Origin of the sequence: Mesorhizobium sp. B2-4-3, assembly GCF_006442815.1 — a bacterium.
GTDB lineage: Bacteria > Pseudomonadota > Alphaproteobacteria > Rhizobiales > Rhizobiaceae > Mesorhizobium.
On record NZ_VFVL01000008.1, the window covers coordinates 167,017 to 208,932 of the forward strand.

Consider the following 41,916-nt stretch of genomic DNA (forward strand, 5'->3'; position numbering starts at 1 on the left):
CCTCCAGGCAACCGCAACAGCGTGCAGCCGGATATTCCGGGCGCGTCCAGCCGGCGCACCCAGGCCACCAATACAACCTTCCAGGCCAAGTACCGCAAGGTCTACGCGCTGCTGCAGAACGACGCCGACCTTCGTGCCAAGATCAGGAAGGCGGCAGCGGCCTACGGCATTGACCCCATGCATATCGTCGGCGCCATCGTCGGCGAGCATACCTATAATGTTGACGCCTATGACCGCCTGCAGACCTATTACGTCAAGGCGATCTCATACCTGTCGAGCAAGCTTTCCTTCGCCTATCACGGCGAGGACGTCTCGGATTTCATCCAGCGGCCCGAATTCAAGAAATGCGCCGGCGCAGACGACAGCTACGACCTTTGGGAATGCCGTGAGCAGGTGTGGAACCGCGCCTTCCGCGGCAAGACCGTCGGCGGCGAGGACTTCCCCAACGACCGCTTCGGCGCCACCTTCTTCCAGCCTTATTATGCCGGCCAGACCTTCGGGCTCGGCCAGTTGAACCCGCTGACGGCGCTGCAGATGAGCGACCTGGTGCACAAGGTCTCGGGCCTACCCAGGCTCGACGTCGGCGATCCCAACGCGGTCTACAAGACCATCATGGACCCGGACCTGACGCTGCCTTACGTTGCCGCGACCATCAAGAAGTCCATCGACGCCTACCGCGGCATCGCCGGCTTCGACATCTCGAAAAATCCGGGCCTGACCGCCACGCTCTACAATGTCGGCAACCCCGAAGAGCGCGCCTATGCGCTGAAGGCCGAGAACGACAAGCGCCGCGCCGCCGGCGAACCGGAGAAGCTGCCCGAGGAAAATTATTACGGCTGGTTGGTCAACGACAAGCTGGATGAGCTGAAGGCGCTTTTCTAGAAAACCTCACGCCGCCAGCAGCGACTTCAGCTTGACCGCTTGCGATCCCAGCGCTTCCGGCGCCGGCTTCGCTCGTCTGGCGATCAGCATCTCCGCCAGGCGGATGTCGCGCGCCACCGCATTGCCCGGGCCGATGCCGCTCGCCGCCACCAGCCTGCCGTCTTCGGCCAAATGGAACAGGATGAAGGCTCCGTCGTCGAGGTCGCGCCGCACGATCGAGCGGCCCTCGTCCGACAGCCCGGCGATCTGAAGCGTGAGGCCGTACTGATCCGACCAGAACCACGGCACGGCGGCATGCGCCTCATCGGCGCCCAGCATGTTCTTCGCAGCCAGTGCGCCCTGCTCCTGCGCGTTGCGCCAGGCTTCCAGCCGGACCCGCCGGCCGCCATAGACGGCAAGCGGGAACGAGCAGCAATCGCCGGCGGCGAAGATATCCGGGTCGGCGGTGCGCAAATGCTGGTCGACGGCGATGCCGTTGTCGATCGCAAGTCCCGCCTCGGCGGCAAGCGCCGTCACCGGCACGGCGCCGATGCCGATCACCACGAGATCGGCGATGACCTTCTGGCCGTGGGCCAGCGTGATGCCGACCTCCGCGCCGTCATCGTCAATCGCCGCGATCCCCTGGCCGGTGCGGATCGCAACGCCCTCCGCCTCATGCGCCTTGTGGATGATCTCGGCGATCTCGGCCGGCACGCCGCGCATCAGGATGCGCGGCTGCGCCTCGATGACGGTGACGGCGGCGCCGAGCTTGCGCGCCGCGGCGGCGAGCTCGAGGCCGATGAAGCCGCCGCCGATGATGGCGACGCGGTTGCCGGCGCTAAGATGAGCGCGGATGGCCAAAGCGTCGTTGAAGGTTCTGAGATAGACGCAACGCCCCCCGAGACCCGGCATCGGCAGCGGGCGCGGCACGGAGCCGGTGGCCAGCAGCAGCTTGTCATAGGAAAGGGAAGAGCCGTCCGACAACTGCACGGTATGGGCTGCACGATCGATCGCGACGGCCCGGACGGAATGGATGTGCCGGATAGAGCGCTCGGCGAAAAGCGCGTCGGTGGCGATCGCCTTGATCGCCGGGGCCTCTCCGGTCATCGCTTCCTTCGACAGCGGCGGCCGCTCATAAGGCAGGTGCGGCTCGTCGCCGACCAGCGTGACCGGCCCTTCATAGCCGAGATCGCGCAGGGCGAGTGCGGCGCGCCCGCCGCATTCGCCGGCTCCAATGATCACCATCCCCGCCGTCATCGTCGTCATCCGACCTGAACAAGAACTTTTCCGGCGTCGACCTTGACCGGATAGGTCTTCAGGTTGACGCAGACCGGCGCGCCTCTTGCATCGCCGGTCTTGTAGTTGAAGCGGCCGTTGTGCTTCGGGCATTCGATGATGTCGTCCATCACCAGCCCGTCGGCCAGATGCACCTTCTCATGCGTGCACAGGCCGTCGGTCGCGAAATATTCGTCGTCCGGACTGCGGTAGATGGCGAAGGTGCGGCCGGCATGGTCGAACCGCATCACGTCCTCTTCATCGATGTCTCCGGCCGCGCAGGCCTCGACCCAGTCGCTCATCTCGTCCTCCAGCGAATATCCCTCACTCCGCGGCGGCAGCCATCGGAATATCGTTATGCAGTTCCTCGCGATAGGGCTTCGCCGTCGGCGGCAGCGCGCGCTTGAGGAAATAATCCTCGTTGCGCAACTGGCGCAGGAAGGCCGGGACCATCTCGCGATAACCGGCCAGGATCGAAGGCGTCGGCGCCGGCAGGTCGTGCTTGATCATCTCATGCAGCTTCGGCAGCGCGTGATAGGGCACCATCGGGAACATGTGATGCTCCACATGGTAGTTCATGTTCCAGTAGATGAAGCGGCTGATCGGGTTCATCAGCACCGTGCGGCTGTTCAGGCGGTGGTCGACGACATTGTCGGCGAGGCCGCCATGCTGCAGCAGGCCGGTCATGACGTGGTGCCAGGCGCCATAGAGCCGGGGCAGGCCGATCAGCATCAGCGGCAGCCAGGAATGCAGGTAGAGGGCCAAGGCGATGGTCGCGACGTAGATGGCGAGCCATATGCGGGCCACCCGGATCGCCTTAGGCTGCTCCTGCTCTGGAATGAAGGTTTTTTCCGCGGCGCTGATGATTCCGGCGGCGTTGCGCACCATGTCGGTCACAGCGTGCCAGGCGTCGAGGATGCCGAAGAAGTTGAGCACCACGCGCGCAAGGTCCGGCGGCCGCATGACGGCGATTTCCGGATCACGGCCGACGATGATGGTGTCGGTATGGTGGCGCGTGTGGCTCCAGCGCCAGGTCACCGGGTTGCGCATGATCATGAAGCAGGCGAGCTGGTAGACGGCATCGTTCATCCATTGCGTGCGGAAGGCCGTGCCGTGCCCGCATTCGTGCCAGCGGGAATCGGTCGAGGAACCGTAGAGCGTGCCGTAGACGAACAGGAACGGCACGCACCACCAGCTGCCCCAGAACCAGATGCCGCCCGCGGCGCTGACGATGAAAGCGGCCAGCCATATGACGGTGTCGCGGATCGCCGGCTGGTCGGAGCGCTGCATCAGCTCCTTCATCTGCTTGCGCGGGATCTCGGTGTGGTACCATTCGGCCGCCGCCAGCCCGTTCTCGATGGCGCGTTTTGCATCGCGGCCGGTCAGGCTGTAGTCGCGTGGCGGCGCCGTCGAAGACGTCATGGCCGTCATTGAGGTTCCTCCAACAGCGCCCGGTGAACGGCTCCGGCAGGTCCGGGCTCGTCCATGGCCGGCTTCCACTTCAACATACCGCCAGCCTATGATAGGCTCAACATCAGAAAGATAGTTTCTATCATTTCCTATCAGGATGAGATATCCTCTGCCGGATAAGCGATGGAGCATTCATGGCAAAGCGGCCGACCATTACCGATCTCGCGCGCGTCTCGGGCGTCAGCGTCGCTACCGTCGACAGGGTGCTGAACAGCCGCCTGCCTGTGCGCGAGGAGACGGCGCGCCGGGTCTACGAGGCCGCCACCGAGATCGGCTATCACGCGGCGGGACTGATCAAGCAGCGCATGCGCCAGGAACTGCCGGAATACCGGCTCGGCTTCCTGCTGCTGAGGGGCAATGACGTTTTCTATGGTGATTTCGCCGGGGAGCTCGAGCTGGCGGTCGCGCAATCGCAACGCTTTCGCGGCGTTGCGACTGTCGATTTCGCCGCCTCGCTGGCGCCCGACGAGATTGCCGCCCAAATGCGTGGGCTGGCGGCGAAGTCGAGGGCCATCGCAGTCGTCGGCCCGGATCATCCGACGCTGACGGCGGTCGTGGAGGCGCTGAAGGCGAGGGGGCAGCCGGTCTTCTCGCTGCTGTCCGATTTTGCCGCCGGTATCCGCGAGGGCTATGTCGGTCTCGACAACCGCAAGGTCGGGCGCAGCGCCGCCTGGATGATCGCCAAGGCCGCCAGGAAGCCAGGCAAGGTCGCGCTCTTCGTCGGCAGCCATCGCTTCCACGGCCATGAGCTGCGCGAGATCGGCTTCCGCTCCTATTTCCGCGAGCACGCGCCGGACTTCACCGTGATGGAGACGCTGGTCAACCTCGAGGCCAATGACGTCACGCATGACGCCATGCTGGATCTTCTGGCGCGTCATCCCGATCTTGCCGGTTGCTACGTCGCCGGCGGCGGCATGGAGGGCGCGGTCTCGGCGCTGAGGGCGGCGCGCCCGGCCGAGATGCCGGTCGTCATCTGCAACGAGATCAACGCCGTCTCGCGCGCCGCGCTCGCCGACAACATCCTCACCATGGTCATCTCGACGCCGCTCGCGGCACTCTGCCGGGAGCTCGTCGGGCTGATGGCCCATGCCATCGAAAGCGGCGCCGCCAATGCGCCGGGACAGACCTTCCTGCCCTTCGACATCTACCTGCCGGAAAATATCTAGAGCTCAAAGCGACAGGGATTTTGATCGATCGGCTGCGTTGGCAGGCGGCATGCCTTGGAGATTGGCCGAAACGCGCAATCGCGATCGTCATTCCAGGGCGGAGCAGGAGCGAAGCTCCGTCGCGAAGACCCTGGAATCCATGCCGTTACCTTCGCCAAGGCGTGCAACGGAGCAGAATTCTGCACCGCGGCAACGCTCCCAAGTCACGGAATGGATTCTATGGTCTGCGCCGCGTCGCTTCGCTCCTTGCTCCGCCATAGAATGACGACATTGGGCCCTGTGTCGGGGAACTGGCCCCCGGAGCGACGGAATCGATGTGAAAGAATCCATCAGGCTGATGTATTCTTTCATCGCGGTTCATTCGGATTCGGGCGCGAGTTTCGACGGTTTTGGTCTTCGTCACGCCGATAGTGATCGAAAAACCGGCTGCCCCGGTCGGAATCACCCTTGACGTTTCCAAACGAAATGGAATAAATATTTCACTAGCTAGGCTTTTTGGTTCTTTCGTTCCGAAGCGTCTGTTCGAACGGAGGAGGCGTTCCACCGAAGGGCGTGGCCGCAGGGAGAGATTCCCCGGGCAAACCGGGGATTCCGGTTCAATGGGTGCAGCCGGACACCAAGTGGAGGAGAGATAAAATGAAGAAACTGCTTTTGGGCGTCGCGCTTTCGGCGCTGATGTGTTCATCCGCCTTCGCCGCCAAGATCGGCGTTTCGATGGCCAAATTCGACGACAACTTCCTGACCGTGCTGCGCAACGGCATGATCGCGCAGGCCAAGGGCATGAGCGGTGTCGAATTGCAGGTCGAAGACGCACAGAACGACGTCGCCAAGCAACTCGACCAGATCAAGAACTTCGCCGCCTCGGGCGTCGACGCCATCATCGTCAATCCGGTCGACACCTCTGCCACGCAGGCGATGTCGGACGCGGCCGCCGCGGCCAAGATCCCGCTGGTCTATGTCAACCGCCAGCCGGTCAATGTCGACTCGCTGCCGGACAACCAGGCTTTCGTCGCTTCGAACGAGGCCGAATCCGGCACGCTCGAGACCAAGGAAGCCTGCCGCCTGCTCAAGGAAGCCGGCAAAAAGGAAGCCAATGTCTATGTGATCATGGGCGAGCTCTCGAACCAGGCCGCGGTGCAGCGCACCAAGGACATCGAGGAAGTCATCGCCACGCCGGACTGCAGCTTCATCAAGATCATCGACAAGCAGACCTCGAACTGGGACCGCGACCAGGCGCAGAACCTGATGACCAACTGGCTGTCGTCCGGCAAGGCGTTCGACGGCGTCATCGCCAACAATGACGAAAGCGCCATCGGCGCCATCCAGGCGATGAAGGCGGCCAACATCGACATGAAGTCGGTGGTCGTCGGCGGCGTTGATGCCACCCAGGACGCGCTGGTTGCGATGCAGGCTGGCGATCTCGACGTCACGGTCTTCCAGGACGCTGCCGGCCAGGGCGCCGGCGCGCTCGACGCGGCGCTGAAGCTCGCCAAGGGCGAGAAGGTGGACCACAAGGTCTACATCCCGTTCCAGCTCGTGACGCCGGCGAACATCGACAAGTTCTTGAAGAAGAACTGAGGCGCCTCGATACGGGGCGGCGCATCCAATAGGAACAAACGCGCCGCTCCGCCCTTCCTCCCGTCGCGCGGGAGGCAGCACAAGTGCGCCCCGACGGAGGAAAAGACGTGTCACAGACATCGCATGGCATTGGCGGGCTGAGCTATGACGCCAAGAAACGCCCCTGGCCGGCCGAGTTCAACGTGTTCCTGGCGCTGGTCATCCTCGTCGTCGCCTTCGAGCTGATCGGCCGCGTCTTCCTCGGCGACAGCTTCCTGTTCAACACCCGCGAGAATGTTTCCGGGCTCTTCAACGAGCAGCGCCTGCAGATCATCATCCTGCAAGTGTCGATCGTCGGCATCATCGCCATCGGCGTCACCCAGGTCATCATCTGCGGCGGCATCGATCTGTCCTCAGGCTCGATCGTCGGCGCCACCGCGATGATCGCCATGAGCTTCGCCCAGGTGGCGACGGTCAACGGCAACCCCAACCCCAAGGCGATGTTCCTGGCGCAAGGCTGGACCGACCTGCCGGTCATCGTGCCGCTGCTGGTCGCGATCGGATGCGGCCTGCTTGCCGGCCTGATCAACGGGTTTCTGATCGCCTACACCCGCATTCCGCCATTCATCGCCACGCTCGGCATGATGGTCACCGCCCGCGGCATCGCCAAATGGTGGTCGAAGGGCCAGCCAATCTCGTTCCCGACCGAGAGCTTCGCGGCCATCGGCAAGGGCCTGATGCCTGTCGTCATCTTCATCTCGCTGGCGCTCCTGTTCCAGCTCATCCTGAGCTATACGAAATACGGCAAGCATTGCTACGCCATCGGCTCCAACGAGGATGCCGCGCGCATGTCGGGCATCAAGATCGCCAACCACAAGGTGCTGGTCTATGCCATCGCCGGCATCCTCGCTTCGCTTGCCGCCGTGGTGCTCTGCTCCAAGAACCTCACCGCCCAGGCCGGCATGGGCGTCATGTACGAGCTCGACGCCATCGCCATGGCGGTCATCGGCGGCGTTTCGCTGTCGGGAGGCCGCGGCTCCATCATCGGCACCGTGATCGGCTCGCTGATCTTCGGCGTCATCATTTCCGGCTTCACCTTCCTGCGTCTCGACGCCTACTATCAGGAGATGGTCAAGGGCGTGATCATCGTCGGTGCGGTCGTTCTCGATCAATGGCGCCAGCGCCGCCGCGCGATAGGAGCTTGACCATGTCCGACATCGTTCTGAAGACCGAAAACCTCACCAAGCATTATGGCGGCGTGCACGCCTTGCAGGAGGCGAATTTCGAGCTGCGCAAGGGCGAGCACGTCGCCATCATGGGCGACAACGGCGCCGGCAAGTCGACCTTCGTGCGCCAGATCACCGGCGTCGAGCAGCGCACCGACGGCAAGATCTGGTTCGACGGCAAGGAGGTGAATTTCGCCGGCCCGATCGAGGCGCGCGAGGCGGGCATCGAGACAGTGTTCCAGAACCTCGCTCTGGCCGACGACCTCGACGTGCCGTCGAACCTGTTCCTCGGCCGCGAGAAGGTGCTGTTCAATCTCGGGCCGTTCTCGATCCTCGACCGCAAGGCGATGCGCAAGGCGACGGAGGCAGCACTTGTCCGCACGGCGGTGAAGATCCCGAACCTCTCCAGCACCATCCGCCATATGTCCGGCGGCCAGCGCCAATGCGTGGCGATCGCGCGGACCGCGACCTTCGCCTCCAAGCTGATCATCATGGACGAGCCGACGGCGGCGCTCGGCGTGCAGGAGACGGCGCAGGTCGAAAACATCATCCGCACGCTGAAGGAAAACGGCGAGCCGCTGATCCTGGTCAGCCACAACATGCGCCAGGTGTTCGACCTGGTCGACCGCATCGTCGTCTTCCGCCGCGGCAAGATCGTCGCCAACCTGCGCAAGCAGGACACCGACGGCAACGACATCGTCGCCTACATCACCGGCGCCAAGACCGGACAGGCGGAACTGCAGGCCGCCTGACGGGCGCCACGACGGGATCAAACCAATCATCCGCGCCGGAAGGCGCGGATATGCCTACAAACCCACGCTCGAAGGACATTCCATGACACTCCGCTTCGCTCTCCTCGGCGCCGGCCGCATCGGCAAGGTGCATGCCCGCGCCGTCGCCTCCAACCCGCAGGCCAAGCTGGTCGCCGTGGCCGATGCCTTCGAGAAAGCGGCGACGGAGTTCGCGGCCGCCTATGGCGCGGAAGTGCGCAGCATCGACTCCATCGAGAAGTCCGGGGACATCGACGCCGTCATCATCTGCACGCCGACCGACACCCATGCCGATCTGATCGAGCGCTTCGCCAAGGCCGGCAAGGCGATCTTCTGCGAGAAGCCGATCGATCTCTCCGTCGAGCGCGTCGAAAAATGCCTGGCCGTTGTCGAGAAGACCAAGGCCACGCTGATGGTCGGCTTCAACCGCCGCTTCGATCCGCATTTCGCCGCCGTGCGCAAGGCGATCGACGACGGCGCCATCGGCACGGTCGAGATGGTCACCATCACCTCGCGCGATCCCGGCGCCCCGCCGCTCGATTACATCGCCCGCTCTGGCGGCATTTTTCGCGACATGACCATCCATGATTTCGACATGGCGCGCTTCCTGCTCGGCGAGGAGCCGGTCGCCGTCAGCGCCCACGCTTCGGTGCTGGTCGACAAGAAGATCGGCGAAGCCGGCGATTTCGATAGCGTCAGCGTGATCCTTGAAACCGCCTCCGGCAAGCAGGCCGTCATCTCCAACTCGCGCCGCGCCACCTATGGCTACGATCAGCGCATCGAGGTGCATGGTTCCAAGGGCATGGTAGCGGCCGAGAACCAGCGGCCGGTGTCGATCGAGCTCGCCAACGACAAGGGCTACACCCGCCCGCCGCTGCACGACTTCTTCATGACCCGCTACATCGACGCCTATGCCAACGAGATCGCCTCCTTCATCGCCGCGGCGACTGCCGGCAAGAAGGCGGCGCCGAGCGGCAAGGATGGGCTGATTGCGCTGAAGCTGGCGGATGCGGCCTTGCAGTCGGCCAAGACGGGCAAGACCATCCGCATCGATTGACTCGATGAGGCAGGTATCTCGATGGTGGTCGGATTGTCTGTCTCCAACGCTTGGCGATTGGCCGCAACGCTTATCACGTCGTCATCCACGGGCGGAGCAAGGAGCGAAGCGACGCGGCGCAGACCCGAGGATCCATTCCGTGACGTTGAGGCGGTGCTACGGTGCAGAATTCTGCGGCGCAGCCCTCTTCGCGCGACGTCACGGCATGGATTCCAGGGTCTTCGCGACGGAGCTTCGCTCCTGCTTCGCCCTGGAATGACGAATCTCGCGAGACCATTGAAATCTAACCAAGGAGCAGAGCGATGAACGGTTTGGCCGGTCGCAATTCAGAAACGCGCGCCATCGTCACCGGCGGCGCGCAGGGCATCGGCTTCGCAGTTGCGGAAGCCTTGGTCGACGAGGGCTGCCGCGCGCTGGCCCTGATCGGCCGCTCGCAGGAGAAGGGCGACAGGGCGGTCGCGGCGCTGAAGAAAAACGGCGTCGACGCCATCTTCATCAGCGCCGATGTCGCCAAGGTCGCCGACTGCAAGCGCGCCGTCGAGACCGCGATCAAGCACTTCGGAACGCTGAACGCGCTGGTCAACGCCGCCGCCACTTCCGCGCGCGGCTCGCTGGTCGAGACCTCGGAGGAGCTTTTCGACCAGATCTTCGACACCAATGTGCGCGGGCCGTTCTTCCTGATGCAGGGTCTCGTCGCGCATCTGCTCGAGCGCAAGGCGCCCGGCTCGATCGTCAACGTGCTGTCGATGTCGGCGCATGCCGGCCAATCCTTCCTCACGCCCTATTCGACCAGCAAGGGCGCGCTGATGACGCTGACCAAGAACGTCGCGAGCTCCTATCGGAAGAACCGCATCCGCTGCAATGCCGTGCTGCCGGGATGGATGGATACCGAAGGCGAGGCGATCGTGCAGAAGAAGTGGCACGACGCGCCCGATGACTGGCTGGACAAGGCCGAGGCCGCGCAGCCCATGGGCCAGCTGGTCAAGCCGGCCCAGCTTGCCCGGCTGGTCACCTATATGCTGAGCCCGCAGGCCGGCGTCATGACCGGCTCGCTTGTCGATTACGACCAGAACATCGCTGGTGTCATCGGCGAATAGTTGCAGGGGAACCTGGCGGCGACGCAAGTCACTTCGTCATCCACGGGCGGAGCAAGGAGCGAAGCGACGCGGCGCAGACCCGAGGATCCATGCCGCGTCTCCAGAGCGTTGCTGCGGTCCAGAATTATGCATCGCCGCGCTCTTCGGCCAATGTAACGGCATGGATTGCAGGGTCTTCGCGACGGAGCTTTGCTCCTGCTTCGCCCTGGAATGACGAAATCGCGAAGGTTCGGCCCCACCCGAAATTGCCAGCCTCAACAGGCACGTGACAAACGCCCCAGCATCGACTATATGAGCCGCATGATCCACCTGACCGCCTCGTTTTGGTACTTTTATTACAGCTCGCTGGCGGCGGGAGGATTGCGCTCGATCTGAAAACTCCAGATCAAAAAATCCGACAAGCCGCCAGACCTGGCGGCTTTTTTGTTACAAGCCGGCAGGTCTCCTAACCAGGAGCAGAAAGCCGTGTTGACCACAACAGACGACCTTCGGGTCAAGGAACTCAAGGTCCTGAGCACGCCGGACGAGGTGATGCGCGAGATACCGCGCTCACTTACGGCGACGCGCACCGTTGCCGCCTCGCGCAACGCCATCCATTCCATCCTCACGGGGGCCGACGATCGACTGGTCGTCATCGTCGGCCCTTGTTCCATCCACGATCCGGTCGCCGCCGTGGACTACGCCAGCCGTCTGGCGGCGCTGCGCGAGGCCTTGGCCGACCGGCTCGAGATCGTCATGCGCGTCTATTTTGAGAAGCCGCGCACCACGGTCGGCTGGAAGGGCCTCATCAACGATCCCGACCTCGACGGCAGCTTCAACATCGACAAGGGCTTGCGCATGGCGCGCAACGTGCTGTCGGCCGTCAACAATCTCGGCCTGCCGGCGGCGACCGAATTCCTCGACATGACGACGCCGCAATACATCGCCGACCTCGTCGCCTGGGGCGCCATCGGCGCGCGCACCACCGAGAGCCAGATCCATCGCGAGCTTGCGTCGGGCTTCTCCTGCCCGGTCGGCTTCAAGAACGGCACCGACGGCAATCTTCGGATCGCCGGTGAAGCGGTGAAGTCGGCCGCCCAGCCGCATCACTTCATGGCGGTGACCAAGGGCGGCCGTAGCGCCATTGCCACGACCACCGGCAATGAGGATTGCCACGTCATCCTGCGTGGTGGCATCACGCCGAACTACGATGCCGCAAGCGTCGACGCGGCCGCCGCCGAACTCGGCCGCATTGGCGTCGCGCCGCGGCTGATGATCGACGTCAGCCACGCCAACAGCGCCAAGAAGCCGGAGAACCAGCCGAAGGTCGCGCATGACGTGGCAGGGCAAGTTGCCGCGGGCGACGAGCGCATCATCGGCGTCATGATCGAGAGCAATCTCGTCGCCGGCCGGCAGGACGTCGTGCCCGGCAAGCCGCTTACCTACGGCCAGAGCATCACCGACGGCTGCATCGACTGGGCGACCACGGAGACGGTGCTGCACGGCCTTGCCGGCGCCGTCGAATGGCGCCGGTCGGTGAAGCGTGAGATGCTCGCCAGCCGGCAGGGTGCTGCCTGAGCGAAAAGGTGAGGGCGGCGATCACGCCGCCCTCAACCCTTCCCACGCCGTGAATATCGAAACGGCAAACAAAAGCAGTCCGGCGCCCCGTCCCGCCAGGATGGTCGCTTGCGGATTGTCGACCAGCAGCCCACGGCTTCGCCCCGCTGTAACGGCGAGCCCGCCATAGATCGCCGCCTGCGTGGCGACCGTCAGCAATCCCATGATTGTCGCCTGCATCCAGACCGGACCGTAAGCCGGCTTCAGGAATTGCGGATAGACGGCTAGGATGAAGAGATAGGCCTTTGGATTGATCAGGCAGGTGACCAGTCCCTGGCGAAACGCCTTCCACGCCGAGCGGCTCCCCGTAGGCCCGTCGTCGCCGACGGTGATCGAGCTGCGCATCAGCGAAATGCCGATATAGGCCATGTAGGCGGCGCCGGCGATCAGCAGCGGCGTGAACAGGATCGGCACGAAATGCATGAGCAGTCCGACGCCGACCGCGCCATTCAGCGTGTGCACCGCGCCGCCCAACATGATGCCGGCGGTGGCGGCGAGACCCCTGTTGCTGCCGCCGGTCAGCGCATTGGCCAGCACGAACAGCATGTCCATGCCCGGAACGGCGATGATGCCGAACAGAAGCACGAAGAACAGCCAGAGATTTTCGCCATAGCTCATGTCAGTTGCCTGTCGCATTATCCGCCTGCACGCAAAGGAATCTGTTGATTTTCAAGCGGGTAGGCGGCCCTATAGGCGATCCCAACTGACGGGGATGTGTCAGTTGCATTTCAGCCGGGTGAGAAAATGCGCAAGGCCTCGCGCCTGTTCGAGATCATCCAGATCCTGCGGCTGGCCAAGAAGCCGGTGACGGCGGCCACGATCGCCGAGCGGCTGGAAGTGACGGTACGCTCGGTCTATCGCGACATTTCGGCGCTTCAGGCCATGCGTGTTCCGATCGAGGGTGGGCGCGGCATCGGCTACATCCTGCGACCAGGCTTCGACCTGCCGCCGCTGATGTTTTCCATCGAGGAGATGGAGGCGATCGTGCTGTCGCTTGCGCTGCTCGAGCGCACCGGCGACGACGAGCTCAAGCAGGCTGCCAAACGCGTCGGCGCCAAGATCGCCGGCGCCGTGCCGCCGCCCTTGCGGCAGACGCTGGACGCCAACGCCCTCCATGCCTGGGGCTTTGCAGCACCTTCCGCTTCGGCCGTCGACCTCGCGCTGGTCCGCCGCGCCATCCGCGACGAGGAGAAGCTCAGCCTCTCCTATCGCGACGAGGCGGGACGGCCGACCGGCCGCATCATCCGTCCGGTCGCGCTGATCTACTATGCCGAGACCGCCAACATCGTCGCCTGGTGCGAGTTGCGCCAGGCCATCCGCAATTTTCGCAGCGACCGCATCGAGGACTGCCGGGCGGCGGGCCTGTGGTTCAAGGGCGAGGGCGACCGGCTGCGGCAGGTCTGGGTCGACGGCTGGGAGATCAATGCTTCGGTAGCCGCCGCCGGCAACTGACGCATTGCCGGCCCTGAGTCTCAGGGCACGATGCCGCGGCAGGCCAAGGCGACATTGGCGAAGGATCGCGGGCCGTCGGGCCGGCCTGCTTGATAGGCATCGCGGACGGCGGCCTCGACACGCTCCCGCTCGGCCGCAGCCAATGTGGTCAGGTATTTGCCGAGCGAGCCTTCGCCGGCGCCGATCGGCGCCCAGAAGTCGTCGAAATCCGCGTAGTCCATGCGGATCATCAATTCGGCTTCGCTGACATCGACGAGATCCTGCTCGACAAAGGTCCGCTTCATCTCGCCCGGCTGCATCATCGGCTGGAAGCAATAGCGGCTGCGCAGCTGGCGTCCGCTTTCGATGAGCGCCGCGACAGTGTCGATTACCATGCGCATGGCGGTCATGCCGCCGTAATGGTCCCAGACCACGGCCGCGACCACGCCGCCCGGCCGCACCACGCGGCGCATCTCGGCCACCGCCTTGCCGGCCTCCGGCACGAAGTGCAGCACCAGCAGCGCCAGCGCGCGGTCGAACGCGGCATCCGCGAATGGCAGCGCCGTGGCATCGCCCTGGCCGATGGTGACGCGAGGATCGGTGTTGCGCTGCCTGGCCGCGTCGACGAAGACCGGCGAAAAGTCGATGGCCTGGATCTCGGCAAGATCGGCCGATTTTGCCAATTCGAAGGTCAGGCTGCCGGTGCCGCAGCCGACATCGAGGATCTTTTCGCCGCCGGCCAGCCCGGCGAAATCGATGAACTTGGGCGCGAGCCTGCGGCTCCAGCGTCCCATCAGCTGCTCATAACCGGATGCGGCATGGACCGTGAAGGTGGATGTCATTGGTGCCTCCCCATATGAGCCCAAGCTAAACCTCGGCGGAATTGCTGCCAAGGCACAGAGCGATCGCAATCGGTGCAAGGATAGCGTGGCGCACACAGGCGTTTATGTGGGCGATCTCACAGCTGCGCGCACTTCAGTTTGATGCTGGATTTCTGCGAATGGGTAACGGAATCCGAGCGGCCCAACCAACCGATACTAGTCCACAGACACAGGGATTTTGAAAGGTTGCCGTTTGTCTTGGTGCAGGATTTTCCATTCATGTCCGTGAAATCAGCGCAAACGCCGGGGATTGGTTGAAGCCGCCCGATACATCGTCATTCTATGGCGGAGCAAGGAGCGAAGCGACGCGGCGCAGACCATAGAATCCATGCCGTGACTTCGAAGCGTTGCCGCGGTGCAGAATTCTGCTCCGTCGCACGCCTTGGCGAAGGTAACGGCATGGATTCTAGGGTCTTCGCGACGGAGCTTCGCTCCTGCTCCGCCCTAGAATGACGATCGCGATTGCGCGTTTCGGCCAATCTCCAACGCATGCCACCAACGCAAACAGAGCCGACCGGTCAAAATCCCTGTGCAATGCCACTAGCGCTCCCAGGCGGGTCTGTGGATCATGCGCCCGCGAAGCTCTTCAGACGGCATATCCGGAGCATCAAGCAGATCAAGAAATTTTTGATGTGTCTCGGCATCAAGAAGGAAGATACGCTGATCGAGAATGGTTTCCTCGGCCTGCCTGCGGGCGCTTTCCAACACAAACTTAGACAGCTTCTTCCCACGTAAATTTGCGGCACGGCTGAGCATAGCCTTCGTCCCAGCCGATACCCGAATCCAAATCACATCCTTTCGTGCTGCATCCTTGCGAAGTCTCACCGTACCGCTCCCTTCACGTCTGCCACGCTCTCCCGCTCCACCAGCGGGCATTCGAGCTTGGTGATGGGATAGCGGCCGCGGCCCGGCGTTGGCGGCGTTTCCAGTTGCTCGATCGCCCATTGGCCCATCGCCAGATGCGGCAGGATGGAGGTCGTCAGCGGCGGGAAGAGATGGCGGGCGATCTCCTCGTCGTCATAGCCGACCACGGAGATGTCCTGCGGGATATGCAGGCCTGCTTCCTTCAGCGCTTCGTAGCAGCCGATCGCGGTGCGGTCATTCTGGCAGAAGATGGCGGTCGGTCGCTCCTTGAGCCCGAGAAGCTTGACCGTCGCGGCATAGCCGGCGCTGGCCGACCAGTCGCCCTCGACCACCAGCTCGGGATCGAACGGGATGTCGGCGGTGGCTAAAGCGCGGCGATAACCTTTCAGTCGATCCTGCGCGGCTTGCATCCAAGGCTCGCCGGTGATGGTGGCGATTCGGCGATGGCCGTGGGCGATCAGGTGCCTTGTCGCGCTCTGGCCGCCGGCGATCTCGGAGGGAACCACGGCCGGGAAGGCATAGTCGGCGGTGTAGCAGTTGAGCAGGATCACCGGGATGTCGAGGCTGTAGAGGAAATCCGGCGCAGCGATCTCGCGGGTGAAGATGGTCATGTAGATCAGCGCCGAGATGCCGCGCCTCGTCAGTGCTGAAATCGCGCGCGGCTCCATCACCGCGTCGCCCATGGTCTGCGCCACCAGAAGCACATTGCCGGCGTTCCAGGAGGCTTGCCGGGCGCCCTCGATGGCGACCACCGCCTCGGGGCTGGTGGCGAGCTGGTCGACCGCGAAGCCAATGACGCCGTCGAGGCCTTCGAACGGTGTCACGGGCGGCCGCAGCGCCGAAAAGACCGGAGGCGAATAGCCCAGCGCTCGGGCTGCCTCGATCACCCGATCGCGTGTCTGCTGCGACAGCCTGATGCCCGGCGAATTGTTGAGCACGAACGACACCGTCGCCTGCGAGCAGCCGGCGGCGCGCGCGATGTCCGTCATGGTGACGCGTCCCTTGGGCTTGGCGGCCGGCTTGCGGCGCCTGGAAGCTCCAGGGGGATCGCTCAGTTCCGTCGGTTCGCTCATGGTCGTTTCCCAAACCCAGCCGGCTCTAAAGCAAAGGCCGACGGCAACGGCAAGATGGTCGGTGCGTTCATCGAGGCCGCGCTAGGCTAATATATATTAGCAACGCGATAGGCAAATCGCCGGTTGCGCTGCTTCGCGACGAAACCGCCAGACAAGGTCAGCAATGCTGACGATTCCCGTATTTCCGCGCGGCTTCAAGCGTTGCGGCGTTCGCTCTCCTCACTCCCGGCGTGCCCTTCGACCAGCGTCTCCTCCGCGTCGAAAGCACGCCTCGCGGCCTCATAACTAATACTCTTTACTAATAGCCGTTAGCGTTCTACTGTCAACTCGTCGTAACCGTCCGGGCTTCCGCTCTCGGTACCGGCAAAGTGCGAAGGACGCTTGTTCGGAATCCGGCGGCATCGCCGGTTCGGGGTTGCATCCATTCTCACGAAAATGTCAGACAAATCGGACTATTTACGAACGCCACATGAGTGTCTAGTGTCTCGATCGCGGCCGGATCGGCACCGTTCTTAAGTCGGCGGACCTTTGCGCCACACCCTTGAGGAGGAGGGTTATCCGCGCCGCAGCCGAGACATCAGCGAAGAGTTCTACAAGGCAAGTTCTACAAGGGAGGTTGAACTATGAAATCCATGATCCGTAACGCATCTGTCGCCGCGGCGGCCCTACTTGTCGGCCTGTCGGTAAGCGCCAGCGCGCGCGCCGACGACAAGCCGACGCTGGCCTTCGTCGTCAACGGTGCGTCAGACTTCTGGAAGGCGGCGGAAGCCGGCGTGAAGAAAGCGCAGGGCGAGCTGCCCGACTACAATCTCGAGCTCAAATATCCGGAACAGTCCTCGGTCGCCATCCAGCAGCGGCTGATGGACGACCTGGTGACGGCAGGCGTCAAGGGCATCATGGTCTCGGCCGTCGATCCCAAGACCTCGACCGACGGGCTGAACAAGATCGCGTCGGAAACGGCGCTGTTCACCACCGACTCGGACGCGCCGCAGACCAAGCGCGTCGCCTATATCGGCTCGTCCAATGTCGATGCCGGCAAGCAGGCGGCCGAGATCGCCAAGAAGGCGATGCCGGACGGCGGCAAGTGCCTCGGCTTCGTCGGCCTGCTCGGCGCCGACAACGCCAAGGAGCGCATCCAGGGCATGAAGGACGGGCTCGCCGGCAGCAAGATCGAGCTGGTCGACGTGCGCGGCGACGACATCGACCAGGCGCGCGCCAAGAAGAATGTCGAGGACGCGCTGGTCGCCAGCCCCGACATCACCTGCATGGTCGGCTTCTACTCCTACAACACGCCGCGCATCTACGAAGCGCTGCGCGATGCCGGCAAGCTCGGCCAGATCACCGTCGTCGGCTTCGACGACGATCCGATCACGCTGGGCGGCGTCAAGGAAGGCACGGTCGCCGCGACCGTGGTGCAGCAGCCGTTCGAATGGGCTTATCAGGGCATGAAGCTGATGGCCGCCTACCTCAAGGGCGACAAGTCGGGCATCCCGGACGGTAACCTGATCATCATCCCGACCAAGATCATCGGCAAGGATGACGTCGACGCCTACGCCGCCAACCTCAAGGCGATGGCGGGCAACTAGGTCCAAAACAGGTACGCCGGCTCAAGGGTCCGCCTTGAGCCGGCGTTCGTATTGACGGACCCGCCAAGGCCCGTCAGTCTGTGGGCCACCGGCTGTTGCCCCGTGCGGTAAACTATGGCGTGATGACCTCTACCGATTCCACACAACCGATCGCCGCTCCGTTCCTGAGCCTCGAGGCCGTGCGCAAGACCTATCCGGGTGTTGTGGCGCTGGACAGGTTTTCGATGGATGTCCGGCCCGGCGAGGTCATAGGCCTGGTCGGCGAAAACGGCGCCGGCAAATCGACGCTGATGAAGATCCTCGGCGGCGTGACGCGGCCGGACAGCGGCACCGTCACCGTCGATGGCGCGGCGCATGACGGATTGACCGTCGAGCAGAGCATCGGCTCAGGCATCGCCTTCGTGCATCAGGAATTGAACCTCTTCGAAAACCTCGACGTCGCCGCCAACATCTTCTTCGGCCGCGAGCCGCTGCGCGCCGGCCCGCTGAGGCTGGTCGACCGCGCGAAACTGCGCGAGATGGTGGCGTCGCTCTTGAAGCGGGTCGGCGCCAATTTCTCGGCCGACGCGCCGGTGGCGTCGCTGTCGCTCGCGCAGCAGCAGATGGTCGAGATCGCCAAGGCGCTGTCGATCAAGGCGCGGCTGGTCATCCTCGACGAGCCGACCTCCAGCCTGCCGTTGGCGGAGACCGAAAAGCTGCTCGACGTCATCAAGGGCCTGAAGGCGCAAGGCATCAGCGTCATCTTCATCTCGCACCGGCTGCATGAGATCGAGCGCGTCGCCGACCGTGTCGTGGTGCTGCGCGACGGCACGCTGGCCGGCACGCTGGCAAAGGACCGGATCAATCACGACGAGATGGTCAGGCTGATGATCGGCCGCATGCTGAAGGAACGCGAGAAGGCCGGCGAAGCCGCCCGCGCGCCGGGCAGCGTGGCCCTGTCGGCGGACGCGATCCGCACCGGCACCTATCCCGACCGGCCGGTCAGCCTGGAATTGAGGCACGGCGAGATCCTCGGCCTCGCGGGCCTGGTCGGCTCCGGCCGCACGGAGCTGGCGCGCGTGCTGTTCGGCATCGACGAGCGGTTGGCAGGCAGTGTCACCCTCGACGGCAAGCCGCTCGATGTAGGCTCGGCGGCGGACGCGGTGGCGAACGGCATCTTCCTGGTGCCGGAGGACCGCAAGCTGACCGGCATATTGCTCGACCTGTCGATCGCCCAGAACATCTCGCTGCCCAATCTGCCGGCGCACGCCAGGCGCTCGCTGGTGTCCGCCAGCGCTGAACTCGCGACGGCCGAAAAGCAGAAGAAAAACCTCGGCATCAAGGCGCCGTCGGTCCTGACCCGCACCGGCACTTTGTCAGGCGGCAACCAGCAGAAGGTGGTTCTGGCCAAATGGCTGGCGATGAACCCGAAGGTGATGATCCTGGACGAGCCGACGCGCGGCATCGACATCGGCGCCAAGGCCGAGATCTACGGGCTGATGCGGGCGCTGGCCGACGCCGGCGTCGCTGTGCTGATGATCTCCAGCGACATGGAAGAGGTGATCGGCGTGTCGGACCGCATCGCGGTCATGCATGAGGGGCAGATCTCCGGCATCCTCGACAAGGACGATTTCAGCCAGGAGAACGTGCTCTTGCTGGCGGTCGGCAAGAAGCCGAAACTGCTGCAAGTGGCGGGAGGAGCGCAATGACCAAGAAAGATCTCGGCCTGCTGATCCTGATCCTGGTGGTCGGCGCGGTGGTGACGGCCATCAATCCGCGGTTCCTGTCGGCGATCAACCTCGCCAACACTTCCAACCTGGTCGCTCTGTTCGGCATCCTTTCGATCGGCCAGGCCTTCGTCATCATCACCGGCGGCATCGAATTGTCGGTCGGCTCGGTGATCGCCCTGCTCGGCACGCTGTTCATCGACTTCATCGCGGTGCGCGAGGTGAGCTGGCCGCTGGCCTTCGTGCTGATCCTCGCGCTCGGCTCCGTCATCGGCTTCGTACATGGCTGGCTGATCACGCGGCTGAAACTGCAGCCCTTCGTGGTGACGCTGTGCGGCCTGCTGATCTATCGCGGCGTGGCGCGCTTCTATACCGCCGATGGCACGGCTGGCTTCGCCTTCGGGCAGAATTTCCCGACGCTCGAGTTCCTGACCGCGGGTCGCTCCTATGGCCTGCCGAACTCCTTCATCGCGCTGATCGTCATCGCCATCGTGATGTGGGTGGTGCTGCACCGCTCGGTGTTCGGCCGCTATCTCTATGCGATCGGCAAGAACGAGGAAGCGGCGAAATATTCCGGCATCCGCACGGGCCGGGTGATCATCGCGGCCTATGTCATCTGCGGCGTGCTCACGGCGCTGTCGGCGATCTATTTCGCCATGTACACGCGCTCGATCTCGCCGGCGAGCCACGGCCAGTTCTACGAGCTTTATGCCATCGCGGCGGCGGTGCTCGGCGGCTTCTCGCTGCGTGGCGGCGAAGGCTCGCTGGTCGGCGTCATCCTCGGCACCGTGCTGCTGCAGGAATTGCAGAACCTCGTCAACCTGCTCGGCATTCCCTCCTCGCTCAACTTCGCCGTGATGGGCGGCGTGATCCTGATCGGCGTGCTGGTCGACCAGCAATGGGGCGTCTTCCGCGCCCGGCGCCGCATGATCGAAGCGACGCGCCAAAACGTTGCGGGCGCGCCGGCGGAGTAGCCTCGCTTTAACATTCACGGTTCCGGTTGGATCGATGCTCGCGGGAAAACCCACCGGGCAGGCCCGGATTCGCGGGCGGATTGCAACAACGCGTGAACCGGAAAACAGCCCTTGTCGCAGAATCGGGGCTGGGCTAAGCAATTGGTATCTGAGGGTTCCAAGAACAAATATGGGAGAAATTACCGTGACATCATCACGTTGGATCGCGCTCGCAGCGCTGGCGTTGACCTGCTCGACCCCGGCAATGGCCAAGGACTGGAAGACCGTGACGGTCGCGATGGAGGGCTCCTACGCCCCGTGGAACCAGACGGATGCCAGCGGCAAGATCGTCGGCTTCGAGGTGGACATCCTGAACGACGTCTGCGCCCGCGCGAAGCTGGAATGCAACATCGTGGCACAGGATTGGGACGGCGTCATTCCCGGCCTCACGGCCGGCAAGTTCGACATCGTCATGGATGGCATGTCGATCACTGAAGAACGGATGAAGACCATCGACTTCTCGGTCCCCTACGCGTCTTCGCCGGTGGCTTTCCTGGCCGACAAGAACGGTCCGCTGGCGCAGCTGTCCAACAGCGGCAAGATGATCGATTTGTCGAAGGACGACGCCGAATCCAAGGCGGCGCTCGACACGCTGCGCAAGGAGCTCACCGGCAAGAATGTCGGCCTGCAGGTTTCGACAACCGAGGCGACGTTCGCCGACAAGTATCTCAAGGACGTCGCCAACGTCCATGAATACAAGACCACCGACGAGCATGACCTCGACCTGATGGCGGGCCGCATCGACGTCGCTTTCGCCGACACCACCTACTTCCTCGGCACGCTGGCCAAGCCGGACGCCAAGGACCTGGAATTCGTCGGCCCGCAATTCAAGGGTGGCCCGATACTCGGGCCGGGCATCGGCGCCGCCTTCCGCAAGACCGACAAGGACCTGCAGGACATTTACAACAAGGCGCTCAAGGCCGCTCTCGACGACGGCTCGGTGTCGAAATACTCCATGCAGTGGTTCAAGATCGACATTACCAAGTAATGTCGCAACGGGAGCAGCCAAGGCTGCTCCCGTTTTGCATTGCATGTCGCCCAAAAGTGCGCAGCGGTTTTGGGAGAACGACATGCATCAAGGCAAGGCCTTAAAGCGCGTCGCTTAACCCGTTTGGACACGCGCTTTAAGGCGGGCAACCCGTCGACGCCCGCAGGAGCCGTACGTGGAGTTTCTCAACGATCTCAAGGACCAGGTGTCGACGGCCTATGAGCTGTTGGCCGCCGGCTGGGGCGTGCAGCTGCTCTGGGGCATCGGCTGGACGCTCGCCGTCACTGTCGTCTCGATGCTGATTGGGGCCGTGCTGGGCTCGCTGGTGGCGGCAGCCAAGCTCTCGCATCGCGGCGGATTGAGGTTCATCGGCGAGAGCTACACCACCGTGTTTCGCGGCGAACCGGAACTGCTGATCATCTATCTGTTCTACTATGGCGGCACGCAAGTCCTGACCAGCGTGGCAAGGTCCTCCGGATCGATCGGCTCGACCGACATCTTGAATATGCCGAGCTTCCTCGGCGGCGTGCTCGCGGTAGGCATCATTTCCGGCGCTTATCAAGCCGAGGTTTTTCGCGGGTCGTTCCTGGCGATCCACCGCGGCGAGCTGGAAGCGGCGCGTGCCTATGGCATGTCGGCCTGGCTGCGGTTTCGTCTCGTGATCATGCCTCAGGTCCTGCGCCTCGCCGTGCCGGGGCTGGGCAATGTCTGGCAGCTGACCATCAAGGATTCGGCGCTGATCTCGGTCACCGGCGTCGCCGAGCTGATGCTCACCGCGAACAAGGCGGCGCGTTCGACGCATCATTCGCTGCTTTTCTACACGGTCGCCGGCATTCTTTACCTGGTGATGACCTCGATCTCGACGCCGATCTTCGAGAAGGCCGAGCGTTACACCTCGCGCAGTTTCACCCGGCCGAAATAAGAGGTGGCGGTGGATTTCGACTTCTACCTTTCGACCATATGGAGCGTGCTGAAGGCGCTGCCGCTGACGCTCGAGATATGGTTCTTCGGCATCGCCTTCGGCCTCATCATCGCCACCGGCCTGACCTGGTTGCGGGCTTCCGGCTACAAGTCCGGCGAATATTTTACCCGAGCCTATGTCTTCGTCTTCCGCGGCTCGCCGCTGCTGGTGCAGCTCTACCTGATCTATTTCGGGCTCTCCCAGTTCGATTTCGTTCGCCACAGCCCGATCCTGTGGCCGATCCTGCGCGATCCGATGTATTGCACCATCGTCGCGATGGCCTTGAACACTGCGGCCTATGAGAGCGAGATTTTCCGCGGCGCGCTGCGAGCGGTGCCTGTCGGCCAGATCGAGGCAGCCAAGGCGTTCGGCATGTCGGCGTTCACGCGCTTCCGCCTCGTCACGCTGCCGATCGCGCTGCGGCTGGCCCTGCCGGCCTATTCGACCGAAATCATCCTGATGACCAAGGCGACCGCGCTCGCTTCCGTGGTCACCATCATGGAGATGATGGGAACGGCGCAAAAGATTCAGCACGACACGTTCCGGCCGATCGAGGTGCTGACCTGCGCCGGCGTGATCTACCTGCTTCTCAACCTGTCGATCGCCCGGCTGTTCGCCTGGGTCGAATACCGGCTTTCACCGCATCTGCGCCCCCCGCCCGAGCAGAGCCAGCAAATCAAACCTGTACCGGAGGTGTTGTGATGTCGGCAAATGTCGCCGCTGCCGCGCAAGCGGCATCGTCCCCGGACGACAAGGCAGCCATCAGCGTCAAGGACCTGCGCAAGTGCTTCGGCGATCACGAGGTGCTCAAGGGCATTTCGCTCGAAGCGCACAAGGGCGATGTGATTTCGATCCTCGGCTCCTCGGGGTCGGGCAAGAGCACGATGCTGCGCTGCATCAATCTCCTGGAGACCCCGGATTCCGGCGAAGTGCGGGTGGACGGCGAGCTCATCAAGATGAAGCAAAGCCGCGACGGCCACCAAATGCCGGCCGACATCCGCCAGGTGGAGCGGATCCGCGCCAACCTCGCCATGGTTTTCCAGAGCTTCAATCTCTGGTCGCACATGACGGTGCTGGAAAACCTCGTTGCCGCGCCGACGCATGTGCTGAAGCGGCCGCGCGCCGAGTGCCTGGAGCAGGCCGAGGCATTGCTGAAGCGCGTCGGCATATGGGAGCGCCGCAACTACTATCCGCCGCACATGTCGGGCGGCCAGCAGCAGCGCGCGGCAATCGCGCGGGCGCTGGCGATGAATCCCAAGGTGATGCTGTTCGACGAGCCGACATCCGCGCTCGATCCGGAACTGGTCGGCGAGGTGCTGCGCGTCATGCGCTCGCTGGCCGAAGAAGGACGCACCATGCTGGTCGTCACGCATGAGATGGGTTTTGCCCGCGACGTGTCGAGCAAGGTGATGTTCCTGCACAAGGGCGAGGTGGATTCGGCCGGCGAACCGAAGGAGATGTTCGCCAGGCCGCCGACGCCGCAGTTCAAGCAGTTCATCGCCAACTTCAACAAGTGAAGACAGAGCCGCCCGGCGCCAAGATGTGTTGAGATTCAGGTCAGGCGGCCTCACCTGAATATCAGCACATCTTAGATCATGTCCGACAGATCCGAAAACGCCATCGCCTTCCGCAGCACCTCGGCAAAGCGTTCGCCGGCGATCTCCTTGTCGCCGCCATTGTCGATCGACGTGACGTCCGGCCCCGATAGTTGCACGTTCGTGCTGCGCGCCAGGCGGGCAAGCACTTCGCCGCGCGATTCGCGGCCGCGCGCCGCCAGCCGTTCTGCCAGGATCTCCGGCGCCGCCGTGATCTCGACCACGGCCAGATTGGCGTAGCGTTCGCGCAGCGCCGGGATGACCGCGCGCGACACGTTGGCGACCGCCACATGGCCGTTCGCCACGGCCCAGTCGACATCGGCCGGCAGACCGTAGCGCAGGCCATGCGCGTCCCAGCACAGCGAGAAGGCGCCGTCCGCCTCCGCTTCGGCGAAGGCGGCATCGGCCAGCGTATCGTGGTCCTCGCTTGCCGTGTCGCTCGGCCTGGTGATGACACGGCGCACGAATTCCAGCCGCGTCTCGCCGGCGAAGCGCTGCTTGGCGTAGCCGATCACCGTATCCTTGCCGGCGCCGCTCGGGCCGACCACCGCGACGAAGACGCCGTTGCGGATCGGCAGGCTTTCGGCCAGTTCGCGCTCGATGAGGGCCGAGACCATCATGCGACCCGGCTGCCCTGGCGCCATACGGTGCGCACGACCGGCACATGGTCGTCCACGCGCACCCGCACCAGGTCGGCACGGCGGCCCGGCTCGATGACGCCGCGGTCGGCAAGGCCGATCGCTTCGGCCGGGTTCTTCGAGACCATGGCGACCGCCTGCGGCAGCGAGATGCCCTCGACGACATCGCCGAGGAAGAAGGCCGACTGGATCAGGCTGAAGGGGATGTAGTCGGACGACAGGATGTCGAGCAGGCCGTCGGCGGCAAGCGTGCGCGCCGAGACGTTGCCGGAATGCGAGGCGCCGCGCATGACGTTGGGCGCGCCCATCAGCACGCCGAGGCCCGCCGCCTTCGAGGCCTTGGCCGCCTCTTCCGTCGTCGGGAACTCGGCGACGCGCACGCCCTGCTCGATCGCCTCTTCGACGTGGCCTGCGGTCGCGTCGTCGTGGCTCGCCAGCACGATGCCGCGCTCCTGGCAGGCGGCCGAGATGAAGACCCGGTTCGGACCGGAATTGCGGGCCGATTCCGCCATCCGCTTCTCGCAGAATTTCTGGAAGTCGCGGTCCGTCAGCTTCAGCTTGCGCTGGTAGTAGTAGGCATAGGTCTCGAGGTTGACGAACTGGCGCTGTCCAGGCGCATGGTCCATCAGCGAGGCGAGCTTCACCCGGTCGTCGGTCTCGAAATTGGCGAAGGCCTCGAGGCAGTCCGGCGCCGAGACCTCGCAGCGCAGATGGATGAAATGGTCGGCCCTGAGCCGATCCTGGCGCACGCTGTCCTCGATCGCGTCGGCCAGCTTGCGAACGTCGTCGGACTTCAGGTCGGCATCCTCGTCCATGCCGACGCGCAAGGCGTCGAGCACCGTGGTGATGCCGGCGGTCGCCACCTGGGCGTCATGCGCGAGCACGGCGGCGATCGGGTTCCAGCGCACCTTCGGGCGCGGCGCGTAATGGCCTTCGAGGTGATCGGTGTGCAGCTCGACGAGACCCGGGATGATGTAATCGCCGCCCATGTCCTCGCCGGTGCGGGCAGCACCGGGCTCGACGGCGGCGATCAAGCCGTCGCGCAACAACAGCGAGCCTTCGACGATTTCGTCGGGCAGCACGATGCGGGCATTGGTGAGAACGGTTTCGGCGGTCATCTCGGGCGGTCCTATCTCAAGCGGTCGTTTCAGAGCAATTCCAGGAAAAGTGCCTTTGCGGTTTCCGTCCGGAATTGCGTAAAAACAAAAAGATAGGGCGGTTCAGCGTTTCCGCTGATCCGCCCTAGGCGGTCTTGCGGGCAGGGCTGCGGCCAAGCGCATGGTGGGAAAGCACCATGAACGGCGCGCCGGGCTCGCTTTCGACGAACAAGGTCAGGGCGTCCACCGGCACCGGCTGCCGCAGCACGTCGGCGAACAGGCCGTCTATCGCTGCGCGAAGACGTGGGCTTTCCTGTGGCCCGACCCGCCCCGAGAGCGTCATGTGGAAGCGGAACGTGTCGAAGACATAAGGGTAGCCCCATTGGCAGAGGTTGCGGAACTCGTCGGGCTTCAGCGCATCGGGGCTGCGGCGTTCGATCTCGACCTCGGTCAGCGGCGCGCGGAACGGATCGAAGGCGCGCACCACCTCGCCGGCGAAATCGTTGAGCGGCGCGCACGCGGCTTCGGGCACCAGGGCGAAGAAATCGTCGATCTGGCCGACCACGAGGCGCGGGATGACGACCGGCGGCGTGGCTTCGGCGAAACTGTCGAGAGCGGCGCGCAGCGAAGCTTCCGTCTCGTCCGGCGCCAGCCGGAACGGCGCCTTCAGCGTCGCGTGGAACCCGTAACGCCTGGCGGAGGCGGTATGGAAGGCGACTTCCGCGGCCGACAGATCGCCCACGGCCTCGACCGGCCGCGTCGCCGCGCCAAACGGGTCGCGGCCCAGCCAGTTGGCGGCAATGCGCGCCAGCTTCTCGTCCTGCCCCGGAGTGTAGTAGATGGCGTAGCGCATGGGCATTCCTCGTCAAGCGCGCTGCGCGCGCCCCGAAGGAATATGCGACGCGCTTCAAGTCATTGTCTTGGCAAGTCGTGGCCCAAAAACGCCGGAGCGTTTGCGGCGACATGCATCAGACCCGCTGCCATAGGTGATTTCCATGACGGATTGACGAAGCTTTCGTGGGTTTTCGAAGGCAAGTCCAGTCGCTAGGTGCTTAGCCGACGATTTTTCCGGACTGGACCAACGGCTTTGCCGGCGTGCCGATCAGACCTTCATCAGCCACTCGTGCTCGGCCGCGTTGTGGAATTTCCACGTCCGCTTCGGTCCGGCCATGACATTGAGGTAATAGAGGTCGTAGCCGTGGCAGGCCGCGCAGGGGTGATAACCCTTCGGCACCAGCACGACATCGCCGTCCTCGATCGCCATCGCTTCGTCCAGCTCGCGCACGCCGTTGCGGTCGGCATCGGTGTAGACGCGCTGGAAGGCAAAGCCCTGTGGCGGGTTGAGGCGGTGGTAATAGGTCTCCTCGAGATAGGATTCCACGGGGAGATTGTCCTGGTCGTGCTTGTGCGGCGGATAGCTCGACGTGTGGCCGCCGGGCGTGATCACCTCGACCACCAGTAGCGAATCCGCCGGCTTGCCCTCGGGCAGGATGTTGGTGACGTAGCGCGTGTTGGTGCCCTTGCCGCGCACCTCCTGGCCGAGATCGTCAGGTCCGATGACGCGCACCGGCAGGCCGCCGCTTAGGCCAGGCGCCGAGCAGACGGCAAGCTCCAGTTCGGTGTCGGCGGTCACCGACCAGTCGGCGCCTTCCGGCACATAGACCGACCAGGGCTTGCCTTCGAAGGGCGACATGCGCTCGCCGAGCAGGCCTAGGTCCTTGCCGCCGGCCGAAGCCTTGCCCTTGCCGGTGACGAAGACCAGGCAGACCTCGCGGTCGCCGGTCTTGCCGGACGCCGTCTCGCCCGCTTTCAGCCGATGCAGATCGAAACCGACATAGGTCCAGCCGGCGCTTTGCGGGGTGACGTGAGCGACATGGCCATGGCCCTTGTCGGCCTTGACGAGCAGTTTCGACATTTTTGGCTCTCCTAGTTCCTCGACGCTTCGATTTTCAGGCCTGCTCGCGGTCAGGGTTCACCATTCGATCGCGAACCTCGGAGATTGGCCGGATACCTCCAAACTTCGTCATTCTAGGGCGAAGCAGGAGCGTAGCTCCGTCGCGGAGACCCTAGAATCCATGCCGTTACCTCGGCCGGAGGGCGCAGCGGAGCAGAATTCTGCACGGTCGCAACACTTCAAAGTCACGGCATGGATCCTAGGGTCTGCGCCGCGTCGCTACGCTCCTTGCTTCGCCCGTGGATGACGAAGCGGAGGCGTTTCAGCCAATCGCCAACGCATCCGATCCGCCATGCGCGCCTGTCCCATGGACCGCCTATTCCTTCGGCTCGGCCGGAGGCTTGTTCTCCTCCGCCGGCTTGTAGAGGTAGAAAAACTGCCACACCGCATAACCGGCGAAGCCCAGCGCGATGACGCCCCAGAACGGCGTTCCGGAGGCGAACTCGATCGCCGACCAGACCAAGCAGACCGCCACGATGGCGATGCGGCGCCACAGCGGCCGGAAGAAGGGGTGCTCATAGTCTTTCATCGCGCCAATCCAGGATTTGCCCAAGGCGCTACGGATAAACCGCGCGCCCCGACTAATCCATCATTCATGACGAATCCACCGTTCAGGCTGGAAAACCTTGCGTCTCCACCGTGTAGCCGGCGGCCGTCATCACCCGCATCAGCTCCTTGTGGCCGACCTCAGCCATCTTGAGCGGCGGGTTCTTCTTCGGATCCTGCTCGGCCTCGACCACGAACCAGCCCTCATAGCCATGATCGGCGAACCGTTGGACGATGGCGCCGAAGTCGAGCGAGCCGTCGCCCGGCACGGTGAAGGCGCCGAGCGCCACGGCATCGAGGAAGGATTGTTTTGAGCGGTCCAGGCCGTCGATGACGTCCATGCGCACATCCTTCACATGGACGTGGTTGATGCGCTTGTGGTGATTGTCGATGGCGCGCAGCACGTCGCCGCCGGCAAAGGCCAGATGGCCGGCATCGAGCAAAAGCGGGATGCCTTCGCCGGAATGGCGCATGAAGGCGTCGAGCTCCGGCTCGGTCTCGACCACCGCCGCCATATGGTGATGGTAGGAGAGCGGCATGCCTTGGTCCGCGCACCATTCGCCGAACTCGGTGACGCGGCGGCCATAGGCCTTCATCTCGTCGCCGGTTAGTTTCGGCTTGGTGGCCAAAGGCTTGGAGCGGTCGCCCTGGATGGAGCGGCCGACCTCGCCATAGACGATGCAGGGCGCGTCGACCGCCTTGAACAGGTCGATCATCGGCTGGATGCGGTCCTTGTTCCTGGCGATATCCTCATTGACCAGCGTGCCGGAGAACCAGCCGCCGCAAAGCGTGACGTCGGCTGCTTTCAGGATCGGCAGCATCACCTTCGGATCGTCGGGGAACCGGCGGCCCTTTTCCATGCCGGTGAAGCCGGCCGAGCGCGACTGCGCCAAGCATTCCTCCAGCGACACGTCATCGCTCAGTTCCACGAGATCGTCGTTCCACCATGCGATGGGGGACATGCCCAGTTTGGCTTTCAAGTCGTCACTCCAATGTCGGTTCGTTGCGAGGCCGGTTCAACCCTGACGGCCGCCCACGGCTTCCTCGTATTTCTTGCGCGCGGCGTTGACCTGGGGCCGCGACGAGACTTCCGGCACGGCGACATCCCACCAATGGCCGCCGGCCTCGGTCGACGCCAGCGGATCGGTGTCGATGACCAGCACCGTCGTCTTGTTGTTGTTTTTGGCCTTGGCCAGCGCCGTCTCCAGCTCCGCGATCGACGCCACCTTCTCGGCGACGGCACCGAGGCTTGCAGCATGGGCGGCGAAGTCGACGTCGGGCATCGCCTCGTGGCGGGCGTCCTTCAACAAATTGTTGAAGTTGGCGCCGCCGGTCGCCATCTGCAGCCGGTTGATGCAGCCATAGCCGCGATTGTCGAGCAGCACGATGGTGAGCTTCAAGCCAAGCATCACCGAGGTGGCGATCTCGGAATTGAGCATCAGATAGGAGCCGTCGCCGACCATGACGACGACCTCCTGGTCGGGCCTTGCCATCTTGACCCCGAGGCCGCCGGCGATCTCGTAGCCCATGGTAGAGAAGCCGTATTCGGCATGGTAGGAGCCCGGCGCGCCGGCCTGCCAGAGCTTGTGCAATTCGCCGGGCAGACCGCCGGCGGCGTGCAACAGCGTCACCTCGGAGCCCATCGCCCGCTGCACCGCGCCGATCACCTGCGCGTCGGAAGGATAGGCGGCGTTGGTCGAAGCGGTCACCTTGGCGGCGGCGACCTGCCATTCCGTCTTGCCCTTCAGCGCATTGTCGGTCCAGGCGGCAGGCGCCTTCCAGCCTTTCAGCCCGGCGGCAAGCTCGGCAAGCCCTTCGGCCGCGTCGGCGACCAGCGGCAACGCCCAGTGCTTGCCGGCATCGAAACCTTGCGTGTTCAGACCGATGATGGTGCGGTCGTCATTCTTGAACAGCGCCCAGGAGCCGGTGGTGAAATCCTGCAGCCTGGTGCCGACGGCGAGCACGACATCGGCCTCCTCGGCCAGCCGGTTAGCCGCCGACGTGCCGGTCACGCCGACCGCCGCCATGTTGAGCGGATGGTCGTCGGGCAACGAGGATTTGCCGCCCTGGGTCTCGCAGACCGGAATGCCGGCGCCTTGCACCAGCTTGGCGAGCTCGTCCGAAGCCTGCGAATACAGCACCCCGCCGCCCGCGATCACCAGCGGCTTCTTGGCATTCTTCAGCGCCGCGACGGCCGCCGCCAGCTCGTTGCGGTCCGGGCGAGCCCGGCGCGGCGTCCAGATGCGCTCGGCAAACAGGCTTTCGGGATAATCATAGGCCTCGGCTTGCACGTCCTGGCAGAGCGACAGCGTCACCGGGCCGCATTCGGCCGGATCGGTCAGCACCTGCATGGCGCGATTGAGCGCCGGGATGATCTGCTCCGGCCGCGTGATGCGGTCGAAATAGCGCGATACCGGGCGGAAACAGTCATTGACGGTCGCCGTGCCGTCGGAAAAATCCTCGGCCTGCTGCAGCACCGGGTCGGGCAGGCGGTTGGCGAAGACATCGCCGGGCAAAAACAGGACAGGCAACCGGTTTACATGCGCAAGTGCCGCGGCCGTCACCATGTTGAGCGCGCCGGGGCCGATCGAACTGGTCGCTGCCATGAAGCGGCGGCGGAAATTCGCCTTGCCAAAGGCGATCGCCGCATGCGCCATCGCCTGCTCGTTATGGGCGCGGAAGGTCGGCAGCTCGTCGCGCACCTGGTAGAGCGCCTCGCCGACGCCGGCGACATTGCCATGGCCGAAGATCGCCCAGACGCCGCCGAAGATCGGCACTTGTCTGGCGTCGATCTCGGTCATCTGCCGGCTGAGGAAGCGGGTCAGCGCCTGCGCCATCGTCAGGCGGATTGTCTTGCTCATGGTGTCTCCTCCGCAATCCTTCAGCAGTCTTCTTATGCTGCCTTGCGGCCGCGCGCGGCAAGCCACGCCTCGGTCAGCTGCTCGAAGCGCGCGGCCATGTCGGCGACCGCTTCGTCATCCGACATCCTGCCGGCCAGCCATTGTTCGGCGGCGTTGATGAAGATGGTGCGGCCGACGGCAAAACCTTTGACGATCGGCGCGTTGGCGGTTGCCGCGAAGGCCGCGACCAGCTCGTCCTGTGGCGCTTCGAGCCCGAGCAGCACGACGCCGCGGCACCAGGGATCGTTCCTGACGATCACCTGCTCGATCTTCGCCCATGCGCCCGCCGAAGCCTGCGGCTCGAGCTTCCACCAGTCCGGCTTGATGCCCAGCGCATAGAGTTCCTCCAGCGCGCGCGGAATGGTGGTGTCGTCGAGCTTGCCATGCTTGCCGGCGATGATCTCGACCAGCAGTTCGCGCCCGACTTTCCGCGCCGCCTCGAACAGCGCGCGCAGCTTCTGCTGCTGCTCGGTCTTTAGCGCTTCCGGGTCGTCCGGGTGATAGAAGCACAGGCATTTGATGCAGTGGTCGACCGGCCATTCGGTGAGCTGCGAGCCGATATCCTGCGAGAATTCGAAGCGCAGCGGCCGCGATCCGGGCAGCTCGACCGGCCGGCCGAGCCAGGCGAACGGATGGCGGGCGAATTCGAACATCGCGTCGCGGCCATATTTCTCGTCGATCAGCATGCCGTAGCCGTCACGCCCTGCGGCGACCTTCGCCGCCGCCTTGACCGTCAGCACCTTGAAATCGGCGATGCGCGCGGTATCGGCGCCGACCCTCGCCGCGACGTCCTCCAACTGAACGCGATGGTCGCAGGCCAAAGCCATAAGCGAGGGGATGTCGCGCCGCCGCGTCGTCGCCCAATGGATGTGGTTGATCGCCTCGTCCTTGCGCAGCGCCAGGTATTTGCTGCCGTTCTTCAGGAAGAACTGCAGCTCCTCGAAGGTCGGGTATTCCGGCGCGCAGAGCAGGCGCGACACGGCGAAGGCGCCGCAGGCATTGGCCCAGGTCGCGGCGGTGGCAAAGCTTTCGCCGCCCAGCCAGCCGCGCAGGAAGCCCGACATGAAGGCGTCGCCGGCGCCCAGCACATTGTAGATCTCGATCGGGAAACCCTTGCCGACGATGCCGTCCTCGAGATCGTCGCTGATCGGGCCGTCATAAACGATGCAGCCCTTGGCGCCGCGCTTGAGCACGATGGTGGCCGAGGACAGCGCGCGGATCGTCTTCAGCGCGCTCAGGCAATCGTCCGCGCCCGACGCGATCATGATCTCTTCTTCGGTGCCGACGATGAGATCGCAATCCGGCAGCACCGTCTTCAGCTGCGCCGAGACGCGGTCGGATTTGACGTAGCGCTCGAAGCCCTCGGCATGGCCGGCGAGGCCCCAGAGGTTCGGGCGGTAGTCGATGTCGAACACGACCTTGCCGCCCTTAGTCTTCATCAGGCGGATCGCCTTGCGCTGCGCGGCATCGGAATTGGGCCGCGAGAAATGCGTGCCGGTGACGACGACCGAGCGCGCCGAGGCGATGAAGGCCTCGTCGATATCCTCCTCGGCAAGCGCCATGTCGGCGCAGTCGGAACGGTAGAAGATCATCGGCGAGACGCCTTCGCTCTCGACCGAAAGCAGCACCAGCGCCGTCAGCCGTTCCTTGTCGGTCTTCAAGCCGTCGACGGACACGCCCTCGCGCCGAAGCTGCTCGCGGATGAAGCGGCCCATCTGCTCGTCGCCGACGCGCGTCAGCAACGCCGAGCGCAGGCCGAGCCTTGCCGTGCCGACGGAAATATTGGCCGGACAGCCGCCGACGGACTTGGCGAAAGAGGTGATGTCCTCCAGCCGCGAGCCGATCTGCTGGCCATAGAGATCGACCGAGGCGCGGCCGATGGTGATGACGTCGAGCGGCGGGTATTTCCCTTCCACGGCTTCGCCCATTCGAACCTCCCATCGGCCTTGTTGGATAGAGCAGCGTCGTTTTGGACAGCACGCGCCAGCGACAGCGTGGTGTCGTCAATATGAAATATTAATTCCAATCTATAGTCAATATGGAATGAGCATTCCCAAGCCGAAAAGCGCTCGTCTGGAAGGCTCAACCCCTGCGCCGGCGTCCGGCTTCGCGGCGCTTCTCGCCGACGGCGACGGTCAGCGCCATGGCCAGCGCCATGGTCGCCGAGATCGAGCGGAAGCCGCCGAAATCGGCCTCAGCGACCTCGAACCAGACCTTGGCGAATTGCGCCAGCGGCGAGAAGGATGAGTCGGTGATCGCCACGATCGGCACGCCCTGTTCCGCGATCGAGCGTGTCTCGTCGATGGTCGCCGGCGCATAAGGCGAGAAGCTGATGGCGATGACGGCATCGCGCGGCGTGGCGAAGCCGATCATCTCGGCATTCAGCCCTGCGGCCGATTCCACCAGCTGGTTGCGGATCTTGAGCTTGCCCAGCGCATAGGCGATGTAGGACGCGACCGGATAGGAGCGGCGCTTGGCCAGCACATAGATCGTCTCGGCTTTCGCCAGAAGCGCCACCGCTTCTTCGAAATGTGCGTCGTTGAGCGCGCGAGAAATATCGCCCAGCGAGGTGCTGGCGGCGGCGACGAAGCCGTCGAAGATCGCCCGATGCCCGCCGCCGTCCTCGGCCTTGGCGCGCAGCGCCGCCAGCCGCTCGTCATAAGAGGAGTTGCGTTCGCGCAGCCGCTCGCGGAAAACCTGCTGCAGGCTGGTGAATCCGTCGAAGCCGAGCTGCTGGGCAAAACGGATCAGCGTCGAGGGCTGAACGCCGGCCGAGGCGGCGATGCTTGCCGCCGTGCCGAAAGCAATGTCGTCGGGGTTGTCGAGCGCATAGGCGGCGATCTGCGCGATGCGCTTGGGCAGGCTCGCGCGCCTGTCCAGGATCGTCGCGCGCAGCGTTTCGAAATCGCGAGGCACCCGTTCGTCCATCGTCGCTCCGCCCACGCCCATAAGGATTGTCCCTCTCCTGCCTCATCATAGCGAGTTCGCGCAAGAACACCATAAAAAATGATTTAGATGTTCCATTCTTTACTAAAATGGACTAATTCATCCATACAAACTTTCCTTTATTCTGGAGACAATCGACATGGTCGGAGTGGGCCTCATCGGCACGGGCTTCATGGGCAAGTGCCACGCCATCGCCTGGAACGCGGTGGGCACCGTCTTTCCCGACGTCGACAAGCCGAAACTGGTGCATCTGGGCGAGGTGAATGACGAGCTTGCCAAACGTAAAGCTGCCGAGTTCGGCTTCGCAAAAGGCTCCGGCGACTGGCGTGCCGTGGTCGAGAATCCGGACGTCGAAATCGTCTCGCTGACCACGCCCAACCAGTTCCACCCCGAGATGGCGATCGCCATCCTCGAAGCCGGCAAGCATCTGTGGTGCGAGAAGCCGATGGCGCCGAGTTTCGCCGAGGCCGAAGCGATGGCGAAGGCCGCAAGGAAATCCGGCAAGGTCGCCGTGCTCGGCTACAACTACATCCAGAACCCCGCCATCCGCCATATCGGCGCGCTGCTGGAAGAAAAGATCATCGGCGACGTCAACCTCCTGCGCATCGAGATGGACGAGGATTTCATGGCCGACCCGGAGGCGCTGTTCTTCTGGAAGCACGAGGCCTCTTCCGGCTACGGCGCGCTCGACGATTTTGCCGTGCATCCGCTGTCGCTGATCAGGGCGTTGTTCGGCCGCGTTTCGCGCGTCATGTGCGACATGGCCAAACCCTACGCCGACCGCAAGACCGCGTCCGGCGCCCGCCGCGCGGTCGAGACCTACGACATTGCCAGCGTCTTGATGCATCTGGAAAACGGCGTTGCCGGCACGCTTTTGGTCAACCGTTCGGCCTGGGGCCGCAAGGGCCGCATCGCCATCCAGATATTCGGCTCGAAGGGCTCGATCCTCTACGATCAGGAGCGGATGAACGAATTCCAGCTCTACCTTACCGCCGACCGGCCGACCGAGCAGGGTTACCGCACCGTCTTGGTGGCGCCGCACCACAAGCCCTACGATTCCTTCCTGCCGGCGCCCGGCCATGGCCTTGGCTTCAATGACCTCAAGATGATCGAATGCCGCGAGCTTCTGATGCGCATCGCCGGCAAGCCGGCCCGCATCATCGACTTCGACGAGGGGCTGGAGATCGAGCGCACCGTGCATGCCATGGCGCGCTCGTTCCAGGAGCAGCGCTGGGTCGATGTGAGATAGGGTAGCGGGCAAGGCGTCACGCCTTAGAACCGGACCGGCTCGAAGCGACCGGATTTGGCCGAGGCAAGTGCCGCCTCGCACAGGATCATTGCCTTGCGCCCGTCCGCCGCGCCGACCGCCGGCTTCCGCTCCGCGCTGACCGACTGGATGAAATGGTCGAGCTCCGCCTCGTAGGATTGGGCATAGCGCTCGACGAAGAAATAGAGCGGCCGGTCGGCGGCGATCCCGTTCTCGCCGCTGAGGCTGACCGAAGTCGGGGTGCGATTGCCGGCCTGCAGCATGCCCTTCGAGCCATGCACCTCGATGCGCTGGTCGTAGCCATAGACGGCGCGCACGCTGTTGTTGATGTGGCACTGCCGGCCCGATGCCGTGCGCAGGATGAACATCGCCGTGTCGTAGTCGCCGAGTTTTGCGTAGTAGGGCTCGACCAGCGACGATCCGGTGGCGAACAGCTCCACCGGCTCCTCGCCGAGCAGGAAGCGCGCCATATCGAAGTCGTGGATGGTCATCTCGCGGAACACGCCGCCGCCGCCCGCCAGCGCCTCCTCGGTCTCCGGCTCTGGGTCGCGGCTGGTGATGATCACCTGCTCCACCGCGCCGATCTCGCCGGCGTCGATCTTTTTCTTCACAGCGGCGAAGGACGGATCGAAGCGCCGGTTGAAGCCGATCTGCAGCGGCACCCCGGCCTTCTCGACCGCCGCCAGGCACTGGTCGGTGCGCGCGATGTCGAGGTCGATCGGCTTCTCGCAGAAGATCGCCTTGCCTTTGCCTGCGGCCTCGATGATCAGGTCGGCATGCGTGCGGGTGGCGGAAGCGATCACCACCGCCTTGATCGAGGGGTCGTTCATCACCGTCGCAGGGTCGGCGATCTCCGCACCCGTTCCGGCGGCGATCCGCTCGGCCGCGTCGCCGCGCGGGTCGACGACATAGCGCAAGCGCACCCCCGGATGCCGGGCAAGGTTTTTCGCATGCACCGAGCCGATCAGCCCGGCGCCGAACAATGCGGCGTCGATCATTTTTCTCTCTTTTCAGTCCTTCAGGAGATAGCCGCTTCCGTGCCGGATCCCGGCTTGGTGAAGCGTTCCAGCTCCTGCTGCAATTCGCGGATCTCGCGGCCGCCGGCCATCATGTCCAGCACCTCCTTCTCGGTGATGTCGCCCTTGCGGAACGTGCCGAGCGAACGGCCGCGGTTGAGCATGGTGAAGACATCGCCGATCGGATAGGCGTGATGGATGTTGTGGGTGATGAAGATGACGGCGAGCCCACGCTGGCGCGCCTGCGCCACATAGCGCAGCACGATCGAGGCCTGGTGGACGCCGAGCGCCGAGGTCGGCTCGTCGAGGATCAGCACCCGGGCGCCGTGATAGACGGCGCGCGCGATCGCCACGCATTGCCGCTCGCCGCCGGAAAGCGTGCCGACCGCCTGCTGCGGGTCGCGCACATTGATGCCGATCTTGCCGAGCTGGTCATAGACGATGGTATCGGCCGCCTTCATGTCGATACGCCTGGCGGGTCCCCAGCCCTTCAGCGGCTCGCGTCCAAGGAAGAAGTTGCGGGTGATGCTCATCAGCGGGATCATCGACAGGTCCTGGAAGACGGTGGCGATGCCGGCATCCAGCGCCTGCCTTGGCGAAGAAAAAGTCACCGGCTTGCCGTCGACATACATCTGGCCTTCGCTCGGCGTGTGCACGCCCGACAGCGTCTTGATCAGCGTCGACTTGCCGGCGCCGTTGTCGCCGAGCAGGCAGTGCACCTCGCCGGCATGCGCGGCGAAAGACATGTCGCGCAGCGCCGTCACCGAGCCGAAGCGGCGGGTGACGTTGCGCAGTTCGATCAGCGGAACGGGCTCGGCCATCTGTCAGCGCGCCTCCGTCGCCTTGCGGCGCACGTAATTGTTGACCAGCACCGCGATCAGCAGCATCGAGCCGAGGAAGACCTGAAACCAATCGGTGTCGATGCCGGTGTAGAAGATGCCCATCTCCACCGTGCCGAAGATAAGCGCGCCGAACATGGCACCGATCGCCGAGCCGTAGCCGCCGGTGAGCAGGCAGCCGCCGATCACCGCCGCGATGATCGCCTGGAATTCCTTCTGCGTGCCGCGCAGCGTGTCGGCGGAGCCGGCTTCCAGCACCTGGATGACGGCGAACAGCGTAGCCGACAGCGCCGTGCCGATGAACAGCAGGATCTTCACCCGGTCGACCGGCACGCCGACATTGCGCGCCGCGCGGTCGTCGCCGCCGACGGCGAACACCCAATTGCCGAAGCGCGTCTTGACCAGCAGCCAGGTGGCGAAGGCGGTCACCGCCACCCACCACAGGATCGACATCGACAGGCCCTGCACCATCGCCGAGCCGTCGGGGCGGGCGGCGATCACGCCATGCGAGGCGAGCCAGGCGAAGACCGGCGCGCCGAACTTGCCGCCGAACAGCCAGACCACGAAGCTGCCTTCCTGGCCGTCGGTGATATAGGGGATCTGCGTGCGCCCGGTAACGGTGCGCGTGATGGCAAGCGTCAGCCCGCGCAGGATGAACAGGCCGGCCAGCGTGACGATGAAGGACGGCAGCCTTGTGCGCACTACGAGGATGCCGTTCAAAGCGCCGACGATGATGGCGATGACGAAGGCGATCGCCACCGCCGCAGGGATCGACAGCCCGAACTGGGTGACGCAAAGCCCGATTGTGACGCTGGCAAAGCCGATCATCGAACCCAGCGACAGGTCGAACTCGCCGCCGATCATCAAAAGCGCGACCGCCGCGGCAAGGATGCCGAGCTGCGCCGACACCTGCAGGAAATTGGCGATGCCGGCCATCGAGAACAGGCCGCTGTTGCCGGCCGTGATGCCGAAGGCGAGGAAGACGATGACGGTGCCGGTGATGGCGCCGAGCTCCGGCCGCCGCATCAGGCGCACCAGGCGTCGCGAAACGGGCTTCGGCTCGGGTGGATGAGCCGGGTTCAGGGCATCGGTCACGATCGTCATCCCAATAAGCGTCCAGGGCACCCTATAATGGCCCGCCGGCGCTTTCGCCGGCGGGCCATTATAGCATCAGCGGATGCCGGCCTTGCTGAGATCGCGCACGGCGGCCGCGTCATCCTTCATGATGAAGGACGGACCGGTGCGCACGGCCGAGGTCGGGAAGGTCTTGTACATCGCCTTGTTGGTCAGGAAGACGACGGGATAGTAGCCCATCATATATTGCTGGTTGTCGATGCCGAACATCATCGTGCCCTTGCTGACCGCATCGAGGATCTCGGGCGACAGGTCGAAGGTGCCGATCTTGTAATTGCCGATCGTGCCGGCATCCGAAAACATCTTGAGCAGCGGTGCTGCGACCGTCGGGCCGAGCGTCAGCACGCCGGTGACGTCCGCATGCGCGGTGAGATAGCCTTCGACGCGGCGCGTCACGTCGGTCGGGTCCATCGTGGCCGCGACCACGTCGGAGGAGCCGCCGCTCTTCTTCAGCCCGTCATTATAGCCCTCGCAGCGCTTGTCGAGGCTGACATTGCCGACCTCGTGGTTGATGCAGATGCCCTTCTTGACGCCGGCCTTGGCCATGATCTCGCCGGCCTTGACGCCATTGTCGTATTCCGAGCCGCCGCCGACGAAGAGGTCGAGGCCCCAGGGCTCCACCGCTTCCTCGCCGCTGTCGATGACCACCACCGGGATGCCGGCGGCCTTGGCCGCTTCCACCGGCGCCTTCAGCGCGTCCATGTCGGGGATCGAGACGACCAGCCCGTCCGGCTTCGACGCGGTTGCCGCCTCGATCATGCGCGCCATGCGCACCACGTCGAAGGTTTCCGGCGCCTGGTATTCGACCTTGACGCCGAGCTGCTGGGCGGCGGCCTGCATGCCGTTCTTCACCACGCTCCAATAGACGTCGTTGGCCTGGCCGTGGGTGACGAAGACGATGCGCACATCGCTTTCCTTCTTCACCTGGGCCGGCGCAGGCAGGATGCCGGCGCCCGCAAAAGCGAGCGAGAGCGCCGCGGCGCCGAGCAGGTGTCGGATCGAGAATAAGGCACTCATAGTGGTTCTCCTCAGTTGTTGTTGTGTTCCCAAAGTCCTTGCCTCGACCCTCCCTGGTCAGGCCATCTTCGTCATGATTCCAAGTTTCTCCTTCTCGGGCATGATCATGCCCGGAAATCCCGAAGCGAGCCTCGGCGGATGGACAGTCCCTCCACGAAGGCCATGAAGTCCGGGTCTGGAAGCAGGTCGAATTCGTCGATGCGGATCTGCGCCGAGCTGGGCTCGATCGCCTCGATCTCGCCCGGCGCATTGGCGTGCAGGCAAAGGAAGTTGAGCCCCTCGCCGATCTGGCCGAACAGCGCCTCATAGCGGGCGCGGGCTGGCTGGTTGCGGTGCCAGGGCGTTTCCAGCACGGCGCTCGCCAGCGTCTCGCCGGCTTGCTCCAGCCGTTTCCCCGGCGCGGCATAGACGCCGTCGTCCAGCTTGCCGAGATTGTGGATCGGCCCGTAGACCGCAATGCTTCTCGGGAACAAAGTCGGCAGGCCGTAGTCGATGCCGACCGCCGCGTAGCGGTCGACGAATTCCGGCGAGAACACCGCGCCCATATGCCCGTCGATATGGGTGAGCGAGAGCCCGGCGGCCAATGCCGCGTCGATCTGCGCCCGCATCTCGGCCTCGACCGCTTCCGGCTCGCCCTTGGCGCGCAATTCCGGCACCGAGCGAAACAGATAGCCGTCGCTATCGACGATGCCCGACGCCTGGCTCGCCTTGGTCAGCGGCCGCCAGCGATAGTATTTCTTCTCCGAGGTGAGCGTGATGTGGACGCCGAGATTGAGCGAGGCGTCCTTCGCCCCCTCCTCGGTGATCTCGAGGAACCACGGGCAGGGCACCATCACCGAGCCGCTGTCGACCGCGCCGGCGCGCTTCAGCTTGAGATAGGCGACATTGGCGCCATGGCACATGCCGACATCGTCGATGTTGATGACGACCTTGCGTTCAGCCGGCATGGCGGACCTCTTTTGCGCGCTCGTGCACATAGAAGCCCGCGCCTTGCGCCAGCCTCTTCAGGTTGCGGTAGCCCATCGTCGCATAGGTCAAGGGATGCGCCTTGGCCGGGTCCTGCTCGGCCTCCACCACCAGCCAGCCGGAATAGCCTTGGTCGGCGAGGATCTTTAAGAGCGTCGGATAGTCGATCGCGCCGTCGCCGGGCACGGTGAAGATGCCTTCCATCACCGCGCCCATGAAGCTCATGTCGGCCTCGCGCGCCTTCTTCAGCATCGCCGGGCGCACATCCTTGCAATGCACATGCACGACGCGCTCGACATGCCGGCGCAGCAATTGCTCCGGGTCGCCGCCCGAGAAGGCGCAGTGCCCGGTATCGTAAAGCAGGCCGACCGCCTCGCCGCTGCTGTGCATCAGCCTGTCGATCTCCGCGTCGGTCTCGACGATCGTGCCCATGTGATGGTGGAAGGCCATGCCGACGCCGAAATCGGAAAAGCGCTCGGCGAGCCGGGTGATCTTGGCGCCGTAGGCTTTCCATTCCCCGTCCATCAGCTTCGGCCGCTGCGAGATCGGGTCGTGGATCGCGCCATGCCGGCCGCGCGAGGTGTCGGCATAGACGACGCGCCGGGCGCCGAGATCGCGAAGCAGCGTCAGATGCGGCCGGATCGCCTCGAATTCCTCGTCCACATCCTTCTCGCAGATGCGCCCGTCATACCAGCCGGAGACCAGCGCCAGCCCGTAGTGGTCGAGGATGGGCCTGAGCGCGCGGCTGTCGCGCGGGAACTTGCCGCCAAGCTCGATACCGGCATAGCCGGCCTCCGCGGTTTCGCTGAGGCAGGTCTCGAGCGGCGTGTCGCCGCCCAGTTCCGGCACGTCGTCATTGCTCCAGGTGATCGGGTTTATGCCAAGTCGAACTGTGGTCATTGCTCGCTTTCCGCCCCGCAGCCGGGACGGCTGCGGGGTGTCTGGTCTCGGGAGGAGATGGCTGCGATTGCTGGCGACAGGGCGCAAACCCCTGCCGTTTCGTTTGGCAGGACGCCCTCCCAGCGCCGGCCCAACTTGTCTCGTCTTCGACGTCTTACCCCAACGTCAGTGCGGGAAGTCTACCCCGCTCTGTCTCCCTCGCGAGGGCCAGTTTTCCGGAAAATGAAGGAACCAGTTTGTGTTGGAAGGTGGGTGTGGCAGGATGGGGAAGAACCAGGGAGCGGTGTGGCATATGGAAGAGCTACCAAGGCGTCCATCGCTGGCGCGCGGCACCCCCCTCTGTCCTGCCGGACATCTCCCCCGCAAGGGGGGAGATCGGCTGTGTCAGCGCCGGCGCTCCTTTTGCAACGTTGGCGATTGGCGAAAGCCGGGGCGAAGTCTGATCTCCCCCCTTGCGGGGGAGATGGCCGGCAGGCCAGAGGGGGGTGCTGTCCCCCAGCGATGGCCGCCTTGGTAGCTCTTC

The 41,916-nt window shown here is 64.4% G+C and carries 39 protein-coding genes (1 of these 39 only partly in view); 17 read left to right on the forward strand and 22 right to left on the reverse strand.

The features are described 5' to 3' along the window. Positions 1–882 carry the 3' portion of a DUF1402 family protein gene (locus FJ956_RS11240; RefSeq protein ID WP_140674310.1) on the forward strand. It extends 78 nt beyond the left edge of the window, so only the last 882 of its 960 coding nucleotides appear in the window; its start codon lies beyond the left edge, outside the window; its stop codon occupies positions 880–882. Positions 883–888: 6 nt separating this feature from the next. Here FJ956_RS11240 and FJ956_RS11245 read toward each other — a convergent pair whose 3' ends face one another. From FJ956_RS11245 to FJ956_RS11255, 3 genes are read right to left on the reverse strand one after another with little or no spacing between them, the layout of a single operon-like run. Beyond that, positions 889–2,127, reverse strand: a complete 1,239-nt coding sequence (locus FJ956_RS11245; protein WP_181170119.1) for an FAD-dependent oxidoreductase — start codon at positions 2,125–2,127, stop codon at positions 889–891. Further along, entirely contained in the window at positions 2,124–2,438 is a 315-nt protein-coding gene (locus FJ956_RS11250) for a MocE family 2Fe-2S type ferredoxin (RefSeq protein WP_140674315.1), read from the reverse strand. Before FJ956_RS11250 ends, FJ956_RS11245 begins: the two co-directional genes overlap by 4 nt. 22 nt (positions 2,439–2,460) lie before the next feature. Continuing rightward, positions 2,461–3,567, reverse strand: coding sequence for a fatty acid desaturase family protein (locus FJ956_RS11255; RefSeq protein ID WP_246672002.1), 1,107 nt, complete (start codon positions 3,565–3,567; stop codon positions 2,461–2,463). A 173-nt stretch (positions 3,568–3,740) separates the two neighbouring features. On the opposite strand from FJ956_RS11255, the gene FJ956_RS11260 reads away from it, so the two are divergent. The 7 genes from FJ956_RS11260 to FJ956_RS11290 all read left to right on the forward strand — a co-directional run bounded on the left by FJ956_RS11260 (position 3,741) and on the right by FJ956_RS11290 (position 12,036). Then, positions 3,741–4,772, forward strand: coding sequence for a LacI family DNA-binding transcriptional regulator (locus FJ956_RS11260; protein WP_140674318.1), 1,032 nt, complete (start codon positions 3,741–3,743; stop codon positions 4,770–4,772). 636 nt (positions 4,773–5,408) lie between these two features. After that, complete coding sequence (locus FJ956_RS11265) at positions 5,409–6,350, forward strand: sugar ABC transporter substrate-binding protein (protein WP_140674320.1); 942 nt, start codon at positions 5,409–5,411, stop codon at positions 6,348–6,350. Positions 6,351–6,457: 107 nt separating this feature from the next. Then, positions 6,458–7,534, forward strand: coding sequence for an ABC transporter permease (locus FJ956_RS11270; RefSeq protein WP_140674322.1), 1,077 nt, complete (start codon positions 6,458–6,460; stop codon positions 7,532–7,534). Between the two features lie 2 nt (positions 7,535–7,536). Next, positions 7,537–8,307, forward strand: a complete 771-nt coding sequence (locus FJ956_RS11275) for an ATP-binding cassette domain-containing protein (protein WP_140641685.1) — start codon at positions 7,537–7,539, stop codon at positions 8,305–8,307. 82 nt (positions 8,308–8,389) lie between these two features. Then, a complete protein-coding gene (gene iolG / locus FJ956_RS11280; RefSeq protein ID WP_140674324.1) occupies positions 8,390–9,382 on the forward strand; it encodes an inositol 2-dehydrogenase in 993 nt (330 codons plus the stop codon). 302 nt (positions 9,383–9,684) lie between these two features. Then, on the forward strand, positions 9,685–10,479 hold the full coding sequence (locus FJ956_RS11285) for an SDR family oxidoreductase (protein WP_140674326.1): 795 nt from the start codon (positions 9,685–9,687) through the stop codon (positions 10,477–10,479). 465 nt (positions 10,480–10,944) lie between these two features. Then, positions 10,945–12,036 (forward strand): 3-deoxy-7-phosphoheptulonate synthase, encoded by a 1,092-nt coding sequence (locus FJ956_RS11290; RefSeq protein WP_140674328.1) that lies wholly within the window; start codon positions 10,945–10,947, stop codon positions 12,034–12,036. Between the two features lie 21 nt (positions 12,037–12,057). Here the strand turns inward: FJ956_RS11290 and FJ956_RS11295 are convergent, their stop codons facing one another. After that, positions 12,058–12,693, reverse strand: coding sequence for a LysE family translocator (locus FJ956_RS11295; RefSeq protein WP_140674330.1), 636 nt, complete (start codon positions 12,691–12,693; stop codon positions 12,058–12,060). 126 nt (positions 12,694–12,819) lie between these two features. Here FJ956_RS11295 and FJ956_RS11300 point away from each other — a divergent pair, with 126 nt between their 5' ends. Then, positions 12,820–13,527, forward strand: coding sequence for a YafY family protein (locus FJ956_RS11300; protein ID WP_140674332.1), 708 nt, complete (start codon positions 12,820–12,822; stop codon positions 13,525–13,527). 20 nt (positions 13,528–13,547) lie between these two features. Here the strand turns inward: FJ956_RS11300 and FJ956_RS11305 are convergent, their stop codons facing one another. The 3 genes from FJ956_RS11305 to FJ956_RS11315 form a co-directional block, all read right to left on the reverse strand. Then, positions 13,548–14,348 (reverse strand): class I SAM-dependent methyltransferase, encoded by an 801-nt coding sequence (locus tag FJ956_RS11305; protein ID WP_140674334.1) that lies wholly within the window; start codon positions 14,346–14,348, stop codon positions 13,548–13,550. Positions 14,349–14,927: 579 nt separating this feature from the next. Next, positions 14,928–15,212 carry a DUF1778 domain-containing protein gene (locus FJ956_RS11310; protein ID WP_210241575.1) on the reverse strand — a complete coding sequence of 95 codons (285 nt, stop codon included), beginning with the start codon at positions 15,210–15,212 and terminating at the stop codon, positions 14,928–14,930. Further along, positions 15,209–16,324: a LacI family DNA-binding transcriptional regulator gene (locus FJ956_RS11315; protein WP_181170120.1), complete on the reverse strand. Its 1,116-nt coding sequence runs from the start codon at positions 16,322–16,324 to the stop codon at positions 15,209–15,211. Before FJ956_RS11315 ends, FJ956_RS11310 begins: the two co-directional genes overlap by 4 nt. Positions 16,325–16,947: 623 nt before the next feature. Here FJ956_RS11315 and FJ956_RS11320 point away from each other — a divergent pair. The 7 genes from FJ956_RS11320 (at position 16,948) to FJ956_RS11350 (ending at position 24,095) form a co-directional block, all read left to right on the forward strand. Beyond that, positions 16,948–17,910, forward strand: a complete 963-nt coding sequence (locus FJ956_RS11320) for a sugar-binding protein (RefSeq protein ID WP_140674338.1) — start codon at positions 16,948–16,950, stop codon at positions 17,908–17,910. Between the two features lie 122 nt (positions 17,911–18,032). Beyond that, entirely contained in the window at positions 18,033–19,598 is a 1,566-nt protein-coding gene (locus FJ956_RS11325) for a sugar ABC transporter ATP-binding protein (protein ID WP_140674340.1), read from the forward strand. Further along, positions 19,595–20,590 carry an ABC transporter permease gene (locus tag FJ956_RS11330; protein ID WP_140674342.1) on the forward strand — a complete coding sequence of 332 codons (996 nt, stop codon included), beginning with the start codon at positions 19,595–19,597 and terminating at the stop codon, positions 20,588–20,590. Before FJ956_RS11325 ends, FJ956_RS11330 begins: the two co-directional genes overlap by 4 nt. Positions 20,591–20,774: 184 nt before the next feature. After that, complete coding sequence (locus tag FJ956_RS11335; RefSeq protein ID WP_140674344.1) at positions 20,775–21,617, forward strand: transporter substrate-binding domain-containing protein; 843 nt, start codon at positions 20,775–20,777, stop codon at positions 21,615–21,617. Between the two features lie 175 nt (positions 21,618–21,792). Further along, positions 21,793–22,539 carry an ABC transporter permease subunit gene (locus FJ956_RS11340; RefSeq protein ID WP_246672003.1) on the forward strand — a complete coding sequence of 249 codons (747 nt, stop codon included), beginning with the start codon at positions 21,793–21,795 and terminating at the stop codon, positions 22,537–22,539. Positions 22,540–22,548: 9 nt separating this feature from the next. Next, a complete protein-coding gene (locus FJ956_RS11345) occupies positions 22,549–23,280 on the forward strand; it encodes an ABC transporter permease (protein WP_140674346.1) in 732 nt (243 codons plus the stop codon). Continuing rightward, complete coding sequence (locus tag FJ956_RS11350; protein ID WP_140674348.1) at positions 23,280–24,095, forward strand: ATP-binding cassette domain-containing protein; 816 nt, start codon at positions 23,280–23,282, stop codon at positions 24,093–24,095. The genes FJ956_RS11345 and FJ956_RS11350 overlap by 1 nt, the downstream gene beginning before the upstream one ends. 71 nt (positions 24,096–24,166) lie before the next feature. Here the strand turns inward: FJ956_RS11350 and phnN are convergent, their stop codons facing one another. The 9 genes from phnN to FJ956_RS11400 all read right to left on the reverse strand — a co-directional run bounded on the left by phnN (position 24,167) and on the right by FJ956_RS11400 (position 34,236). After that, positions 24,167–24,793 (reverse strand): phosphonate metabolism protein/1,5-bisphosphokinase (PRPP-forming) PhnN, encoded by a 627-nt coding sequence (gene phnN / locus FJ956_RS11355; protein WP_181170121.1) that lies wholly within the window; start codon positions 24,791–24,793, stop codon positions 24,167–24,169. Further along, complete coding sequence (locus FJ956_RS11360) at positions 24,790–25,929, reverse strand: alpha-D-ribose 1-methylphosphonate 5-triphosphate diphosphatase (RefSeq protein WP_140674350.1); 1,140 nt, start codon at positions 25,927–25,929, stop codon at positions 24,790–24,792. Before FJ956_RS11360 ends, phnN begins: the two co-directional genes overlap by 4 nt. A gap of 124 nt (positions 25,930–26,053) precedes the next feature. Further along, the gene (locus FJ956_RS11365) at positions 26,054–26,761 is read right to left on the reverse strand and encodes a DUF1045 domain-containing protein (protein ID WP_140674353.1); all 708 of its coding nucleotides are present in this window, start codon (positions 26,759–26,761) and stop codon (positions 26,054–26,056) included. Between the two features lie 249 nt (positions 26,762–27,010). Beyond that, on the reverse strand, positions 27,011–27,823 hold the full coding sequence (gene iolB, locus FJ956_RS11370) for a 5-deoxy-glucuronate isomerase (RefSeq protein WP_140674355.1): 813 nt from the start codon (positions 27,821–27,823) through the stop codon (positions 27,011–27,013). Positions 27,824–28,178: 355 nt separating this feature from the next. Beyond that, the gene (locus tag FJ956_RS11380) at positions 28,179–28,391 is read right to left on the reverse strand and encodes a DUF3329 domain-containing protein (protein WP_140674360.1); all 213 of its coding nucleotides are present in this window, start codon (positions 28,389–28,391) and stop codon (positions 28,179–28,181) included. An 82-nt stretch (positions 28,392–28,473) separates the two neighbouring features. Then, positions 28,474–29,388: a myo-inosose-2 dehydratase gene (gene iolE / locus FJ956_RS11385; RefSeq protein WP_140674362.1), complete on the reverse strand. Its 915-nt coding sequence runs from the start codon at positions 29,386–29,388 to the stop codon at positions 28,474–28,476. A gap of 36 nt (positions 29,389–29,424) precedes the next feature. Then, on the reverse strand, positions 29,425–31,269 hold the full coding sequence (iolD, locus tag FJ956_RS11390) for a 3D-(3,5/4)-trihydroxycyclohexane-1,2-dione acylhydrolase (decyclizing) (RefSeq protein ID WP_140674364.1): 1,845 nt from the start codon (positions 31,267–31,269) through the stop codon (positions 29,425–29,427). Between the two features lie 32 nt (positions 31,270–31,301). Next, positions 31,302–33,236 carry a 5-dehydro-2-deoxygluconokinase gene (gene iolC / locus FJ956_RS11395; protein ID WP_140674366.1) on the reverse strand — a complete coding sequence of 645 codons (1,935 nt, stop codon included), beginning with the start codon at positions 33,234–33,236 and terminating at the stop codon, positions 31,302–31,304. Between the two features lie 154 nt (positions 33,237–33,390). After that, entirely contained in the window at positions 33,391–34,236 is an 846-nt protein-coding gene (locus tag FJ956_RS11400) for a MurR/RpiR family transcriptional regulator (protein WP_181170122.1), read from the reverse strand. A 157-nt stretch (positions 34,237–34,393) separates the two neighbouring features. Here FJ956_RS11400 and FJ956_RS11405 point away from each other — a divergent pair, with 157 nt between their 5' ends. Continuing rightward, complete coding sequence (locus FJ956_RS11405; RefSeq protein WP_140674370.1) at positions 34,394–35,503, forward strand: Gfo/Idh/MocA family oxidoreductase; 1,110 nt, start codon at positions 34,394–34,396, stop codon at positions 35,501–35,503. Positions 35,504–35,526: 23 nt separating this feature from the next. Here FJ956_RS11405 and iolG (FJ956_RS11410) read toward each other — a convergent pair whose 3' ends face one another. The 6 genes from iolG (FJ956_RS11410) to iolE (FJ956_RS11435) form a co-directional block, all read right to left on the reverse strand. Further along, the gene (gene iolG, locus FJ956_RS11410; RefSeq protein WP_140674372.1) at positions 35,527–36,519 is read right to left on the reverse strand and encodes an inositol 2-dehydrogenase; all 993 of its coding nucleotides are present in this window, start codon (positions 36,517–36,519) and stop codon (positions 35,527–35,529) included. A gap of 20 nt (positions 36,520–36,539) precedes the next feature. Further along, entirely contained in the window at positions 36,540–37,358 is an 819-nt protein-coding gene (locus FJ956_RS11415) for an ATP-binding cassette domain-containing protein (protein WP_140674374.1), read from the reverse strand. Between the two features lie 3 nt (positions 37,359–37,361). Beyond that, a complete protein-coding gene (locus tag FJ956_RS11420) occupies positions 37,362–38,471 on the reverse strand; it encodes an ABC transporter permease (protein WP_246672004.1) in 1,110 nt (369 codons plus the stop codon). Positions 38,472–38,546: 75 nt separating this feature from the next. Beyond that, a complete protein-coding gene (locus FJ956_RS11425) occupies positions 38,547–39,527 on the reverse strand; it encodes a sugar ABC transporter substrate-binding protein (RefSeq protein WP_140674378.1) in 981 nt (326 codons plus the stop codon). Positions 39,528–39,631: 104 nt separating this feature from the next. After that, entirely contained in the window at positions 39,632–40,474 is an 843-nt protein-coding gene (locus FJ956_RS11430) for a polysaccharide deacetylase family protein (RefSeq protein WP_246672005.1), read from the reverse strand. Continuing rightward, complete coding sequence (gene iolE / locus FJ956_RS11435; RefSeq protein ID WP_140674382.1) at positions 40,464–41,393, reverse strand: myo-inosose-2 dehydratase; 930 nt, start codon at positions 41,391–41,393, stop codon at positions 40,464–40,466. The genes FJ956_RS11430 and iolE (FJ956_RS11435) overlap by 11 nt, the downstream gene beginning before the upstream one ends. Positions 41,394–41,916 lie beyond the last annotated feature (523 nt).

What these genes read in the sequence shown, in the direction of transcription:
- FJ956_RS11245 (WP_181170119.1), bottom strand. Translation starts at nt 2,127, where the DNA reads ATGACGACGATGACGGCGGGGATGGTGATCATTGGAGCCGGCGAATGC.
- FJ956_RS11250 (WP_140674315.1), bottom strand. Translation starts at nt 2,438, where the DNA reads ATGAGCGACTGGGTCGAGGCCTGCGCGGCCGGAGACATCGATGAAGAG.
- FJ956_RS11255 (WP_246672002.1), bottom strand. Translation starts at nt 3,567, where the DNA reads ATGACGGCCATGACGTCTTCGACGGCGCCGCCACGCGACTACAGCCTG.
- FJ956_RS11260 (WP_140674318.1), top strand. Translation starts at nt 3,741, where the DNA reads ATGGCAAAGCGGCCGACCATTACCGATCTCGCGCGCGTCTCGGGCGTC.
- FJ956_RS11265 (WP_140674320.1), top strand. Translation starts at nt 5,409, where the DNA reads ATGAAGAAACTGCTTTTGGGCGTCGCGCTTTCGGCGCTGATGTGTTCA.
- FJ956_RS11275 (WP_140641685.1), top strand. Translation starts at nt 7,537, where the DNA reads ATGTCCGACATCGTTCTGAAGACCGAAAACCTCACCAAGCATTATGGC.
- iolG (WP_140674324.1), top strand. Translation starts at nt 8,390, where the DNA reads ATGACACTCCGCTTCGCTCTCCTCGGCGCCGGCCGCATCGGCAAGGTG.
- FJ956_RS11285 (WP_140674326.1), top strand. Translation starts at nt 9,685, where the DNA reads ATGAACGGTTTGGCCGGTCGCAATTCAGAAACGCGCGCCATCGTCACC.
- FJ956_RS11295 (WP_140674330.1), bottom strand. Translation starts at nt 12,693, where the DNA reads ATGAGCTATGGCGAAAATCTCTGGCTGTTCTTCGTGCTTCTGTTCGGC.
- FJ956_RS11300 (WP_140674332.1), top strand. Translation starts at nt 12,820, where the DNA reads ATGCGCAAGGCCTCGCGCCTGTTCGAGATCATCCAGATCCTGCGGCTG.
- FJ956_RS11305 (WP_140674334.1), bottom strand. Translation starts at nt 14,348, where the DNA reads ATGACATCCACCTTCACGGTCCATGCCGCATCCGGTTATGAGCAGCTG.
- FJ956_RS11315 (WP_181170120.1), bottom strand. Translation starts at nt 16,324, where the DNA reads ATGAGCGAACCGACGGAACTGAGCGATCCCCCTGGAGCTTCCAGGCGC.
- FJ956_RS11320 (WP_140674338.1), top strand. Translation starts at nt 16,948, where the DNA reads ATGAAATCCATGATCCGTAACGCATCTGTCGCCGCGGCGGCCCTACTT.
- FJ956_RS11325 (WP_140674340.1), top strand. Translation starts at nt 18,033, where the DNA reads ATGACCTCTACCGATTCCACACAACCGATCGCCGCTCCGTTCCTGAGC.
- FJ956_RS11330 (WP_140674342.1), top strand. Translation starts at nt 19,595, where the DNA reads ATGACCAAGAAAGATCTCGGCCTGCTGATCCTGATCCTGGTGGTCGGC.
- FJ956_RS11350 (WP_140674348.1), top strand. Translation starts at nt 23,280, where the DNA reads ATGTCGGCAAATGTCGCCGCTGCCGCGCAAGCGGCATCGTCCCCGGAC.
- phnN (WP_181170121.1), bottom strand. Translation starts at nt 24,793, where the DNA reads ATGATGGTCTCGGCCCTCATCGAGCGCGAACTGGCCGAAAGCCTGCCG.
- FJ956_RS11360 (WP_140674350.1), bottom strand. Translation starts at nt 25,929, where the DNA reads ATGACCGCCGAAACCGTTCTCACCAATGCCCGCATCGTGCTGCCCGAC.
- FJ956_RS11365 (WP_140674353.1), bottom strand. Translation starts at nt 26,761, where the DNA reads ATGCGCTACGCCATCTACTACACTCCGGGGCAGGACGAGAAGCTGGCG.
- iolB (WP_140674355.1), bottom strand. Translation starts at nt 27,823, where the DNA reads ATGTCGAAACTGCTCGTCAAGGCCGACAAGGGCCATGGCCATGTCGCT.
- FJ956_RS11380 (WP_140674360.1), bottom strand. Translation starts at nt 28,391, where the DNA reads ATGAAAGACTATGAGCACCCCTTCTTCCGGCCGCTGTGGCGCCGCATC.
- iolD (WP_140674364.1), bottom strand. Translation starts at nt 31,269, where the DNA reads ATGAGCAAGACAATCCGCCTGACGATGGCGCAGGCGCTGACCCGCTTC.
- iolC (WP_140674366.1), bottom strand. Translation starts at nt 33,236, where the DNA reads ATGGGCGAAGCCGTGGAAGGGAAATACCCGCCGCTCGACGTCATCACC.
- FJ956_RS11400 (WP_181170122.1), bottom strand. Translation starts at nt 34,236, where the DNA reads ATGGACGAACGGGTGCCTCGCGATTTCGAAACGCTGCGCGCGACGATC.
- FJ956_RS11405 (WP_140674370.1), top strand. Translation starts at nt 34,394, where the DNA reads ATGGTCGGAGTGGGCCTCATCGGCACGGGCTTCATGGGCAAGTGCCAC.
- iolG (WP_140674372.1), bottom strand. Translation starts at nt 36,519, where the DNA reads ATGATCGACGCCGCATTGTTCGGCGCCGGGCTGATCGGCTCGGTGCAT.
- FJ956_RS11415 (WP_140674374.1), bottom strand. Translation starts at nt 37,358, where the DNA reads ATGGCCGAGCCCGTTCCGCTGATCGAACTGCGCAACGTCACCCGCCGC.
- FJ956_RS11425 (WP_140674378.1), bottom strand. Translation starts at nt 39,527, where the DNA reads ATGAGTGCCTTATTCTCGATCCGACACCTGCTCGGCGCCGCGGCGCTC.
- FJ956_RS11430 (WP_246672005.1), bottom strand. Translation starts at nt 40,474, where the DNA reads ATGCCGGCTGAACGCAAGGTCGTCATCAACATCGACGATGTCGGCATG.
- iolE (WP_140674382.1), bottom strand. Translation starts at nt 41,393, where the DNA reads ATGACCACAGTTCGACTTGGCATAAACCCGATCACCTGGAGCAATGAC.